This is a genomic window from Ralstonia sp. A12, from assembly GCF_000801955.1.
In the GTDB taxonomy this organism is placed as follows: Bacteria; Pseudomonadota; Gammaproteobacteria; order Burkholderiales; family Burkholderiaceae; genus Ralstonia.
In genome coordinates this window covers 684,299-741,361 of the sequence record NZ_JSZO01000001.1, presented here as the reverse complement: position 1 = coordinate 741,361, position 57,063 = coordinate 684,299, and the positions used below count along the sequence as shown (strand labels likewise).

General features: G+C 64.4%; 51 protein-coding genes and 3 tRNA genes (1 of these 54 running past the window's edge). 38 read left to right on the top strand and 16 right to left on the bottom strand.

The window, feature by feature from the left end:
• Nucleotides 1-8 precede the first annotated feature (8 nt).
• The gene (locus PI87_RS03365) at nt 9-470 is read right to left on the bottom strand and encodes a winged helix-turn-helix transcriptional regulator (RefSeq protein ID WP_039596469.1); all 462 of its coding nucleotides are present in this window, start codon (nt 468-470) and stop codon (nt 9-11) included.
• Between the two features lie 102 nt (nt 471-572).
• Between PI87_RS03365 and PI87_RS03360 the strand changes: the two genes are divergently transcribed.
• The 6 genes from PI87_RS03360 (at nt 573) to PI87_RS03335 (ending at nt 8,140) form a co-directional block, all read left to right on the top strand.
• Nucleotides 573-1,814 (top strand): MFS transporter, encoded by a 1,242-nt coding sequence (locus PI87_RS03360; RefSeq protein ID WP_039596219.1) that lies wholly within the window; start codon nt 573-575, stop codon nt 1,812-1,814.
• A gap of 414 nt (nt 1,815-2,228) precedes the next feature.
• Nucleotides 2,229-2,942 (top strand): response regulator transcription factor, encoded by a 714-nt coding sequence (locus PI87_RS03355; RefSeq protein ID WP_039596218.1) that lies wholly within the window; start codon nt 2,229-2,231, stop codon nt 2,940-2,942.
• On the top strand, nt 2,926-4,632 hold the full coding sequence (locus tag PI87_RS03350) for a FecR domain-containing protein (RefSeq protein WP_039596217.1): 1,707 nt from the start codon (nt 2,926-2,928) through the stop codon (nt 4,630-4,632). The genes PI87_RS03355 and PI87_RS03350 overlap by 17 nt, the downstream gene beginning before the upstream one ends.
• 4 nt (nt 4,633-4,636) lie before the next feature.
• A complete protein-coding gene (locus PI87_RS03345) occupies nt 4,637-6,952 on the top strand; it encodes a CHASE2 domain-containing protein (RefSeq protein WP_039596216.1) in 2,316 nt (771 codons plus the stop codon).
• Nucleotides 6,953-7,177: 225 nt separating this feature from the next.
• A complete protein-coding gene (locus PI87_RS03340) occupies nt 7,178-7,378 on the top strand; it encodes a hypothetical protein (protein ID WP_039596215.1) in 201 nt (66 codons plus the stop codon).
• A gap of 57 nt (nt 7,379-7,435) precedes the next feature.
• Entirely contained in the window at nt 7,436-8,140 is a 705-nt protein-coding gene (locus tag PI87_RS03335) for a response regulator transcription factor (protein ID WP_039596214.1), read from the top strand.
• Nucleotides 8,141-8,473: 333 nt separating this feature from the next.
• Here PI87_RS03335 and PI87_RS03330 read toward each other — a convergent pair whose 3' ends face one another.
• Entirely contained in the window at nt 8,474-9,229 is a 756-nt protein-coding gene (locus tag PI87_RS03330) for a FadR/GntR family transcriptional regulator (protein WP_039596213.1), read from the bottom strand.
• Nucleotides 9,230-9,334: 105 nt separating this feature from the next.
• On the opposite strand from PI87_RS03330, the gene gudD reads away from it, so the two are divergent.
• The 7 genes from gudD to PI87_RS03295 all read left to right on the top strand — a co-directional run bounded on the left by gudD (nt 9,335) and on the right by PI87_RS03295 (nt 20,869).
• Nucleotides 9,335-10,687 carry a glucarate dehydratase gene (gudD, locus tag PI87_RS03325; RefSeq protein WP_039596468.1) on the top strand — a complete coding sequence of 451 codons (1,353 nt, stop codon included), beginning with the start codon at nt 9,335-9,337 and terminating at the stop codon, nt 10,685-10,687.
• A 66-nt stretch (nt 10,688-10,753) separates the two neighbouring features.
• The gene (locus PI87_RS03320) at nt 10,754-12,046 is read left to right on the top strand and encodes an MFS transporter (protein WP_039596212.1); all 1,293 of its coding nucleotides are present in this window, start codon (nt 10,754-10,756) and stop codon (nt 12,044-12,046) included.
• Between the two features lie 10 nt (nt 12,047-12,056).
• Nucleotides 12,057-14,468: a glycoside hydrolase family 31 protein gene (locus PI87_RS03315; protein WP_039596211.1), complete on the top strand. Its 2,412-nt coding sequence runs from the start codon at nt 12,057-12,059 to the stop codon at nt 14,466-14,468.
• A 96-nt stretch (nt 14,469-14,564) separates the two neighbouring features.
• Nucleotides 14,565-15,764 carry a porin gene (locus PI87_RS03310; RefSeq protein ID WP_039596210.1) on the top strand — a complete coding sequence of 400 codons (1,200 nt, stop codon included), beginning with the start codon at nt 14,565-14,567 and terminating at the stop codon, nt 15,762-15,764.
• Complete coding sequence (locus PI87_RS03305) at nt 15,764-16,705, top strand: aldose 1-epimerase (protein ID WP_039596209.1); 942 nt, start codon at nt 15,764-15,766, stop codon at nt 16,703-16,705. The genes PI87_RS03310 and PI87_RS03305 overlap by 1 nt, the downstream gene beginning before the upstream one ends.
• Before the next feature lie 245 nt (nt 16,706-16,950).
• On the top strand, nt 16,951-18,453 hold the full coding sequence (locus PI87_RS03300; RefSeq protein WP_232313929.1) for an SLC13 family permease: 1,503 nt from the start codon (nt 16,951-16,953) through the stop codon (nt 18,451-18,453).
• 13 nt (nt 18,454-18,466) lie between these two features.
• Nucleotides 18,467-20,869 (top strand): hypothetical protein, encoded by a 2,403-nt coding sequence (locus PI87_RS03295; protein ID WP_039596208.1) that lies wholly within the window; start codon nt 18,467-18,469, stop codon nt 20,867-20,869.
• A gap of 149 nt (nt 20,870-21,018) precedes the next feature.
• Here PI87_RS03295 and PI87_RS03290 read toward each other — a convergent pair.
• Both PI87_RS03290 and PI87_RS03285 read right to left on the bottom strand, forming a co-directional pair.
• A tRNA-Lys gene (locus tag PI87_RS03290) sits at nt 21,019-21,094 on the bottom strand.
• A gap of 60 nt (nt 21,095-21,154) precedes the next feature.
• Entirely contained in the window at nt 21,155-22,066 is a 912-nt protein-coding gene (locus PI87_RS03285) for a LysR family transcriptional regulator (protein WP_039596207.1), read from the bottom strand.
• A gap of 92 nt (nt 22,067-22,158) precedes the next feature.
• Here PI87_RS03285 and PI87_RS03280 point away from each other — a divergent pair, with 92 nt between their 5' ends.
• Together PI87_RS03280 and PI87_RS03275 are read left to right on the top strand one after the other, a co-directional pair.
• The gene (locus PI87_RS03280) at nt 22,159-23,262 is read left to right on the top strand and encodes a YeiH family protein (protein ID WP_039596206.1); all 1,104 of its coding nucleotides are present in this window, start codon (nt 22,159-22,161) and stop codon (nt 23,260-23,262) included.
• 156 nt (nt 23,263-23,418) lie between these two features.
• On the top strand, nt 23,419-24,153 hold the full coding sequence (locus PI87_RS03275; protein ID WP_039596205.1) for a DUF899 domain-containing protein: 735 nt from the start codon (nt 23,419-23,421) through the stop codon (nt 24,151-24,153).
• Nucleotides 24,154-24,181: 28 nt separating this feature from the next.
• Here the strand turns inward: PI87_RS03275 and PI87_RS03270 are convergent.
• From PI87_RS03270 to PI87_RS03250, 5 genes are all read right to left on the bottom strand, one after another.
• A tRNA-Leu gene (locus PI87_RS03270) sits at nt 24,182-24,272 on the bottom strand.
• Between the two features lie 137 nt (nt 24,273-24,409).
• Nucleotides 24,410-24,485: transfer RNA gene (locus PI87_RS03265), tRNA-Asn, on the bottom strand.
• Nucleotides 24,486-24,595: 110 nt separating this feature from the next.
• A complete protein-coding gene (gene fdxA, locus PI87_RS03260; RefSeq protein WP_039596204.1) occupies nt 24,596-24,925 on the bottom strand; it encodes a ferredoxin FdxA in 330 nt (109 codons plus the stop codon).
• Between the two features lie 170 nt (nt 24,926-25,095).
• Nucleotides 25,096-26,790, bottom strand: coding sequence for a single-stranded-DNA-specific exonuclease RecJ (gene recJ, locus PI87_RS03255; RefSeq protein ID WP_039596203.1), 1,695 nt, complete (start codon nt 26,788-26,790; stop codon nt 25,096-25,098).
• Nucleotides 26,791-26,796: 6 nt separating this feature from the next.
• The gene (locus PI87_RS03250; RefSeq protein WP_039596202.1) at nt 26,797-27,876 is read right to left on the bottom strand and encodes a hypothetical protein; all 1,080 of its coding nucleotides are present in this window, start codon (nt 27,874-27,876) and stop codon (nt 26,797-26,799) included.
• A gap of 82 nt (nt 27,877-27,958) precedes the next feature.
• On the opposite strand from PI87_RS03250, the gene PI87_RS03245 reads away from it, so the two are divergent.
• The 14 genes from PI87_RS03245 (at nt 27,959) to ftsB (ending at nt 43,470) form a co-directional block, all read left to right on the top strand.
• Nucleotides 27,959-29,209 (top strand): lipoprotein-releasing ABC transporter permease subunit, encoded by a 1,251-nt coding sequence (locus tag PI87_RS03245; RefSeq protein WP_039596201.1) that lies wholly within the window; start codon nt 27,959-27,961, stop codon nt 29,207-29,209.
• Nucleotides 29,202-29,930 (top strand): lipoprotein-releasing ABC transporter ATP-binding protein LolD, encoded by a 729-nt coding sequence (gene lolD / locus PI87_RS03240; RefSeq protein ID WP_039596200.1) that lies wholly within the window; start codon nt 29,202-29,204, stop codon nt 29,928-29,930. Before PI87_RS03245 ends, lolD begins: the two co-directional genes overlap by 8 nt.
• Nucleotides 29,931-30,013: 83 nt before the next feature.
• Complete coding sequence (locus PI87_RS03235) at nt 30,014-30,826, top strand: TatD family hydrolase (protein ID WP_039596199.1); 813 nt, start codon at nt 30,014-30,016, stop codon at nt 30,824-30,826.
• 9 nt (nt 30,827-30,835) lie between these two features.
• Nucleotides 30,836-33,358: a DNA internalization-related competence protein ComEC/Rec2 gene (locus PI87_RS03230; protein WP_039596198.1), complete on the top strand. Its 2,523-nt coding sequence runs from the start codon at nt 30,836-30,838 to the stop codon at nt 33,356-33,358.
• 110 nt (nt 33,359-33,468) lie between these two features.
• Nucleotides 33,469-34,950 (top strand): circularly permuted type 2 ATP-grasp protein, encoded by a 1,482-nt coding sequence (locus tag PI87_RS03225; RefSeq protein WP_039596197.1) that lies wholly within the window; start codon nt 33,469-33,471, stop codon nt 34,948-34,950.
• A 58-nt stretch (nt 34,951-35,008) separates the two neighbouring features.
• On the top strand, nt 35,009-35,959 hold the full coding sequence (locus PI87_RS03220) for an alpha-E domain-containing protein (protein ID WP_039596196.1): 951 nt from the start codon (nt 35,009-35,011) through the stop codon (nt 35,957-35,959).
• Between the two features lie 57 nt (nt 35,960-36,016).
• Complete coding sequence (locus tag PI87_RS03215) at nt 36,017-36,853, top strand: transglutaminase family protein (RefSeq protein ID WP_039596466.1); 837 nt, start codon at nt 36,017-36,019, stop codon at nt 36,851-36,853.
• Nucleotides 36,854-36,945: 92 nt separating this feature from the next.
• A complete protein-coding gene (locus tag PI87_RS03210; protein WP_039596195.1) occupies nt 36,946-37,851 on the top strand; it encodes a peptidase in 906 nt (301 codons plus the stop codon).
• Nucleotides 37,852-37,873: 22 nt separating this feature from the next.
• Nucleotides 37,874-38,695: an alpha/beta fold hydrolase gene (locus PI87_RS03205; protein WP_039596194.1), complete on the top strand. Its 822-nt coding sequence runs from the start codon at nt 37,874-37,876 to the stop codon at nt 38,693-38,695.
• Nucleotides 38,696-38,785: 90 nt separating this feature from the next.
• A complete protein-coding gene (locus PI87_RS03200) occupies nt 38,786-40,450 on the top strand; it encodes a CTP synthase (RefSeq protein ID WP_039596193.1) in 1,665 nt (554 codons plus the stop codon).
• 22 nt (nt 40,451-40,472) lie between these two features.
• The gene (kdsA, locus tag PI87_RS03195; RefSeq protein ID WP_039596192.1) at nt 40,473-41,327 is read left to right on the top strand and encodes a 3-deoxy-8-phosphooctulonate synthase; all 855 of its coding nucleotides are present in this window, start codon (nt 40,473-40,475) and stop codon (nt 41,325-41,327) included.
• Nucleotides 41,328-41,409: 82 nt separating this feature from the next.
• Nucleotides 41,410-41,700, top strand: a complete 291-nt coding sequence (locus PI87_RS03190) for a DUF1330 domain-containing protein (RefSeq protein WP_039596191.1) — start codon at nt 41,410-41,412, stop codon at nt 41,698-41,700.
• A gap of 49 nt (nt 41,701-41,749) precedes the next feature.
• The gene (gene eno, locus PI87_RS03185) at nt 41,750-43,033 is read left to right on the top strand and encodes a phosphopyruvate hydratase (RefSeq protein ID WP_004626133.1); all 1,284 of its coding nucleotides are present in this window, start codon (nt 41,750-41,752) and stop codon (nt 43,031-43,033) included.
• A gap of 101 nt (nt 43,034-43,134) precedes the next feature.
• The gene (ftsB, locus tag PI87_RS03180; RefSeq protein ID WP_039596190.1) at nt 43,135-43,470 is read left to right on the top strand and encodes a cell division protein FtsB; all 336 of its coding nucleotides are present in this window, start codon (nt 43,135-43,137) and stop codon (nt 43,468-43,470) included.
• A gap of 64 nt (nt 43,471-43,534) precedes the next feature.
• Here the strand turns inward: ftsB and PI87_RS03175 are convergent, their stop codons facing one another.
• The 3 genes from PI87_RS03175 to PI87_RS03165 all read right to left on the bottom strand — a co-directional run bounded on the left by PI87_RS03175 (nt 43,535) and on the right by PI87_RS03165 (nt 45,581).
• Nucleotides 43,535-43,939, bottom strand: a complete 405-nt coding sequence (locus tag PI87_RS03175; RefSeq protein WP_039596189.1) for a hypothetical protein — start codon at nt 43,937-43,939, stop codon at nt 43,535-43,537.
• A gap of 104 nt (nt 43,940-44,043) precedes the next feature.
• On the bottom strand, nt 44,044-45,057 hold the full coding sequence (hslO, locus tag PI87_RS03170) for an Hsp33 family molecular chaperone HslO (protein WP_039596188.1): 1,014 nt from the start codon (nt 45,055-45,057) through the stop codon (nt 44,044-44,046).
• The gene (locus PI87_RS03165) at nt 45,054-45,581 is read right to left on the bottom strand and encodes a gamma carbonic anhydrase family protein (protein ID WP_021194083.1); all 528 of its coding nucleotides are present in this window, start codon (nt 45,579-45,581) and stop codon (nt 45,054-45,056) included. Before PI87_RS03165 ends, hslO begins: the two co-directional genes overlap by 4 nt.
• A 100-nt stretch (nt 45,582-45,681) precedes the next feature.
• Here PI87_RS03165 and PI87_RS03160 point away from each other — a divergent pair, with 100 nt between their 5' ends.
• Nucleotides 45,682-46,548, top strand: a complete 867-nt coding sequence (locus PI87_RS03160; RefSeq protein WP_039596187.1) for a ferritin-like domain-containing protein — start codon at nt 45,682-45,684, stop codon at nt 46,546-46,548.
• Between the two features lie 75 nt (nt 46,549-46,623).
• Nucleotides 46,624-47,541 (top strand): alpha/beta fold hydrolase, encoded by a 918-nt coding sequence (locus PI87_RS03155; protein WP_039596465.1) that lies wholly within the window; start codon nt 46,624-46,626, stop codon nt 47,539-47,541.
• A 12-nt stretch (nt 47,542-47,553) separates the two neighbouring features.
• Here the strand turns inward: PI87_RS03155 and PI87_RS03150 are convergent, their stop codons facing one another.
• Genes PI87_RS03150 through PI87_RS03135 form a run of 4 tightly spaced genes read right to left on the bottom strand, consistent with a single transcriptional unit; the run spans nt 47,554 to nt 50,683 of the window.
• Nucleotides 47,554-47,943 carry a thiol-disulfide oxidoreductase DCC family protein gene (locus tag PI87_RS03150; protein ID WP_039596186.1) on the bottom strand — a complete coding sequence of 130 codons (390 nt, stop codon included), beginning with the start codon at nt 47,941-47,943 and terminating at the stop codon, nt 47,554-47,556.
• Nucleotides 47,940-48,482 carry a DUF4166 domain-containing protein gene (locus PI87_RS03145; protein ID WP_039596185.1) on the bottom strand — a complete coding sequence of 181 codons (543 nt, stop codon included), beginning with the start codon at nt 48,480-48,482 and terminating at the stop codon, nt 47,940-47,942. The genes PI87_RS03150 and PI87_RS03145 overlap by 4 nt, the downstream gene beginning before the upstream one ends.
• Nucleotides 48,479-49,603 carry a saccharopine dehydrogenase family protein gene (locus PI87_RS03140; RefSeq protein ID WP_039596184.1) on the bottom strand — a complete coding sequence of 375 codons (1,125 nt, stop codon included), beginning with the start codon at nt 49,601-49,603 and terminating at the stop codon, nt 48,479-48,481. Before PI87_RS03140 ends, PI87_RS03145 begins: the two co-directional genes overlap by 4 nt.
• On the bottom strand, nt 49,604-50,683 hold the full coding sequence (locus tag PI87_RS03135) for an NAD(P)/FAD-dependent oxidoreductase (protein ID WP_039596183.1): 1,080 nt from the start codon (nt 50,681-50,683) through the stop codon (nt 49,604-49,606).
• Between the two features lie 162 nt (nt 50,684-50,845).
• Between PI87_RS03135 and PI87_RS03130 the strand changes: the two genes are divergently transcribed.
• The 7 genes from PI87_RS03130 to bamC all read left to right on the top strand — a co-directional run.
• Nucleotides 50,846-51,706: a 3',5'-nucleoside bisphosphate phosphatase gene (locus tag PI87_RS03130; RefSeq protein WP_039596182.1), complete on the top strand. Its 861-nt coding sequence runs from the start codon at nt 50,846-50,848 to the stop codon at nt 51,704-51,706.
• A 35-nt stretch (nt 51,707-51,741) separates the two neighbouring features.
• Nucleotides 51,742-52,365, top strand: a complete 624-nt coding sequence (locus PI87_RS03125) for an L-threonylcarbamoyladenylate synthase (protein ID WP_039596181.1) — start codon at nt 51,742-51,744, stop codon at nt 52,363-52,365.
• A gap of 57 nt (nt 52,366-52,422) precedes the next feature.
• Nucleotides 52,423-53,088: a site-2 protease family protein gene (locus PI87_RS03120; protein ID WP_039596180.1), complete on the top strand. Its 666-nt coding sequence runs from the start codon at nt 52,423-52,425 to the stop codon at nt 53,086-53,088.
• Between the two features lie 28 nt (nt 53,089-53,116).
• The gene (locus PI87_RS03115; protein ID WP_039596179.1) at nt 53,117-54,319 is read left to right on the top strand and encodes a tryptophan--tRNA ligase; all 1,203 of its coding nucleotides are present in this window, start codon (nt 53,117-53,119) and stop codon (nt 54,317-54,319) included.
• Between the two features lie 8 nt (nt 54,320-54,327).
• Entirely contained in the window at nt 54,328-54,894 is a 567-nt protein-coding gene (locus tag PI87_RS03110; protein WP_039596178.1) for a class I SAM-dependent methyltransferase, read from the top strand.
• A gap of 118 nt (nt 54,895-55,012) precedes the next feature.
• The gene (gene dapA / locus PI87_RS03105) at nt 55,013-55,897 is read left to right on the top strand and encodes a 4-hydroxy-tetrahydrodipicolinate synthase (protein WP_039596464.1); all 885 of its coding nucleotides are present in this window, start codon (nt 55,013-55,015) and stop codon (nt 55,895-55,897) included.
• Between the two features lie 49 nt (nt 55,898-55,946).
• On the top strand, nt 55,947-57,063 hold the 5' portion of the coding sequence (gene bamC, locus PI87_RS03100) for an outer membrane protein assembly factor BamC (protein ID WP_039596177.1). The gene runs 92 nt beyond the window's last position; 1,117 of the gene's 1,209 nt are visible here — the first part of the coding sequence; it begins with the start codon at nt 55,947-55,949; its stop codon lies beyond the right edge, outside the window.

The following is a 57,063-nucleotide window of genomic DNA, read 5'->3' as shown; positions in this document are numbered from 1 at the left end:
CGTCGCGCTTAGCTGCGTACTTTGACCGCCACCTTCCGCACCTCTGTTTCTGTCGCCTGTATCGCACGGCCGTCGCGCGTCATGGGTTGCATTGGCGCGAGCGGTTGCTCGGTCTGCTTGTCGACCAGCACGGAATGCTTTTCGCCGCGCGCAAACAGGTGCGCTTCCCCCCATTGCCGCAGACCAACCACCAGCGGGAAAAGCGCTTCGCCCCTGGGGGTCAGCACGTACTCCTGATACGCCGTGCCGTCGGAGGCTGGGGCCACGGCAAAGATGCCGTGCTCGACCAATAGGCGCAGGCGGTCGGCCAGGATGTTGCGCGCGGCACCAGTGCTCTTCTGGAATTCGCTGAAGCGGCGCAGCCCGTCGAAGGCGTCGCGCACGATCAGCAGCATCCAGCGGTCGCCAACCACGTCGAGTGCACGGGCGACAGGGCAGGAGGAATCGTCGAAGCGTTTGCGTTGAACCATGGTCCATTGGCCGCGAATGGCCGTTTCGGTCAAGTGGTTGCATGATAAAACAAGTCTGCCTAGACTCATCTGGTTTTAATTTGAAACTAGATGGGGTGATGCATGGCTGTCGATTCTCTTGCTGCTGATTCACCGAGGGCGGGTGCCGTTCCTGCGCCTCCTTTATCGCGGGCTTGGGTGGCAATGCTGGCGATGTGTGCAGCTGTCAGCGTGGCCAACGTTTACTTTGCGCAGCCACTGCTTGATGCGTTGGCACATGACTTTGCGCTGAGCGAGGCCTGGGCCGGCGGCATCATCGGCGCGACCCAGGCAGGATGCGCGCTGGCGTTGGTGCTGGTCGTACCGCTGGGCGACCGCTGGCCACGCAAACCGCTACTGCTTGCCCAACTTGTGCTGCTGACTGCAGCGCTGCTGGGCGTGAGCCTGGCGCAAACTCGTTGGCCGTTGCTGCTGGGGATGTTGGGTGTCGGTTTGCTGGGGACCGCGATGACGCAGGGTTTGATCGCTTGTGCGGCCGCGTTGGCATCGCCGTCGGAGCGCGGCCGCGTGCTCGGCGTGGTGCAGGGCGGTGTGGTGATCGGCTTGCTGCTCGCTCGGACGGTGGCGGGTGGGATTGCCGACGCCTGGGGCTGGCGAGCGGTGTACGCCGTGTCGGCGAGCGTCTCGGCGGTGATGCTGGCTGCGCTGTGGCGCTGGCTGCCGACACCGGCGATGGCGTCGGTGCCCATGCACTACGGCGCGCTGTTGCGTTCGATGTGGCAACTGCTGCTGAGCGAGCGCGTGCTGCAGGTGCGTGGCCTGATCGCCTTCCTGATGTTTGCGGCGTTCAGCGTGTTCTGGAGCGCGCTGGCCTTGGCGCTGAGCGCGCCGCCGTATGCGTTTTCGCCGGCGGGCATTGGTGCGTTTGGGCTGGTGGGGGCGGTTGGCGCGCTGGCGGCAGCACGTGCCGGGCGCCTGGCTGACCGGGGTTGGGCGCAGCCGGCCACGGCCGCCGCGCTGGGGCTGCTGCTCATCGCTTGGCTGCCGTTGGGGTGGGGCTTGCACCATCTGGCGTGGCTCGTGGTCGGTGTCATCCTGCTTGACCTGGGCGGGCAGGCCGTCCACGTACTCAACCAAAGCCTGATCTTCCGCTTGCACCCGGAGGCGCATAGCCGGCTGGTGGGTGCCTACATGCTGTTCTATGCGGCCGGCAGCGGGCTCGGCGCGATGGCCTCGACAGCGATGTACGCGCGGGCGGGTTGGTCGGGCGTGTGTCTCTTGGGCGCGGCCATCAGCTTGGCGGCGCTGGGGTTCTGGGCGGCAAGCGCGGCGTGGATGCGCCGGCCAGAGCCGGAGGCGCGCTAGCCAATCCCCGCTTTGGTGGGGCCTGCCGGACCGGTGTATACCCGGCAGGCCTGCCATTCGATAAGCCGGGCCCTATACTTTTCGAAGAGGTCTGCCTTGTTCTTGCGTAGTGAAAAATGATAGAACACGATACATCCTTGGCTCTGTGTCTAGGTTTTCACAATTGTTTGCAATATGACAGGGGCGGCCTTTTAGGATGACCTGGGCTCAAGTCGATAGGTAAGGCATGTCGGCGGCCTGGGTAAGGTCTTGCGCGGGAGTCGGTGCCGCGCCGGAGGTGGCCGGTGGATCAAACCATGATGCGCTGGTCCGGGACCCCGATCACAACGACAAAGGGAGCGAGCCGGCGTCCCATGTAGCGGCGGCGGGAGCCGGCTCAACAGCCGGGCCCGGAGCGGGGAAAGGGCAGTCCAGATGGCGATACGAATTGCCTCGGTAGAAGACAACCAGGCGCAATCGGAATTGATTCGAGAGATCCTGATTTCGTCCGGATACGAATGCGAGTCTTTCAGTAGCGGGGACGCCTTTGTCAAGGCGCTGCGGGATCGAACTTTCGATCTGCTGTTGCTTGACTGGCAGTTGCCGGACATCAGTGGCATCCAGCTTGTGAGCTGGGTGCGGCAGACGGTCGGCCCGGCGCTGCCGGTGCTGTTCCTGACCAATCGCTCGCTTGAAGACGACGTGGTACGCGGGCTGGCTGCCGGCGCGGACGATTACGTCATCAAGCCAGTGCGCCGTGCCGAGCTGGTGGCGCGCGTGGGCGCGCTGCTGCGCCGCGCGGCACCGCGCACGAGCGAATCCCTGGAGCGCATTCGCGTGGGCCCGTACGCAGTGGACCCGATCGGGCGCGTGCTGACGCTGAACGGCTCACAGGTTGAGCTGTCGCCGCGCGAGTTCGACCTGGGGCTGTACCTGTTCCGCAATGTCGGCAAGCTGGTGCCGCGCGAGCTGATCGAGCAGGCAGTCTGGGGGCGCAGTATCGGTCCGGATTCGCGCACGCTTGCCACGCATATCTCCAAGCTGCGGCTCAAGCTGGATCTCAATCAGAAGAATGGCGTGCGGCTGGTCTCGGTGTACTCGCATGGCTATCGACTCGAAACCACACAAGAAGATGGCGAAGCAGGTTGAAGCGTTTCGACGCGATGGATTCGGGCGCGCCGCGGTTGTCGGCGCGCTTGTTGTTTTTGGGGGTGTCTGGCAGGCGGCGGTGGCTCAGCCTTCTGGCGCAGACGGCAGCGATTTCCTGTATCGCGTGCAGCCGGGCGATACGCTGATCAGCTTGGCTGACCGCTACATGAACAGCGTCGAGGGCTGGCGCCTGCTGCAGCAGCGCAACCACGTCGCCGATCCGTACCGTCTGCAGCCGGGCTCTGTGCTGCGGATTCCGTTTGATCGCATTCCGGTGGTGCCGGCTACGGCGCAAGTCGTGTTTGCGCGCGATGCCACAACGGCCGATCACAAGCCGCTGCAGGCCGGTATGAAGCTCGCAGAAGACACGCAGATCGAAACCGGCGACAAGGGCGCCGTCACGCTCGCGTTTGATGACGGCACGCGCGTGACCGTGCCGCCGGGCAGCCGCGTGGCGCTGTCGCGCGTACGTGCGTTTGCGCGCGCCGGGCTGATCGACGTGCGCGTGCACGTGAAGCAGGGCGAAGCCGAGTCGAATGTGTCGCCCAAGAAAACCGGTGTCGGCCGCTATGAGATTTCCACACCGGCACTTGTGACGGGCGTGCGCGGCACGCGCTTCCGTGTGCAGGCAAGCGCGTCCGTATCAACGAGCTCCGTGCTCGAAGGTGAGGTGGCCACCAAGGCTGGCCGCCAAGCGCAGGCAGTCAAGGCGGGGTTTGGCGTGCAGGTTGCGGGCGGGCACCTCAAGCGTGCGGCGCTGCCGGCTGCACCCAAACTCGATGCGATTCCGGATCTGGTGCAGAAGCCGTGCTTCCGCGCGACATGGCAGCCCGTCAAGGGTGCGGTTGCCTATCGTGCGGCGGTTGCGAGCGATGCTGCGATGACTGAGCTGAGCGCCTACCAATCGAGCAAGACGCCAGGTGCCACGCTGTGCGGCAATGAAGACGGCGACTACACGCTGGTCGTGCAGAGCATCGATGGGCTCGGTCTGACCAGCGAGTCGGCCACGCGACCTTTCACGGTGCGCCTGCACCCGGAAGCGCCGTACACGATTCAGCCCGCAAGTGGAAAAACCTATCGCAGCGGCGAGGTGGTCTTCGCATGGGCGACGGTGTCTGACGTGCGCAGCTATGACGTGGAAGTGGCCGACGCAGAGACCTTCGCAGCGCCGGCCGTTCAGCAGCGTGGGCAGGACGTGCGCGTGACCAAGACGTTGGGCGCGGGTACTTGGTGGTGGCGTGCCCGCTCGGTGGCCGAGGACGGCAAGACCGGCCCGTGGAGCGATGTGCTGCGCTTCCAGACACTCGATATTCCACTTGGCGCCGTGCCGCCGGCCTCCGTCGATGCGGGTGACGACGGCATGCTGCACGCTCACTGGTCTGCGCTGACGCCCGAACTGGCAGCAGCCGGTGCGCGCACGCGCGTGCAGCTTGCCAGTGACCCGACCTTCGCCAAGCCCGTTGCCGACATCGTGAGCGACGGCAGCGAGGCCGCAATTCCGCAGCCGCCGGCCGGTACGTACTACCTCCGCACGGGCGTTGATCTGGGCGACCCGGCATCCGTCGTGTATGCCAAGCCGCAGCGCATCGACGTCGGCGCGTTCGTTGGTGATTCGTCGCGCAGCCCAGTGCAGAGCGGCGGCGGCAACCTCCTGCTCAATGACTGGTCGGGCCGCAGCACCCCTCGCTGACCCGATGCGTGCGGCTCCGCACAGCAGGCTGCGCTCGCTGGCGGAGTGGGGCGTGCTGGTGCTGCTGGCCACGCTGCTGACGATCGGTGCGGTGCGCTGGAGCGTGGTCGAGCGGCTGGACGCCGCGCTGTACGACACCGTGATCACGCTGCACGGGCATCCGGCGCGTGATGACATCGTCATCGTCGCCATCGACGATCAAAGCCTGGATGCGGCGGGCCGCTGGCCGTGGCCGCGCAGTCGCCTGGCCGATCTGCTGGCACGTGTAGGGGCCGCACACCCGCGCGGCATCGGCGTCGATATTCTGTTCATCGAACCGGATCTCGCGCACCCAGAGGGCGATCGCGCGTTGACCGCGGCTGTCGCCCAGGCCGGGCATGTCATCCTGCCGGCGCTGCCGGAGCGCACGGAGCAGGGGCGCGTTTATCACTATCCATTCCTCGGCATCGAGGCCACGGTTGCGCACATCAATGCTGCTGCCGACGCGGACAGCGTGGTGCGCGGCGTGTATCTGGCCGAAGGCCCGCACGGACATGTGCTCGATCACCTCGCGGTTCAACTCGCACGGCTGGCGCCACAGGCACCGGCTTCGACGCCTGCATCGATCGACCTGGAAACCGACGCCGGCGGCTGGACGCGGCAGGCGCATATCCGCCTGAACTTTGCCGGGCCGGCGGGTACGTTCCGGCACGTGCAGGCACTGGATGTGCTCAATGGCCGCGTGTCGCCCGATGTGTTTGCGGGCAAGCTGGTGTTGATCGGGGCTACGGCTTCGGGCGTGTCGGATATTTTCGCCACGCCCACTTCGCGCACGATGAGCGGCGTGGAGGTGCTGGCCAACGCCACGCAAACGGTGCTGGACGGCACCGCCATCCTGCCCGCGCCGACGGGCGCGTTCTGGGTGATCACGCTGCTGCCGCTGCTGATGACCGCATGCGCGGTGCGGTGGCTCACGCCGCGTATGGCGCTTGCCGTGTCGCTGGCGAGTGCGGCGGCGCTGCTCCTGGGCGTGGTTGGCATGCTGGTGCTGGGTAACCGGTGGCTGCCGCCGTTTGCCGCGCTGGTCGGGCCATTGGTGCTGTATCCGCTATGGAGCTGGCGCCAGCAGGAAGCGGCTTTGCGCTTTCTGCGCGCCGAACTCTATCGCCTCGCGCGCGAGCCCGGCGTGCTCACGGACACGGCGCCGCTGGCCCGCACGGGCCGTACGCTCGGTGCACACATGGATGCGGTAGCCTCGCTCATCGACAAGCTGCGCGGGCTGCGCCGTTTCCTGGCGGATGCGCTGGAGAGCCTGCCCGATGCCACCGTCATCTGCGCACCGGATGGCGCCATCCGGCTAGCCAACGGCCGCGGCGCAGTCCTTGCTGGGCAATCGAGCACGCCGGGCCAGAACCGCGCTGCCGCGCTGCGCGATCTGTCGAGCCTGCTGGCCCGCGCGTTTTCCGACCCGACCGCCGGCGAGCGCTACTGGGCGCACTGGTTGACCGAGCCCGACGCCAGGCTGGAACCCGTCGAGCTGCACACGCATGACGGCCGTTCGATGCTCATGCACGCCGCCGCCTTACGCGACGACGCGGGCCGCCCCGTCGACATCATCGTCAGCTTTGCCGACATCACGCCCGTGCGCCAGGCCGAGCGCCACCGTGAAGAAGCGCTGCGCTTCATTTCGCACGACATGCGCTCACCGCAGAGCGCCATCCTCGCGCTCATTGAATTGCAGCGCGATGCTTCGCGGGCGCTGGATCGCGAAACGCTGCTCTCGCGTATCGAGCAGCTATCGTCGCGCACGCTGGAGTTGGCTGACACCTTCATCGACCTGGCACGCGCCGAATCGCAGGCGCTCAAGCTGGTGGATGTGGATCTGGTCGGCCTGGTGCTCGATGCCGCCGACGAGGTCTGGGCACTGGCGAATCGCCATCAGGTCGAGGTGCGCGTGCACGCCGACATCGAAGCGCCCGTGCGCGGCGAGCCGCGTTTGCTGGTGCGTGCCTTGGTGAACCTGCTCAACAACGCTATCAAGTTCAGCGCGTCGGGCTCGGTGGTGACGGTCTCGGTGGGGGTCGACGACGCGATGTTCACGGTGGCTGTGGCCGATCAGGGCGCGGGCATCGCGCTGGCGGATCAGCCAAGGCTGTTCCAGCCGTTCCATCGTCTGCACGAAACAGGGGCCAATGCGCCGGCGGGCGCAGGTCTCGGCCTCGTCTTCGTGAAGACCGCCATTGAGCGCCATGGCGGTCGCATTGCCGTGCAAAGCGCACCGGGGCTGGGCTCCACCTTCACGATCTGGCTGCCGCGCGGGCCGCTTCACCGCAACGCCTGACCACGGAGCCGTCGGCGCCATCGGCAACCGCACACACGGTGCGGCGTCTGCCACTTTCCTTTTTCAATCATTTGCAATCCGCTTGTCTGGTGGCCCTACAGTTCATTGGCCGACTGGCACAACGTACTCGGGTGATGCACCCGATCGAGAGACGGCAGCACCTGAGCGAGAGCCGGAAGCACAGGCAGAAGCGAACCACGCAAAACCGGCGCCGAGGTGCTACCCATGTTGAGCAAGACCGCAACCGATGTGCTGAGCGAATGCGAATACGAACACGTTCGCATGCAACTGCACCAAGCCCTGCGCGGCAACGGGAATCTGCCGCAGGATGCGCGGGTCTGGCTGGCTGGTCGGCGTTTATCCGCTCCGCGCGGCGAGGGCATCGTTTGGGTTGATGCGCGCCAGCGCGATGTTGCTTGCAGTTGATTTACGCGATGCACGCGTTTTATGCGCCTCGCGGCCCCTCCAGAAAGAGACCGAGCCATGAAGATCGGCCTGATCGACACGCACGTCGCCCGCCAACAGGCAATTCATTCTGCGCTGCAGCCCTCGCGCTTTGAATGTGTGCCGCTGTTCCTCTCCCGTCAGGTGTTCGAGGCCATCGACCTGCACGGCATCAACCTGCTGATGGTCGGCGCGCATGCCCATGACATGCCGGGCCTGTCGCTGGTGCGCACCGTGCGCGAACGCGTGGGCCCCGGCATGGCCATCGTCTACCTTGCCGACGGTCAGGCCGATGTCGAGACCGCCGACGCACTGAATCACGGTGCCGATCTATGTTTCCAGGGCGATATCCGCCCGCCCGAGCTGCTCGCCCGCCTTGATGCGCTGATCCGTCGATTTGCCGTCAGCCGTGCGGTGCGCGCCTCCGAAATCTGCCTGGGGCCCTATACGATTGACCGGCAGAACCGTTCGATCCGCCTGCGGGACACCCAGGTGGCTGTGCATGCGCGCGAGTTCGAGTTGGCGTTGCTGCTGTTTGCGAATGCCGGGCGCGTGCTGTCCCGTGCGGACATTGAGCTGGCGTTGTGGGGCCGTGAGTTGAGCCCGTATTCGCGCACGCTCGATACGCACGTCTCCCGCCTGCGCAAGAAGTTGCTGCTGGGCAACGAAAATGGCCTGCGCCTGCGTGCAATCTACGGACAGGGTTTCTGCCTGGAGCGTGTGATGGAAAGCGTCGTCGGTTGATGCAGTCGCGCTGAGCGCGCCCCCGCGCAGTACGAAGCCCCGCCAGTCGGGGCTTTTTCGTTTGCTGGGGAAGGAGAGGGGGCAATGCCCAAAGAAAAACGCCCTGACACTCGGGACAGCAGCATCAGGGCCAAGTAGATCGCGGCTCTCTCTTCCGCGACCGGAGCGCACCCACGAGGGGTCGGTGCCTATTCAGGTTACGTGGCTGGCACCGACACAATGCAAATCTTTATCAACACCAGACCAGATACTGAGGTTCGCCAATGTGTGTCGATTTGTTATAAGACGTCGTACAACTAGGGGTCTGATCGCCCATTCGGGCGCTGCAAGGGTTCAGGTAAAGGTTTCCGGCGCGGGTGTGTCGGCCAAGTCGTGTGCGCGGCGCAGCCGTTCGCGGCTGTTCGACAGGTGCATGCGCATGGCGGCGCGGGCGGCTTCCGGCTCCTTGCGGGAGATGGCCTCGAAGATGCTGTGGTGCTCGCGATTGACGGTGGCGCGCGATTCCTGCGAGTTTAGATAGCCGACCTGCGATGCGTCGATGCGGCTGCGCGGGATCAGCGTCTTACCCAGTTGGTCGAGCACGGTCACGAAGTGCTGGTTGCCGGTCGCGCGCGCAATGCTCAGGTGGAAGCGCAGGTCAGACGCTGCGCTGTCACGGCCGGCGGCCTGATCTTCTTCAATGGCTTCGAGCGCCTGCCGCAGCGTAGCGAGCGCCTCCGGTGTCGCGCGCTGCGCGGCCAGGCCGGCGCATTCGGTTTCCAGTGCCACGCGCAGCTCCAGCATGGCCAGGATGTCGTGCAGCGTGGAGGCGGCACCCAGTTGGATGGTGTTGTCTTGGCGCGGCGGCAGCACAAAACTGCCGATGCCGTGGCGTGTCTCGATCAGCGCCTTGGCCTGCAAGCGTGAAATGGCCTCGCGTACCACGGTGCGACTGACGCCCAGTGCTTCCATCAGCTCCGATTCGGTGGGTAGCTTGTCGCCGATGCGCAACTCGCCGGTGGTGATGCGCTGCTTGACGTAGTCGACCACCACTTCCGCCAGGCTTTGGGTGCGGCGCGCGAGCGTTGCGGGGGAGCCTGGGGTGGGCATGCTGTCTCCGGAGGGGTTTCGGGTTTACCAGGGGTAGTTCTGAGTGGATGCGTCCATTATATTCCGTTCCATGTTGTATGACGACTGATAACGTACGTGACGGCCATGAATCACAACTCTGCTGAATCCACCCTGCGCACGCCGCGCATCACCCGCCTCCAGGTCATTCCCGTGGCCGGACGCGACAGCATGCTGCTGAACCTGAGCGGCGCGCACGCCCCGTTCTTCACCCGCAACATCGTCATCCTGGAAGATTCCGACGGTCATACCGGCGTGGGCGAGGTGCCGGGCGGCGAGGCGATCCGCAAGACCATTGAAGACGCGACGCCGCTGGTGGTGGGGCAGCCGGTTGGCGCATACAACAACGTGCTTAACACGGTGCGCCGGCAGTTTGCCGACCGCGATGCGACCGGGCGCGGGCTGCAGACGTTTGACCTGCGTACCACCGTGCACGCGGTCACGGCGTTGGAAAGCGCGTTGCTGGATTTGCTGGGACAGCACCTGGGCGTGCCGGTGGCCGCCCTGCTGGGGCAGGGGCAGCAACGTGCCAAGGTGCCGGTGCTGGGCTACCTGTTCTTCGTGGGCGACCGCAAGCGCACCAACCTCGACTATGCCGACGGCAGCGACGCCACCGACGACTGGACCCGCGTGCGCCACGAAGAGGCGCTCACCCCCGAAACCGTCGTGCGCCTGGCCAAGGCCGCGCACGCCCGCTACGGCTTCAAAGATTTCAAGCTCAAGGGCGGTGTGCTGAGCGGTGATGACGAAATGGTTGTCACCACTGCGCTGGCCGAGGCTTTTCCCGACGCACGCGTCACTCTGGACCCGAACGGTGCGTGGTCACTGGAAGAGGCCATCCGCCTGTGCCGCGACAAGCACGACGTGCTGGCCTATGCCGAAGACCCGTGCGGTGCCGAGGGCGGCTACTCCGGCCGCGAGGTGATGGCCGAGTTCCGCCGCGCCACCGGCTTGCCGACCGCCACCAACATGATCGCCACCGACTGGCGTCAGATGGGTCATGCGATTCAGTTGCACTCGGTCGATATTCCGCTGGCCGATCCGCACTTCTGGACCATGCAGGGCTCCGTGCGTGTCGCGCAGATGTGCGATGACTGGGGCCTGACCTGGGGCTCGCACTCCAACAACCACTTCGACATCTCGCTGGCGATGTTCACCCATGTGGCCGCTGCCGCGCCGGGCAACATCACCGCCATCGACACGCACTGGATCTGGCAAGACGGTCAGCGCCTGACGCGTGAGCCGTTCCAGATCGTTAGCGGCGAGATCGACGTACCCGCTGTGCCGGGTTTGGGCGTGACGCTCGACATGGCGCAAGTGGAGAAAGCGCACGCGCTGTACAAGCAGCACGGGCTGGGTGCACGCGACGATGCAGCCGCCATGCAGTGCCTGGTGCAGAACTGGACGTTCAACAACAAGCGTCCGTGTCTGGTGCGTTGATGTAGGCAGATCCCGGGGCGGTCTCAGACCGCCTTTCAAATAATAAGAAGTATCTGGAGACGAATCTTGAAGACCATCAAGGGTTTGCGCTGGTGGATCATCGTGCTGGTGTGTCTGGGCACGATCATGAACTACCTGGCGCGCAATTCGTTGGGCGTGCTGGCGCCAACGCTCAAGGAAGAGCTGAGCATGACCACGCAGCAGTATGGCTATGTGGTCATGGCGTTTCAGTTCGGCTACACGCTCATGCAGCCGGTGTGCGGCTTCATTGTCGATTTGATCGGCTTGCGCATCGGTTTTGCGCTGTTTGCCGTGTTGTGGTCGTTCTCCGGCGTGCTGCATGCCGGCGCGACGGGCTGGCTGTCGCTGGCGGGCTTCCGTACCCTCATGGGTTTGACGGAAGCGGCCGCCATTCCCTCTGGCATGAAGGTGGTGGCGGAGTGGTTTCCTGACAAGGAAAAATCAGTCGCGACGGGTTGGTTCAACGTAGGCACGTCGTTTGGTGCCATGTTGGCGCCGCCGCTGGTGTTGTATCTCTCGATGCAGCATGGCTGGCAAGCCGCCTTCGTGGTGACGGGCGCGCTGGGATTCTTCTGGGCGGCGTTGTGGTTTGTGTTTTACCGCTCGCCAAAGCAGCATCCGAACTTGTCCAAGGCAGAGTTGCAAAAGATCACCGATGGGCAATTGCGCTCGGCCGATGCTCCGCGCGAAAAGCGCCCGCTTTCCGAGATCATTCTCTCGCGCCGTTTCTGGGCGATTGCGCTGGCGCGCTTCTTTACCGAACCCGCTTGGCAGACGCTTAGCTTCTGGATCCCGCTGTACTTTTTCAAAGAGCGCGGCATGGATCTGAAACAGATCGCCATGTTTGCGTGGTTGCCGTTCCTGGCGGCGGATTTGGGCGGTATGGCTGGTGGTTATCTGTCGCCGTTCCTCATGAAGTTCGCTGGTCTGAAGCTGGTGTGGTCGCGTGTGGGCGGCGTGGTGCTGGGCGCGCTGATGATGATCGGCCCGGCGTGCGTGGGCCTGGTGGCATCACCGTATGTGGCCATCGCGCTGTTCTGCGTGGGCGGTTTTGCGCACCAGATGATTTCTGTGTCGGTGAATACGCTGAGCGCAGACGTGTTCGATCCGCAAGAAGTTGGTACGGCCAGCGGCTTCGCGGGAATGTCCGGCTGGATTGGTGGTCTGGCATTCACCGCCGTGGTGGGTGCTCTGGCCGATACGGTGGGTTATGGTCCGCTGTTCAGCCTGCTTGGCGCGTTTGACGTGATCGCGGCCGTGCTGCTGATCATCCTGATCCGCGGCCAGTCGCAGGAAGAGCGTACCGCACGCCAGATGAAACTCTCCGCTTCAAATTGAGCTGAAACCGATGTCCATGTTGCATCCCCCCCGATTCGAATTCCAGGCGCAAGAAGGCAACCGCCTTCGCCTGGCCAGCAGCACCGGTGCTGCGATCGAACTCTTCGTGCTCGAAGACGACATCATCCGCGTGCTGGTGCTGCCGCACGGCGACCTGCGCGGCCCGGCCACGTGGTCGATTGCCCCGGGCGCCGACGATACGCCGCTCGAAGGGCGTGACCGACGTGACATGAGCGGGTTCTCGCTACCGGCGTTTGAACTGCACACCAATGCCGACACGCTGCGCGTGCAAACCAGCAAGATCCGCTTGAGCATTGCGCTGGCGGGGGGCTTCTGCACATGGGAAATCCGCCGCGCCGATCAATGGCAAGCGGTGCTGCACGACCGCGTCACGCAGGCCTACAACTTCGGCTACTGGGACGATCAGGTCTATCACTACGTGCGCCGTGAACCGGGCGAGATGTACTTTGGCCTGGGTGAGCGCGCCGGTGAGCTCAACCGCGCGCATCAGCGCTACGAGATGCGCAATATCGATGCGATGGGCTACAGCGCGCGCACGACCGATCCGCTGTACAAGCACATCCCGTTCTACGTGACGTGGCATCCGGAAAATGGCACCGGCTTCGGGCTGTTCTACGACACGCTGTCCGATTGCAGCTTTGACATGGGCCGCGAGCTGGACAACTACCACGGCCACTATCGCTACTTCGCAGCACCGTTCGGCGATCTCGACTACTACTTCATCGCCTCGCCCGACACGCCGCTCGACGCCACGCGCCGCTTCACGTGGATGACCGGCCGCCCGGCATGGATGCCGAAGTGGGGCCTGGGCTATTCCGGCTCGACCATGACGTACACCGACGCGCCCAACGCGCAGGAACAGATGGGCGAGTTCATCAAGGGTTGCCGTGAGCACGACATCCTGTGCGATTCGTTCCACCTGTCGTCGGGTTACACGTCCATCGGACCGAAGCGCTACGTCTTCAACTGGAACACCGATAAGTTTCCTGATGCGCGCGGCTTCGTGCAGAGCTATCTGGATGCCGGCATTCGCCTGTGCCCCAACATCAAGCCGTGCCTGCTGCAGGACCACCCGAAGTTTGCCGAGGCGAAGGAAGCGGGTCTGTTGATCTGCGATGAAAAGGGCGAGCCGGCCTGGGTGCAGTTTTGGGACGAGGTGGGAGCGTATCTCGACTTCACCAACCCGAAGACGCTGGATTGGTGGAAGGCGAACGTCAAGAGCGCGCTGCTTGACTACGGCATGGCGTCTACCTGGAACGACAACAACGAGTTCGAGGTGTGGTCGCCGGATGCCTTCGCGCAGGGGTTTGGCAAGAAGCATCCGATCCGCGAGGCCAAGGTGCTGCACACCATGCTCATGATGCGTGCCTCGCGCGAGGCGCAAGTCGAGTACGCGCCGCAGCGTCGGCCGTTCCTGGTGTCGCGCTCGGGCGGTGTCGGCATGCAGCGCTATGTGCAGACCTGGTCGGGCGATAACTACACCTCGTGGGAAACGCTGCGCTACAACCTGAAGATGGGCCTGGGGCTTTCGCTTTCGGGGGTGTCGAACATCGGCCACGACATCGGCGGATTCTCCGGCCCGGCACCTTCGCCGGAACTGCTGGTGCGCTGGGTGGCGTTTGGCGTGTTCATGCCGCGCTTTTCCATCCACTCGTGGAATGACGACAAGACCGTCAACGAGCCATGGATGTATCCGCAGGTCACCTCGCAGATCGCCTCGCTCATCAAGCTGCGCTATCGCCTGATTCCGTATCTGTACGAACTGCTGTGGCAATCCACGCAGGCTTACGAGCCTGTGTTGCGCCCGACGTTTGCCGAGTTCCCGGCTGACCGCCGTTGCTATGACGAGTGCGACGACATGATGCTCGGCTCGTCGCTGCTGGTTGCGCCGACGGTGGACGAAGGGCAGGCCGAACGCAAGGTTTACCTGCCTGCCGGCGCACGCTGGGTGTCGTACTGGAGCGGCGAGGCATTTGATGGCGGGCAAACCGTCACGCTCCCTTCACCGTGGGACCAACCGATCATGCTGATTCGCGAGGGCGGTGTGATTGCGTTGAACGTGGCCGAGCAGCATTTCGACCAACGTGCCGATCAGCGTGCCTTTCTTGTGGTGCCCACGAGCGGCGCTGGTAAGGCATCTGGCGGTTGCATTGAGGACGACGGTGAAACCGAAGCCTGGCGTAACGGCGAGCAAGGCCGCTGGAATGTGCGCGCCGCGTCGGATGCGCTCACGGTCACGCTACATGTGGCGCGCGAAGGCCGCATGCCCGTGCAGACCGACACCATTGAGATTCACTTGCCCGCTGCGGAAGCGCGGCAGATGCAGACTCCGCAGGCCCGCATTGTTGACGCCACCGTTGCGGGCGGCTGGCGCCGTCTGACGCTGCAGTTGCTGGCCTAGTGCCGCATTCCCCGTGCATCACAACCGGGTACGGAGAACCCGGAGATGCACGGTTTCTCCAGGTGCTGGAGATAACCAAAAATCGAGACAACAACGATGAAAACCACACGAGCCAAATTTTCTATCAACCCAGTCTGTGCATGTGCCGCGCTGCTGTGCGCGGGTGTGTCGATGCAGGCATCGGCACAAACGTCGGTCACGCTGTATGGCGTGGTCGATAACGCGTTTGCGTATTCGAGCAACCAGGGCGGGCATTCCAATACCTACATCAACTCGGGCGCGCTGCTGGCCAGCAAGTTCGGCTTGTATGGCACGGAGGATCTGGGCGGCGGCAACACGGCCCTGTTCCGCTTGGAAAGCGGGATCAACTCTGCCACGGGCGCGCAGAGCAAGTCGGGGTACATGTTCAATCGCCAAGCCTATGTTGGTTTGAGCAACACGAACTATGGCCAGATCACGCTGGGTCGTGCCTATACGCCGTACTTCCAATACGTGGCTTCGCTGGGTCCGACCAACGTGCTGACGGGCGCGGTTGGCGCGCACCCCGGCGACGTGGATGCGCTGGATACCACCCTGCGCATGCAAAACTCCATCACCTATACGTTCCCCGTGTTTGGCGGTCTGCAGGCGGGTGTGCAGTACGGCTTGGGTGAGCAGGCGGGTAGCATTTCGAACGGCAGCAGCGTGAGCGCGGCGCTGCGTTATGACTACCAAGGCTTTGGCTGGGGTGCGGGCTATACGCGCCTGAAGAACCTGGCCGACAGCACAACGGCCAACAAGACGGCCAGCTTTGGCAATGTTGGCGACTTCGCCATCAACTCGCCAGTCAATGCTGGATATGCGTCGGCCGATAGCGCACAACTCATTGCCACGGCGGCACGCTACACCTTCGGCAAGGCGATGGTGGGCCTGAACTACTCGAACGTGCAGTACAAGCCGGGCGCGTTTTCGTCGTTTGCGCAATCCGCCACGTTCAACACCGTGGGCGTGATTGCTACCTACGATCTGACGCCTGCATTCCGTTGGGCTGTTGGCTACAGCTATACGGCTGAGAAGGCGCGTAACGGCATTACCTCGCCGGCGAAGTACAACCAGTTCACGATGGAGCAGTTGTATTCGCTGTCCAAGCGCACGGCCTTCTATGCGATCCAAGGTTACCAACGTGCTAGTGGTCAGCGGCTTGCAAATGGTGCGATTGTCGATGCGGTCGCTTCGGTGGGCGACTCGCAGAACGGTACGCCGTCGAACGGCCGTAGCCAGTTCGTCGGCATGGTGGGTGTGCGCCACTCGTTCTGATGCAGACGCTGACCTGGCTCGCACCGGGGCCGGTGCATACGCTGCGTGCCGGCGCGTTGGCGATGGATGTCGCGCCGGCAGCCGGTGGCCGGATCGCCTCGCTGGCTTCGGCCGGTGAGGGCGGCCAGCGCATCGATTGGCTGGCGCCGATGTCTGAGGCGAGCTTGCGTGACGGCTTCGATGGTCTGGCATGGCCCAAGACGGGCTGCTATCCGTTGTTGCCGTTCTCCAATCGTATCCGCGATGGTCGCTTCCAATGGCGTGGCCGCGAGATTCGTCTCGCGCCGCACCCAGGTCAGCCGCATGCCATGCACGGTCTTGCACATGCGCGCGCGTGGACGGTCGAACAACAGACCGATTCGTCGATCGTGCTCGGCCTGCGCTATGTGCCTGAAGCCGACAACTGGCCTTGGGCGTTTACCGCCACGCAAACGCTGGTGCTGAGCCCGGAGGGGCTTGAGGCCGTCATGACCCTGCGCAATGACGGCAGCAGCGACATGCCTGCCGGCGGCGGCTTTCACCCGTACTTCGCTCGCGTGCCCGGCACGCACGTGCAGTTTGCTGCCGCGACGATGTGGCCGACCGACGCCGGCGAGGTCGCCATCCGATGCGAGCCGATCACGCCACGCGAGGATTTCCGCAATGCACCTGCGTTGCCGGACGACGGCCTCAGCGTGTACTACAGCAACTGGCAGCGGCAGGCCGTCGTATCACGCGCCGATGGGGCAACGCTCACGTTGAGCGCTGACGATCCTCTCGATCACTTCATCCTCCATGCACCGGGTGGGCAGGCGTACTTCTGCCTGGAGCCGGTTTCGCACGTGGCCGATGCGGTCAACCTGGCCGAGCAAGGCTGGGAGGGGACTGGGCTTCGTGTTCTCGCACCGGGCGAGACATTGCACTTGCGCATGCAACTGCGTATCGACACCGCCGCCGGCTGACCTCTGAAAGGGAGGCCGCGCGGCGGGTGTTCTCCAACCCGCATTGCGGATCGACAGGCCACGGATGATTGCCGCTTGGCCCGCGCCAACAGCCGGGTCATGACGATATGCAAACTGATTCGTTGGCGGCCCAGGATTAGTCCGTAGCATGGCTCCGGAAGGAGCAGATTGACCAGCATGGCGTCTTTGTGCATCCGGCAAACCGTCATGGGGTCATTGTGAGCAGCCCAGTCAATCCATCATCGTTGTCTTCGCAGGCCGGCTGGCAAGCTAGCCAGGTACGCGCCGGCGTTCGCTTCCGGCTGAACCCGTTGCTCAAGGCCCGCCTCGGTTTTCTTGCGGCGTGGGCAGCGTTCTTCCTTGTCCTGTTTGTACTGCCGCAACCGGAAGGTCTGTCGCCTGCGGGGCGCGCTACCTTGGCCGTGGTGGCCTGGGCAGCCGTGATCTGGATGAGCGAAGCGGTGCCGGTTGGGGTGAGCGGCATCCTCATTCCGGCGCTGTTGGTGCTCGCGCACGCCGTGACGCCGTTCTCCAAGGCGGCCAGTGGCTTCGCTACGCCGGTGGTGTTCCTGTGCCTGACGGCGTTCCTGTTCTCGTCGATCATGCAGGGGGCCGGGCTGGACCGCCGTATCGCCCTGTGGCTGCTCGACAAGCTCAAGACCAGCACGGCCAACGGCGTGATCTGGTCCATGTTCGCCATCAACTTCGTGCTGAGCTTTCTGGTGCCGGCGGCCAATGCACGCGCGGCGGCGCTGCTGCCGGTGGTCAATGGCATTGCCGATCTGTTTGGCGACACGCCACGCGAGCGCAGCGCCAAGAAGGCCATCGTCATTCAGTCGCTGGTCTATGGTTCGATGATCAGCGGCATGTGCATCCTGACCGCGCACTTGCCCAATCTGGTGATCGTGGGCCTGCTGCAGAAGCAGCTCGGGTTGCATCTGTCCTATCTGGACTGGTTCAAGCTGCAGTGGCCGTACCTGGGCATGTTCGTGCTGACGCAACTGTGGGTGCAGTTCTACTTCAAGTCGCGCGCGGTGCGTCTGCCCGGCGGCGCTTCCGCCATCACGGCTGAACGTGCCGCGCTGCCGCCGGTGGATATGCACGCCAAGGCCATCCTGTTGGTATTCGCGGCGGTGGCGGTGCTGTGGGCCACCGAGGCATGGCACGGCCTGCCTTCCGAGATCGTGGCCTTGCTCGGCCTGGCGGCGTTGTTTGTGCCGGGATTGACCGGGCTGGGGTGGAAAGACATTCAGAACCGCACGATCTGGGGCACGTTCTTCCTGCTGGCAGGTGCGCTGAGCCTGTCTGCCGCCATCAGCGACACCGGCCTCGCGCCGTGGGTGGCTGACTGGCTGAGACGCTTCGCGCAAGGCCACCCGTGGTGGCTGGCGTTGCTGATCGTGATGGTCGGCACGCATGTGGCGCGACTGGCCATGCTTTCCAACGTGGCCGCCGTCACCATGATCGCACCCATCATGCTGGCGCTTGCACCCAAGCTGGGGCTGCATCCGGTGGCCTTCACGCTGCTGGTGTGCGACAGCGACAGCTTTGCCTACATCCTCCCCACGCAGATCACCGCTGCCGTGGTGGCCTACAGCAGCGGTACCTTCACCACCGCAGACTACGCGAAGGTGGGCGTGGTGTCCGTGCTGATCGGCATCGCCTATGGCGTGTTCGTGATGGCACCGTGGTACGCGTATCTGGGCATCCCGGTGTGGGACGCGGGTGCGCCGTGGCCTTTCCATTGATCGGAGTCCTTCCATGAACGACCGAGCATCCCCAGCGGTGGGTTATGCCGCCCTGCGCGAGCGGCTGGGCGAGCACTACGCGCCGGCTGGCCTGTATGAAAAGAACAAGGCGCTGCCGTTCGCCGGCCGGGCCACATGCTCAGTGAGCCGGCTGGAGGCGGGCGAGTGGGCGGAGATCCTGATCGACTATGAAGTCGGCGCCTCGGGCATCGCCGACGGTGCTTGGTTGAAGGCCACCTTCAAGTTCTATTCCGACTGGGCGCTGTTCCAGACGACCGACCCATCTGGCGCCAACTACCTCAGCGCTGAATACCAGGCCGGCCCGCTGGTGGCGGGCCAAAGCCCGGCGACCGTCCAGGCGCTGAACGTGCGCTTCGAACAGAAGGGCCACGAGCGGCCGTTCCAGAAGGCGATCATCGTTGACGTGGTCGACGGCTACCTGAACGCGGGGGACCATATCCTGATCCGCCTGGGTGACCGGCGGCGCGGCGGGCCAGGCACGCGCGTGCAGACCTTCATCGAAGACAGCTTCCGCTTCCGCCTCTATGTGGACCCGCTGGGCACCTCGCGCTTTGTGGCCGTGCCGGGCGACGTGGTGATCGACATCCATGCCGGGCAGCCCTCGCAGGTGTTACTCCAGGCGCCGCGCTTTGCCAGGCCGGGCACACCGCTGGTGGTACGCGCATCCTTGCTCGACACGTGGGGAAACATCAGTTCAGATGCGGGCGGCACGCTCCGGCTGACGGCGTGGGACGGCAATACGCCCGTGCACCAGCGCGACTACCCCGTGCCGCAAGACGGTTGGGCCACGCTTGGTATCGACGACCTGCCCACCGCTGCAGGCTCGCTCCGGCTGGAGGCCGTTTTGCTGAACGCTCCGCACGTGAGCAAGGCCACGGCCTGGCTGTCGATCTTCGACGCGCCCTACGCGCCGCGTGCGTTCTATGCAGACCTGCACGTGCACGCCCACGACACCGTCGGCACCAACAGCCCCGCGTACAACGCCGCCTACGCGCGCGATATCGGCGGCATCGATGTGTTCGGCTACACCGTCAACGATTTCCAGATCACCGATGCCAACTGGAAGCTCGGGCTGGATGCCGTCAACGCATTCAACGAGCCGGGCCGCTTCGTCGTGTACCCGGTGCAGGAGTGGTGCGGCAGTTCCACGGCCGGTGGCGACCACAACGTCGTTTTCCTCGGCGATGAGGCACCGGGCTTTCCGTACAACGCGCGCGGCGAACACAACCGCACGCTGGTGTGGAACGAAGACATGAAGGGCAGCGCGGCTGAGCTTGGCCGCTGGCCGATCGAGGAGCTGTGGGACGCGTACATCGACGCGCCTGAAGAACACCTGATCATGCCGCACGTGGGTGGGCGCCGTTATATCCCGGACTGGCACCATCCACAGCTTGAGCGGCTGGTCGAGATCGCCTCCAGCTGGGGACATTTCGACTGGCTATACCGCGACGTGATCGCACGCGGCTACCAGCTCGGCGTGGCCGCCAGCGGCGATGAGCATCGCGGGCGGCCCGCAGGTGGCGCACCCGGCGTGCAGGTGTTCGGCGTGCGCGGCGGCCTGACGGGCGTGCTGGCGGAGCGGCTCGATCGTCAATCGATCGGCCGCGCCCTGCGCGCGCGCCACACCTGGGCCAGTACCGGAGAGCACACGGCGCTGCTCGTGCGCAGCGGCAAACATATCCAGGGCGATGCCTTCACGCATCAAGGCTCCGCGCGTTTCGATTACCGGTTCCTGGGGCAAGCCGGCTGGGAATACCTCGCCGCGTACGACCACACCGGCCTGATCTGGGAGCGCAACCTGCATCAGGAGGCCGGCTTCTCTGATCGGCTGGTCCGCGTACGCTGGGGCGGCGCCCGCATCCGTGATCGTTATCGCTGGGCAGCCTGGCAAGGGCGCATCCGCATTCTCAACGGCACCATCCACCGCTTTGGTGGCCACGGCTTCGAGCACCTGGAGGAATCCTGCTGGCGCGAAGGCACCACCGACATCGGTTTTCGCAGCGACACCTATGGCGATGCCGACAGCGTGGAGATCGACATCGGCAACCTCGCTGCTGCACGGATCGTGATCGAGGGGCACATCGACAGCTACATCAAGGTCGGCGACCCGCTGCAGCGCAATCCGTTCGCGCATGCGCCGGATTTCCACTGGGAGATCAGCGGGGCTGAGTTGCTTGCCAAGGATGGGTTGCGGCTCGAGTTGGGCGGCACCGAGCTCTTCATTGCGGTGGAGCGATTGACGGAACAGGCCTTGCCGATCAACGTAAGCGGGGCGCTGGAGGTTGAACCGGTGAACGGGCCGTTCGGCTTCCGACCGGTGTACTTCCACGGGCGCGAGCGGGGCGACCAGAAGGTGTGGTCGTCAGCCCAGTTCGTGTCGTTTGTGGAGGCGTGAGCGAGACGAGGGCCGTGCGTGATGACTATTCGATGGCCCGGCCGCTGAGTCGTTCGGCTCCAGGCCCTCGGCAGGGCAGCGGCAAACGCGAAGGGCTGCAGAAAAGCAAAAAGCCCAGTCGGTGAGGACTGGGCTTTCTACGCGAGTTCTGGTGGGGCGTGAGTGACTCGAACACTCGACCTACGGATTAAGAGTCCGCTGCTCTACCAACTGAGCTAACGCCCCGCGAAGAAATGAGACTATATCAACCTTTTTCAGATCGCGCTAGTCCTTTGTGCGATTTTTTTATGAAACGCTCGAATGCAGGTCCGCGTGGCTGTGCAGCGCGTCGATGAATTGCGTCAGGCCGTGCGTCGGATGCTTGTCGCGATGGCGCACGATGAGCAGCGGGCGGGCGATGCGTGGCAGGTTGCTCTGCACTTCTACGAGCCGGCCGTCGCGCAACGCATCGGCCACCACGTGGCGCGACAGGCAACTGATGCCGTAGCCTGCTGCCACCGTGCGTTGAATCGCTTCTGAGTGTCCAAGTTCGAGTGCCACGTGCAGTGGCCCGACGGCCGAGGCGATGCGGCTGTCGATCAACTCCCGCGTGCCGGAGCCGGGTTCGCGCATCAGCCAGCCGGCTTCGCGCAACGCTGCATGCGAGACCGGCCCGCGCGCAAGCGGATGCTCCGGCGCCGCGACGATCACCATCTCATCGTCGATCCACGTTTCGATTTCCAGTGACTCTCCACGGCACGTGCCTTCAATCAGGCCGATGTCGACCTCGAAGCGCTGCACCGCGTCGACCACGTCCTGCGTATTGCCGATCAGCACGTCGAGTTGGCTGTCGGGGGCAATCTGCTGCCGGAAGCCCGCGAGCAGGGCGGGCAACACGTAGTTGCCGATCGTGCTGCTGGCGGCAAGCTTCAAGCGCACGTTGGGTTGCGCGGTAGCGTGCTCCAGGGCGCTGGCGTGGTCGAGCAGGGCTTGGGCTTGCGGCAGCAGTTGTCGCCCCAGCGCATTCAAGTGAAGGCGTCGTGCGTGCCGGTCGAACAACGGGTGTCCGAGCGTCGACTCCAGCTCTGCCAGTGCCGCGCTCACCGCCGATTGCGACAGGCCGAGTTGCTCGCCGGCGGCCGTGGTGGTCTCGCACTGGGCGATGGCCGCGAAGACCGCCCATTGACGCAGCGTGACGCGAGGGGCTTTGCTATCCATAAAACTGGTCATTCTTAGAAAAATTACCCGTTTTACATGTTATCACGTGCCGCATATCGTTATGCGTATAGCGAATAAGCAAGGCGGATGTGATGACAATTGCACAGAAACAGTTGCCTTCCCAGGGCGTGCTGCCCGGGTTTGATGGCCGGACGCTGTTGAGCGCGGGCGTGCTGTTCGGATGCGCGGGCGTGGCGGTGGTGTTGGGTGGAATGGGCTGGGCGAGCCACCTGGGTTTGAGTGCGCTGACGTTGGCCATTCTGCTCGGCATGGTGATGGGGCATGTGCCGGGGCACGAGCGCTGGCTGACACCCGGGGCGATCCAGTTTGCACGCCACACGCTGCTGCGTGCCGGGGTGGTTCTTTACGGTGCTCGGCTGACGCTGGCCCAGATTCACGACCTGGGTGCTTCCGGCGTGGCGATTCCGCTGCTGGTGCTGGTGCTGACCATGCTGGCCGGCACCTGGATCGGTACGCGCTGGTTCGGTCTCGCACGCACGCAGGCCGTGCTGGTGGCTGCGGGCAGTGCGGTGTGTGGCGCGGCGGCAGTGCTGGCGGTGGCGCCGGCAGTCAAGGCTCAACCGCGCGAGACGGCCGTGGCAATTGCGAGCGTGGTGTTGTTCGGCACGCTCGGCATCTTTCTGTATCCGTGGCTCTATGCGCTGTTGGCGCATGCAGGCATGGCGGTCGCGCCGGAGCATTTCGGTGTCTATATCGGCTCGACGATGCACGAGGTTGCGCAAGTGATTGCTGCCGCGAAGCCGCTGGGCGAAGACGCTACCAACGCGGCTGTCGTCAGCAAGATGGTGCGTGTGCTGGCCCTGGCGCCGCTGCTGGTGGTGCTGGCGTGTACGACGCCTGCTGATGATGACGCGTCTTCCGCGCAATCCCGTCAAGGTGCATTGCGAAAGGCCGCCGGTCATGCATGGAAGGCGATGCCGTGGTTTGCGGTCGGCCTGCTGGGTGTGACGTTGCTGAACTCGGCGGGTGCGATCCCGGCCGCATGGCACGCCCCCATCGATTCGATTGACACCGCCATGCTGGCCTGCGCGATGTTCGCTATCGGCACGCAGACGCATGTGCCGATGTTGCTGAAGTCTGGTGTGCGTCCGCTGCTGTGCGCGGCTGTGCTGTGGGTCGGGCTGGTGGCGGGTGGTGCGCTGATCAACGTGGGTGTGCGCTTGCTGGTGGGCTGATCTCGGCACCTGACACTAGGTGTGTAGAGACGGCAGATTCTCTTCCATGGCGCGCAAGTCGCATCGGAATCGCGACTTGCGCGCCGCGCCTTTTCATTCGCGGGAGGCGGCCTAGTATGAAGTCCTGTCTGACTGTCGTAGTCGAGGGGACTCATCATGCAGCAGCATCCCGTGGTTTCGAGAGACGAGTGGCTCATCAAGCGTCGCGAACTGCTGACGCGTGAGAAAGAGGCGATCCACATGCGCGACGCCATCAACGCCGAACGCCAGGCGTTGCCGTGGGTCAAGGTCGATACGGCGTACGTGTTCGATACGCCCGACGGCAAGAAGACGTTGGCTGAGCTATTCGACGGGCGCAGCCAACTGATCGTCTATCACTTCATGCTGGGCCCAGGCTGGGAAGCAGGATGCCCTGGGTGCTCCTTTCTCTCTGATCATCTGGGTGGCATGCTGCCGCATCTGAATCATCATGACGTGACGCTGGTTGCTGTGTCGCGTGCATCGATGGCGGAGATTGCGGCCTACAAGAAGCGCATGGGCTGGCATTTCCCGTGGGTGTCGTCGTTCGGTACCACGTTCAACCACGACTACCGCGTGAGCTTCTCGCCCGAAGAGCTGGAAAGCGGAGCGGTCGACTACAACTACACGGCCACCCCGAGAGCCGAAGCTCACGACGAGCTGCCCGGCATGAGCGCGTTCTACAAGGACGAGGCTGGCAACGTGTTCCACACGTATTCGACCTACGCACGCGGATTGGAAGACATAGTTGGCACGTTGCTGTTGCTCGACCGCGCACCGCTGGGCCGTAACGAGACCGGCCCCATGTCATGGGTACGCCGTCACGATGAATACGACGACGCACCGAAGGCGCACGCATGTCACGCTTCGTGAAGCCGCAGGAAAAAGAAGAGAAGGGGATTGGTGCCCGAGGCCGGGATCGAACCGGCACGCGCCGATTAGGGCGCAGCGGATTTTAAGTCCGCGGTGTCTACCAATTTCACCACTCGGGCACGACGATCGGTGCAAGACGGTACACGATACCGGCGACGACACCGATGCCACAAATGAAATTGGACGGCTGTCCAATCTTGACGTCCATCCGCCAAAGTAAAAAGCCCTTGCGATTTCTCGCAAGGGCTTAAGTACTTGGCTCCTCGACCTGGGCTCGAACCAGGGACCTACGGATTAACAGTCCGGCGCTCTACCGACTGAGCTATCGAGGAATCGCTGCAACAGCGAAGAAATGAATTCTAGCTAGTTTCTGATCTGCCCGTCAACACCTTTTTTGCGATGCACTAAAAAAAGTGTGCCGGGCATGTTCGATCGGCCGTGTTCAGCCGCGGTCGAGGTACTGCTCCTTGTCCTTCACGTCTTTCCAGTCGTCGGCGTCGGGCAGGGGTTGCTTGGTCTTGGTGATGGACGGCCAGCCGATGGTGGAGAGTTCGGCATTGATGGCGATCCACTTCTGCTGATCGGCCGGCACGTCTTCTTCGGCGTAGATGGCGTTGACCGGGCACTCGGCCACGCATACGGCGCAGTCGATGCACTCGTCCGGATCGATGGTCAGGAAGTTCGGGCCTTCGCGGAAGCAGTCGACGGGGCAGACGTCCACGCAGTCGGTGTACTTGCAGCGGACACAGCTTTCGGTAACGACGTGAGTCATTTCGCTTGGAAGTTAATGCTAGGAATTCGTGGGGTGCGCAGTCATGGCAGGTACCAAGCCGGCAAACATGCATTGTAACGCAGCCGCCGTGCCCGACGGCTGCCTCATCTGCGCACCGTCAGACAGTTTTGGCATGTGTTTATGCGCTGGCGCAAGGTTTGGGCGCACGGCTATTGCGCGTGCTCGATCACCATCTGCACGCGTGTGATGCCGTTGAAGGTGTTGTTGTCGAGCCGATAAGCCACATAAGCCGAGGCGCCAAGCGGCTCAGCGTGGTTGAACCAGATCGCATCGAATTGCTGTTTGCCGCGGCCGAGCTTGAGCTTGAGGTGTTTGTCCTTGAGCACCGCCTGCGACAGCACATCGAACTCGCCGCAGAAGCTTGGCGCCGGAAAGCCCTGGCCCCAGACCTGGGTTTCGAGCAGCTCGACGAATTGCGGCGAGAAGCACTCGGGGTCGGCCTCGCCGTCGGTTTCCAGCACGCGTGAGAGCAGGGCCTCGGTCAGCCATTCGCGACCGACGGCTTCAAAAGTGGCCGCGAATTCGTCGAAACCGTTTTCGCGCAGCGTGAGACCGGCCGCCATGGCGTGCCCACCGAACTTGACGATCAGCCCAGGGCTGCGCTTGTGCACTGCGTCCAGCGCATCGCGCAGGTGGAACCCGGGAATCGAGCGGCCCGAGCCCTTGATGACACCATCGTCGCCAGGCGCAAAGGTGAAGACGGGGCGATGGAATTTGTCCTTGATGCGCGAGGCAACAATGCCGATCACGCCTTGGTGCCACGTCTCGTTGTAGACGGCGATGGTATGGCGGCTGGCGCCGTCCAAGGTATGCATGCTGTCGAGAATGGCCAGCGCTTCCTGCTGCATGCCGGCTTCGATCTCGCGGCGTTCGCGGTTCATGCCGTCGAGTTCGGCGGCGATGGCCATGGCGCGGTCGTAGTCGTCTGTCAGCAGACATTCGATGCCGAGCGACATGTCGGCCAGCCGCCCGGCCGCGTTCAGGCGCGGGCCCAGGCCGAAGCCGAGGTCGAACGTCGATGCGCGACGCGCTTCACGACCGGCTACGCGGAAGAGGGCGGCGATGCCGGGGCACATCCGCCCCGCGCGCATGCGCTTGAGGCCTTGCGCGACTAGCAGCCGGTTGTTGGCGTCGAGCTTGACCACGTCAGCCACGGTGCCGAGTGCCACCAGATCGAGCAACGCATCCAGGCGCGGCTGGTCCTGCGGCGTGAATACGCCCCGGCTGCGCAGCTCGGCCCGCAGCGCCAGCAGTACGTAGAACATCACGCCCACGCCAGCGAGGTTCTTACTCGGGAAGCCGCAGCCCGGCTGGTTCGGGTTGACGATCACGCGCGCCTCGGGCAACTGCGCGCCTGGCATATGGTGATCGGTGACGACCACGTCGATGCCCAGCGCATTGGCGGCCGCCACGCCCGCCACATCGGCGATACCGTTGTCGACAGTAACCAGCACGTCCGGCTTTTCGCGCGCGGCTAGTGCCACGATCTCGGGCGACAGGCCATAGCCGTATTCGAAGCGGTTCGGGACGATGTAGCTGACCTGCGCACCGAGCATGCGCAGCCCGCGCACGCCCACGGCGCAGGCCGTGGCGCCATCGCAGTCGTAGTCGGCAATGATCAGCAGGCGCTTGTTGGCGGCGATGGCGTCGGCCAGGTAGCGCGCGGCATCGTCAATGCCCTTGAGTTGCGCGGGCGGCAGCAAGTCGGCCAGCTCGGTCGACAGCTCATCGGGCCGGGCGACGCCGCGTGCGGCCAGGATGCGGGCGAGTACCGGGTGGATGCCGTGGCCGGCCAGCGTGTTGGCGGCCTGGGCGGAATGCGAACGGATGGCGATGCGTGTCATGCAGGGTCAGGCGGCCATGGAAAGCGGGGTCAGCGCATCGCGCAGGGTGCGTGCACGGCGGAAACGGCGCAGCCAGCCGAATGGCCCGTTGGCCAATTCGCGGCGCGTGACGCGGTAGTGGGCGTAGTGAGAGTCGCCGGTCAGCACGAGCGAGACGGCGTCGATACGGCCGTCAGCCAGTGCGTCGGCGGCGGGGGTGAACCAGTCGCGGTCGTAGGCGCGCAGAGTTTCGATCCAGTCGTACCAGTCCGCCGAGAGGTAGGGCTTGGCGGCGCCGTCCAGCAGCACGGCGGCGCCGGTGTCGTCAGCGGGCAGGGCGGCGAGCGTTTTCGCGCACAGTTCGGTCGCGTTGGCGGCATGGCACAGGCCTGCGAAGAACGGATCGGCGCCGATCATGCGCTCGGCAATCGGGCGCGTGTCGAGCAGCGCGCCCTGGCCGAACAGCCAAACCGAGTTGACCGGCAGCAGGCCGCGCGCCTCGCGGGCCTGGTTGACGGGGTGGTCGTACCACGTCATCTGGATCTCGTTCTGGAACTTGCGCCAGGCGCGTTCCTGTTCGCCCTTGTGCATCCAGATGTCGATGTTGTGGCCGGTGGCGCGCTGCGGGGCGGCGGCGATGAGGTCCCCGAACGGTGCATCAGCGACATACCAGCGGGCGGCCTGTGGGGCGTCCAGGTGCAGGCGCATGTCGGCCAGCAGCGGGGCGATGGCGGCGCGCAGTGCATCCGCGTCAGCCGCCTCCAGCCTGAGCTGTGCCGGATCGAGCATCACCAGGTGGTCACGCGCGGCATGGATGTGCACCGGCTGCAGGCAGGCCCACGTGCGCGTATCGGCGGCGGCGCCGTCAGCCAGGCGCATGTACGGCGCGGAGGGGAGCGGCGAGACTGGCAGCCCGGCGTGCGCCGCCAGCCAGCGCTCGTGCGGCAGCGTGGGCAGGTAGGCGTCGTCGTGACGCTCGTGTTCGGCCTCGCGGGCGCGGGCAAGCAACCTTTCCAGGCCCGGCAAGGTCAATTGACGGTAAGCGTCGTCCGCCACCTCGGCGGCGGGGGCGCAAAACGGGACAATCAGGGTCAGTTCAGGGATCATGGCGACGAGATTGTAAACTTCCGGCTGTCCGGCGAGTGCGCCGGCTGAATCACATCGATAAGCACACCATAGGGACATCCCTTTGAAATTTCCATACGAATGGCAGATCGGCTGGCGCTACACGCGCGCGGGCAAGCGTGCCAGCCGCAACAGCTTCATTTCCTTTATCTCGCTCATCTCCATGCTCGGCATTGCGCTGGGGGTGGCGGCGCTGATCATCGTGCTGTCGGTCATGAACGGCTTCCAGAAGGAAGTCCGCGACCGCATGTTGTCGGTGCTCGCTCACATCGAGGTCATGGCGCCGGGCAGCCTGCCCGACTGGCAACGCACCGCCAATGAGGCGATGCAAAACAAGGAAGTCATCGGCGCGGCGCCGTACGTGGGCGCGCAGGCCATGATCACGCGCGATGACGCCGTACGTGGCGTGCTGCTGCGCGGGGTGTCGCCGGCCGATGAGCCGAAGGTGTCGGACATCGCCAAGGACTTCAAGTCCGGCAGCATTGACGACCTGAAGCCTGGCGAATTCGGCATCGCACTGGGCAGCCAACTGGCCAATGGCCTGGGCGTGCACCAGGGCGACAAGGTCACGCTGGTGGCGCCGCAGGGCACCATCACCCCGGCCGGCGTGCTGCCGCGGCTCAAACAGTTCACCGTGATCGGCACGTTTGAATCGGGGCATTACGAGTTCGACAGCTCGCTCGCGCTCGTCAACATGGATGACGCCGAGCGCCTGTTCCGTCTGGACGGTCCGACCGGCGTGCGCTTGAAGCTGACGGACATGGACCGCGCGCCCCAGGTGGCCGAGGCGCTCTCGCGCACGCTGACCGGCGAGCTGTACATCCGTGATTGGTCGCGCCAGAACCGCAACTGGTTTGCCGCGGTAAAGACCGAGAAGAAGATGATGTTCATCATCCTCACGCTCATCATTGCGGTGGCGGCGTTCAACCTCGTTTCCACGCTGGTGATGACGGTGACGGACAAGCAGGCCGACATCGCCATCCTGCGCACCATGGGCGCGCAGCCGGGCTCCATCATGAAGATCTTCATCGTGCAGGGCGTGGCGATCGGCTTCATGGGCACGCTGCTGGGCGTGGGGCTGGGCACGCTCATCGCCTACAACATCGACGTGATCGTGCCGTTTATCGAACACCTCTTCGGCGTGCAGTTCCTGCCGAAGGACATCTATTTCATCAGCGAACTGCCCTCGGACCCCCGCGTGAACGACATTGCGACCATCGGCATCATTTCCTTCGTCCTCGCCTCGGTGGCGACGCTGTATCCGAGCTGGCATGCCTCGCGCGTGAACCCGGCGGAGGCACTGCGCTATGAGTGAGGCCGTCATGACTTCCATGGATGCGCCGGCCGATGCACGGCAGGGTGCGGTACTGCACGCCGAAGGGCTGTCCAAGTCATTCAAGCAGGGTGGCTTGAATGTCGACGTGCTCAAGGGCGTCGACATCCGCATCGGCGTGGGCGAGAAGGTGGCGATTGTGGGGGCTTCGGGCTCGGGCAAGAGCACGCTCTTGCATGTGCTGGGCGGGTTGGATGAGCCGACCTCCGGCCGCGTCTCGCTACTCGGCAAGCCCTTTACCGCCATGAAGGAGCGTGAGCGCAACACGCTGCGCAACCAGGCGCTGGGCTTTGTCTACCAGTTCCACCACCTGCTGCCCGAGTTCACGGCGCTGGATAACGTGGCGATGCCGCTGCGCATCCGTGGCGTGGCCGAAGCGCAGGCGCGCCATACCGCGCAGATGACGCTCGAACGTGTGGGGCTGGGCCCGCGCACGGCGCACCGTCCGGGTGAGCTGTCCGGCGGCGAGCGTCAACGTGTAGCGATTGCGCGTGCGCTGGTCGGGTCACCCGCCTGCGTGCTGGCCGACGAGCCCACCGGCAATCTTGACGACCACACCGCCGGTGAAGTCTTCAACCTGATGCTGGAACTTACGCGCACGCTCGGCACCAGCTTCGTCATCGTCACGCACGATATCGAACTGGCCGGCCGTTGCGATCGCATCCTGCGCCTGCGCGACGGCCATCTGCACGTGGAGCGCTGATACAGGGGCACACTATCGGAAATGGCGGATTCCAGAATCCCCGCCTTTCCGGTAGGTTGGCTGTTTTGCCCCCTGAGCCGATCATGTGGATTGACACCCATTGCCATCTCGACGCCCGCGAATTTGACGCAGACCGTGACACGGTCGTCGCGCAGGCGCACGCGGCGGGCGTCAACCACATCGTGGTGCCGGCCGTCGCGCGCTGGAACTTCGATACGGTGCGCACGCTCGCGCATCGGCACGCTGGCTGCAGCTATGCGCTCGGCATTCACCCGATGTGTGCCGCCCAGGCCAGCGATGACGATCTGACAGAACTGCGGCGACAAGTCGCAGCATCAATGGATGACCCGCGCTTCGTTGCGATTGGCGAGATCGGGCTCGACTTCTTCATCCCAGATCCCAATGTCGAGCGGCAGAGCGCCGTCTATCAGGCGCAACTGCGGATCGCGCGCGAGTTTGATCTGCCGGTGCTGATGCATGTGCGCAAGTCACAGGACCAGGTGCGCAGCGCGGCCGCCAAGGCAGGCGTGCGCGGCATCGCCCATGCGTTCAACGGCAGCCCCGATCAGGCGCGTGCCTACGTGGATTCCGGCTTCAAGCTTGGCTTTGGCGGCGTGTTCACCTTCTCGCGCGCCAACCGTGTCCGCCGGCTTGCCGTCGACATGCCGATTGAGTCGATCGTGCTGGAAACCGATGCCCCGGACCTCGCCCCCGCCTGGCTCGCCGACGACCAGTTCAGCGAGCAGGTCGGCACGCGCAATGCACCCGCCGAGGTGGCGGGCATTGCCGCCGCCATGGCGGAACTGCGTGGCATCTCCATCGATGCACTGGCCGCCCAGGCGCGCCGGAACAGCATCGAAGCCATTCCTCGCCTGGCCGCGTTGTTGAACTCCTGACGCCAGCCCATGCGGTTGGGGTTGGTTGGGTTCGTCGCCGGGTGTATGGCGCTGCAGATGCAAGCCGCGCTTGTGCCTGCCTGGCAAGTTGCTGCTGCGCTGGTGCTGTGCCTATCACTGGCATGCGTCGCCCGCTGGCGGTCAGTCTTGCTCTCCGTTTTGCTCATTGTGAGCGCTGTCGTTGCTGGTTTCGGCTGGAGCGACTGGCGTGCGCAGCAGCGGCTGTCCGTCGTGCTCAGCCCGGAATGGGAAGGCAAGGACATCATCGCGACCGGCGTGGTGGCCGAGCTGCCGCAGGTCTCGGAAGACGCCACGCGCTTTCTCTTTCATATCGAATCCAGCAACGCCGGTGATTCGGTGCCGCCACGCGTGCGGTTGTCGTGGTACGGCACGCGCAACTGGAGCGCGCCGGGCGAGGAGGGCGCTGCGCCCGACCGTCGTGCAGGCATCCCCGACTTGCAGCCAGGCCAGCGCTGGCAACTGACGCTACGCGTCAAACGCCTGCACAGCTTGGCCAACCCCGGCGGCTTCGATGGCGAGTACGCGATGCTCGCCAGCGACATTCGCGCCACCGGCTACGTGCACACCGGCAAGCGAGCCCAGAACATTGCATTGGGTGAGGCCAAGGTCGGTTTCTGGATCGGCATTGAACGATGGCGCGCCGCCGTGCGCCGGCACATCCTCGCTGCATTGCCTGATGCACGCTATGCGCCCGTCATCGCCGCGCTTGTGGTGGGCGACCAAAGCGGCATCGCCCGGGAGGACTGGGAGCTCTTCCGCCGCACCGGCATCAGCCATCTGGTCAGCATTTCCGGTCTGCACATCACGATGATTGCCGGGTTGTTCGCGACGCTGTGGATGGCGCTGTGGCGCCGTTCGTTCGGGCTGGCGCGCTGGCTGCGCACACCGTTGCCACTACGCATGCCGACACCGCGTGCGGGCGCCATCGCCGCTATGCTCGCGGCCTTCGCCTATTGCCTGCTCGCGGGGATGGGGGTGCCGGCACAACGCACGCTGCTGATGTTGTCGACCGTAGCGATTGCGCGGCTGACCGATCGCAACGTGCCGGCAAGTCTGTCGCTGTGCTGGGCGGCAGCCGTGGTTGCGGTGGTCGACCCTTGGGCGGTCATGTCGGCGGGGTTCTGGCTGTCGTTTGGCGCGGTGGCGATCATCTTCCTGGCGGCGCAGATGGTGCTTGATGGGCAGCGCAACCGTGAGGCGGAAGGATGGTGGGGGCGCTACCAACGCGGGTTTGCCAGCTCCACACGCATCCAGTTTGCCGTCACGTTCGGGTTGCTGCCGATGACATTGCTGCTGTTCCAGCAGACGTCGGTCGTCTCTGCAGCGGCCAACGGGCTGGCGATTCCGGTTGTCAGCTTTGTGACCACGCCGCTCGCGCTGATGGGGGCTGCATTGCCCGCGCCGTTTGCGCAGCCGGTGCTGGCGTTGTCAGAGATGAGCTTTGGTTGGCTGGTTGTGTGGCTCGATTGGCTGGCACGGCCGACTTGGTCGGTTTGGGTCGCGCCCGTTGCACCTGCCTGGGCGTTGCTGCTGGCGATCGGCGGTGTCGCACTGCTGTTGGTGCCGGGCGCACATCGCGCATGGGCGTGGCGCGCGCAGGGCGCTTTGCTGCTCGTGCCGATGGTGCTGGCGCGTGTTCCGGTGCCGTTGCCGGGCGAGTTTCGCGTCGTCGCCTTCGATATTGGTCAGGGCGCAGCCACGCTCATTGAAACGGCCAATCACCGCCTCCTGTTCGATACCGGCCCACGTTACGGCGACCACGCCGATGCGGCCGCCCGCGTCATCACGCCTTACCTGCGCGGGCATGGAATCGAAGCCCTGGATGCGCTGATCATCAGTCATGAAGACAGCGACCACGCGGGTGGCACCGAAACGGTGATCGACGCGGTGCCCGTGCGCACCATGTTGGCGTCCCTGCCGAACGGACATGCGCTACACAAGGTGGCCGCCGCGCACGATGTCGGCCTCACAAGCTGCTTGGCTGGGCAAGCATGGGACTGGGATGGGGTGACGTTCGAGATGCTTCACCCGGTGCGGCTGCCCGCTGACGGTGCGCGCGTATCCAGCAACGCACGCAGTTGCGTGCTGCGCATCGGCAACGGCCGGCATGCCGCGCTGCTGACCGGCGACATCGAAACTGCGCAGGAGGCGGCGCTCGTTGCCAGGGAAGCGCCAGAGCGGCTGATGGCAGACATCTTGCTAGTACCGCATCACGGCAGCAAGACAAGCTCCAGCGGCGCGTTCTTGGACGCAGTATCACCGCAGGTGGCGGTTTTCCAGGTCGGCTACCGCAACCGGTACGGACATCCGCACCGCCAAGTGTGGCAGCGCTACGTGGCGCGCGACATCGAGCGGCTGCGTACGGACCAAACCGGCGCCGTCGTCATCGAGACGCGCGGCGATGTGCTGGAGGTGCAGACGGCACGGTCGATGCGACCGCGCTACTGGTCCTCCGCGCTGGAAGTGGAAGCCCTGGCGACAGCCGCAGACGGGATTGATGCGCTGCCGTAAAACTTGGTTGCATCGCGGGTTGGCCCCATTGTGGCGCCTAAAACCGCTGTGCTATAAAAACCACATGTCGTGCACCCGTGCGACATGGCAGTCCGTCAGGGGAGAACAGCATGGCAGTCCGGTTCTACGATGAAATGCTCAACTGGCATGGCGAGCGCAGCCCGCATGCCGCCGAACCGGCCCCGGCAGCCCTTGTCCAGCAGGGCGAGGTGCGCGGCCACTATGGACGCTTCGCCGAATGGCTGGGCGCGCAGTCCGCCACCACGCTGCAGAACAAGCGTGCCGAGGCCGATCTCATTTTCCGCCGCGTCGGCATCACCTTCGCGGTGTACGGCGAGAAGGACGAATCGAACAGCGGCACCGAGCGCACGATTCCGTTCGACATCATTCCGCGCATCTTCCCGGCCAGTGAGTGGGCCACGCTCGAGCGCGGCCTGCGCCAGCGTGTGGACGCACTCAACCGTTTCCTGCACGACATCTATCACGAGCAGAACATCCTGCGCGCCGGCGTCATTCCGCCCGATCAGATCTACAACAACGCCCAGTACCGCCCAGACATGCTCGGCGTGAACGTGCCGCGCGACATCTACGCGCACGTGGCCGGCATCGACATCGTGCGTGCCGGCGAGGGCGAGTTCTACGTGCTGGAAGACAACCTGCGTGTGCCGTCGGGTGTGTCCTACATGCTGGAAAACCGCAAGATGATGATGCGGTTGTTCCCTGAACTGTTCGCGCGCAACCGCGTAGCGCCGGTCGCCCACTATCCCGATTTGCTGCTCGACATGCTGCGCAGTGTGTCGCCGCAGAATATTGCCGACCCGACTGTGGTGGTGCTCACGCCGGGCATGTACAACTCAGCGTACTTCGAGCACGCGTTCCTGGCGCAGCAGATGGGTGTGGAACTGGTGGAGGGGCATGACCTGTTCGTGCAGGACGACCACCTCTACATGCGCACCACGCAGGGCCCGCAGCGCATCGACGTCATCTACCGCCGCGTCGATGACGACTTCCTCGATCCGCTGGTGTTCCGCCCCGACTCTTCGCTGGGTGCGGCGGGGCTGCTGTCGGTCTATCGTGCGGGCAACGTCACCATCTGCAATGCCATCGGTACCGGTGTGGCGGACGACAAGTCGATCTACCCGTACGTGCCCGACATGATCCGCTTCTACCTGGGCGAGGAGCCGATCCTGAACAACGTGCCGACCTACATGTGCCGCCGGCCGGATGACCTGCAGTACGTGCTCGACCACATGGGCGAACTGGTGGTGAAGGAGACGCACGGCGCGGGCGGCTACGGCATGCTGGTCGGTCCGGCGGCTACCAAGGAGGAGATCGCCGCGTTCCGCGAGGTGGTGAAGGCGCGTCCCGATCAGTACATCGCCCAGCCGACGCTGGCGCTGTCGACCTGCCCGACCTATGTGGACGCCGGCATCGCGCCGCGCCATATCGATCTGCGGCCGTTCGTGCTGTCGGGCAAGGATGTACGCATGGTGCCGGGTGGCTTGACGCGCGTGGCGCTGCGGGCGGGCTCACTGGTGGTCAACTCGTCGCAAGGCGGCGGGACAAAAGATACGTGGGTGCTGGAGCGCTGAAGGCTCGCTCGTTATCGAAACCTTCAATCGATCAATCGAATACGTAAAAGGGATCGCCATGCTCAGCCGCACTGCAGACCACCTCTTCTGGATGGCGCGCTACACCGAACGCGCCGAGAACACCGCCCGCATGCTCGACGTGAACTACCAGACCTCGCTGCTGCCGCAATCGGCAGAAGTGGCGGAGCAGGGCTGGTGGGCGATGCTCGATATCTCCGAGCTGACGCAGGTTTTTGATGAACGCTACGGCTTGCTTTCGCGCGACGACGTGATCGACTTCATGGTCCGCGACATGACCAACCCGTCGTCGATCATGAGCTGCCTACGCGGCGCGCGCGAGAACGCCCGGGCCGTGCGCGGCTCCATCACGACCGAGGTGTGGGAGACCATCAACACCACTTGGCTGGACGTGCAGCGCCTGATGGCCGAGGGCATGCTGCGCGATGATCCGTCGCAGTTCTTCGAGTGGGTCAAGTTCCGCTCGCACCTGTCGCGCGGCGTGCAGGTCGGCACCATGCTCACGGACGACGCCTTCCATTTCATGCGTCTGGGTACCTTCCTGGAGCGCGCTGATAACACCGCACGGCTGCTCGACGTGAAATTCCAGTCCACGCCCACGCGCGATGAAGCCGCCGCAGAGCAGGGGGACTTCTATCACTGGGCCGCCACGCTGCGCTCGGTGTCGGGCTTCGAGGTCTACCGCAAGATTTATCGCAACATCATCACGCCGACGCGGGTGGCCGAGTTGCTGATCCTGCGCAGCGACATGCCGCGCTCGCTGCTGGCCAGCATGGATGAAGTGGTGGCGATCCTCTCCACCGTACGTAACAGCCAGTCCTCAGAGACGGAGCGACGCGCTGGTAAACTGCATGCCGACCTGCGGTACGCCCGCATCGAAGATATTTTTGCGGTCGGCTTGCACCCGTGGCTGACCAATTTCCTGGAGCGCATTGGTGATCTGGGCAACGGCATCAGCCAGGACTTCCTGGTGCCGCTCGATGCAGTGTGACGCGCGGGGCATTTTGTATACATCAGGGCGTTGCTTTCGGGCAGCGCTCGCACCATCGTGAAATACCAAATTCGACATACGACGGTCTACCGTTATGCCGAGCCGCTGCGCCACAGCGTGCATGAGCTGCGATTGACCCCGCGCAGCGGACCGCTTCAACAGGTGGACAACTGGCAGATCCAGGCGCCTGGCAACCTGACGCGTGCCACCGACGGCTTCGGCAACGTGGTGCATCACTTCACCTTGGGCAACCGCACGGACGACGTCACCATCGACGCCCGGGGTATCGTCGAGGCATTCCCATCCGCCGCGCCGGGCAGTCGCAGCTTTACTGATGCACCTGGGGAAGGGCGCTACCGCGTCTCGCCGCTGTACTTTCTGAGCGCCACGCCGCTGACTTCCGCGCCGCCCGAGATGGCCGATTTCGCGCGCGAGCATGCGCTGGTGCGCGGGGATGCCGATTCAGCGCTGCGCCTCGCCTGCGCCATCGCGCAACGCGTGCGCTACAAACCTAACGCCACCGACGTCGGCACGACTGCAGCCGAAGCGTTCAACCTCAGCGCCGGCGTTTGTCAGGACCAGGCGCAGGTGATGGTGGCGTGCTGTCGTGCGCTGGGCGTGCCGGCACGCTATGTCAGCGGCTATTTCCATGCGGTCGGTGAGGAAGACCTCGCCAGCCACGCCTGGGCTGACGTTTGCCTGGATGCCGAATCACACACCTGGTGCAGCATCGACGTGACGCACCAGTGCTTTACCGACGGGCGCCATATCCGTCTGGCAGTCGGCCGCGATTATCAATCCGCCGCGCCGATCCGCGGGATCCGCCAGGGTGGTGGCGCGGAGACGCTGGACGTCAGCATCTCGATCGAGCCACTACCTGACGAGGCTGCTTGAGTGAACTGAGCGCCGCTTCCAAGCGTGTCAAAGGCTTGCGGCCAACACGCTAGAATGTTTGCAACCCACTGATTTCGTTTGTCGCTGCTCCCATGACTTATTGCGTTGCCATGCGCCTGGACGCTGGCTTGGTCTTCCTGTCGGACTCCCGCACCAACGCGGGCGTCGACGCCATCTCCACGTTCCGCAAGATGACCGTCTTCGAGCGCGAAGGTGATCGCGTCATGGTGCTGCTGACTGCCGGCAACCTCGCCATCAGCCAGACTGTGCGCCAGGTGCTGACCGAGGCGCGCGACAAGCCGCGCTCACTGTGGACGGCCCGCGATATGTTTGAAGCCGCCACCATCGTTGGTGAAGCCGTGCGCGAGGTGTACGACCGGGATGCGGCGGCGCTGGCCAAGGCCAAGATCGACTTCAATGTCAGCATCATCTTCGGCGGGCAGATCGGCGCTGAGCGTCCGCGCCTGTTCAACGTCTACGCTGCCGGCAACTTCATTGAGGCCACGCCCGAGAACTGCTATTTCCAGATCGGCGAGGCCAAGTACGGTAAGCCTATCATCGACCGCGTGGTCTCCCCCGGGTTGCCGCTGGACGAGGCCGCAAAATGCGCGCTGATCTCGATGGATTCGACGCTGAAGTCGAATATTTCGGTGGGGTTGCCGCTTGATTTGCTGGTCTACGAAACGGATTCGCTGCGCGTGACGCGCTTCGTGGCGATTGACGAAGAGAACCCGTATTTCGCGATGATCCGCGGCACGTGGGGCAAGCGCTTGCGCCAGGTGTTTGCCGAGATCGACGACCCGGATTGGGAGACGCATACCAGTCCGGCGCATCCGCTGCGCCGCGAGGGACACCCTTCGACCAAGGTCGAGCCTGTGCGCATTGCCCCGCCGGCGGCAGATGCGCCGGCCAAGCCGGAGCGTGCGCCCGGCCCGGTGCTTGAGCAGGTGTCGACGCTCCAGCGCGTGGCTGGTAGCGGTTCGCAAGACTCGCACTGAGCGCCAGGCGGGAGCGGGTTCGATGCGTGACGTGATTCTTTTTTCACATGCCAACGGCTTTCCGGTCGGCACCTATCGCAAGATGTTTGGCATGCTGGATGACGAATTCGACATCCACGCCGTTGAACGCTTCGGCCATGACCCGCGCTTTCCGGTGACGCGGTCGTGGCCGGGGCTGGTGAAGGAGTTGCTGGCGGAAATTGACGCGCAACCCGAGCCGGTCTGGCTGGTCGGCCACTCACTAGGTGGTTTCCTGAGCTTGATGGCAGCGCTGCGCAGGCCCGAGCGCGTGCGAGGCGTGCTGATGCTGGATTCGCCCATCATTGCGGGCTGGCGTGCCAAGCTGCTGCGCGTTGCCCAGTGGCTCGACATTGACGAGAGTCAGTCGCCAGCCGCCGCTACCAAGAATCGCCGTAACCTGTGGCCGGATCTCGATTCGGTCTGGAGCCACTTCAAAGCCAAGCGCAAGTTCGATCGCTGGGACGAAGACGTGCTGCGCGATTACGTCGAGCACGGCACTGAGCCTACCGGCCGCGACCGCGAGCGCACGCTGCGTTTCTCGCGCGAGATCGAGTACCAGATCTACCGTACCTTGCCGACCAACATGGGGCGCAAGGTCGCAGGCGGCACCCCGTTCCCGGTCAGCTTCGTGGCCGGCACGCGCTCGCGTGAGATTCGGCAAGTGGGCCTGGGTGCAACCCGGCGCATTGTCGGCAGCAAGCTGCGCTGGATCGAGGGCAGCCACCTGTATCCGATGGAAAAGCCGCTGGAAACCGCCGGGTTGATCCGCCAGTTGATCAATGAAATGCGCGCCAACGCAGGCGCCATGCGGCACGCCGCCTAAGCGAGGACATCTGCGGCAAATTCCACCGATCTGTCACGGATTGGGCAGGGCACCTTTGCTATAATCCGGCTTTCCCCGGCAAGCTAGGTCATGACCAAGTTCGTATTCGTTACCGGTGGCGTAGTGTCCTCACTCGGCAAGGGCATCGCCGCCGCCTCGCTCGCGGCCATTCTTGAGTCGCGCGGCCTCAAAGTCACCCTCCTCAAACTCGATCCTTACATCAACGTCGACCCGGGCACGATGAGCCCGCTTCAGCACGGCGAGGTGTTTGTGACCGAGGACGGCGCAGAAACCGACCTCGATCTTGGCCACTACGAGCGCTTCGTCTCGGCCAAGATGCGCAAGTCGAACAACTTCACCACCGGCCAGGTCTACGAATCCGTGATCCGCAAGGAGCGTCGCGGCGAGTATCTGGGCAAGACGGTGCAAGTCATTCCGCACATCACCAACGAAATCCAGGCGTTTATCGAGCGCGGTGCTGCCGCGTCGCACGACGGCAAGGCCGACGTGGCGATCGTGGAAATCGGCGGTACGGTGGGCGATATCGAATCGCTGCCGTTCCTGGAAGCTGCGCGTCAGATGAGCCTGCGCCTGGGCCGCAACCAGGCTGCGTTCATCCACCTGACGCTGGTGCCGTTTATCGCCAGCGCCGGCGAGCTGAAGACCAAGCCGACCCAGCACTCGGTACAGAAGCTGCGCGAAATCGGCGTGCAGCCGACCGCGCTGCTGTGCCGCGCTGACCGCCCGATCCCTGACGATGAGCGCGCAAAGATTTCGCTCTTCGCCAACATGCCGCAAGACGCGGTGATCTCGGTGTGGGACGTCGACACCATCTACAAGATCCCGCAGATGCTCAACGAGCAAGGGCTGGATCGCATCATCTGCGAAGAGCTGCGCATTGATGCGCCGCCGGCGGATCTGTCGGTGTGGGCACACATGGTGCACACGCAGGAGAACCCGCAGCACGAGATCACCATCGGCATGGTCGGCAAGTATGTGGACCTGACCGAGTCGTACAAGTCGCTGATCGAGGCGCTGCGCCACGCCGGCCTGCACACCTCGACGCGCGTCAACATCGAGTACATCGATTCCGAAGAGCTGGAGTCGGGCCACACGCAGGTACTGGACTCGCTGGACGCTGTTCTGGTGCCAGGCGGCTTTGGCAAGCGCGGTACGGAAGGCAAGATCCGCGCGATCCAGTACGCCCGTGAAAAGGGTGTGCCGTATCTGGGCATCTGCCTGGGGATGCAGTTGGCCGTGATCGAGTTCGCCCGCCATCTGGCTGGTATGCAGGACGCCAATAGCACGGAATTCAACGACGAGACCGAACACCCGGTGGTAGCGCTCATTAACGAGTGGCTGGATCGTGACGGCCGCGTGGAAAAGCGTTCGGCGGATTCTGACCTGGGTGGCACGATGCGCCTGGGTTCGCAGCGCGTGCCGGTGCAATCGGGCACCAAGGCGGCGACGATCTACGGTGCGGAAGTCAACGAACGCCATCGTCACCGCTATGAGGTGAACAACCACTACGTGCCGCAGCTGGAAAAGGCCGGGATGATCATCTCCGCCCGCACGCCGTCGGAAAACCTGCCGGAAATCATGGAATTGCCGGCGTCGATGCACCCGTGGTTCGTGGGCGTGCAGTTCCACCCGGAATTCACCTCCACGCCGCGTGACGGCCACCCGCTGTTCAAGGCCTACGTGGAAGCCGCGCTGGCACATCACCAGCAGACTACGCAACGCGCTGTCGCCTAAGCGGTAAGCGCACGGGAACATCATGAAACTCTGCGATTTCGAAGTCGGCCTCGACAAACCGTTCTTCCTGATTGCCGGCACCTGCGTGATCGAATCCGAGCAGATGGCGATCGACACCGCCGGCACGCTCAAGGAGATCACGGGCGCGCTGGGCATTCCGTTCATCTACAAGTCGTCGTTCGACAAGGCGAACCGCTCGTCGGACGCCTCGTTCCGCGGTCTGGGCATGGAAGAGGGCCTGCGCATCCTGGCGGAAGTGCGTCGCCAGGTGGGCGTGCCGGTGCTGACCGATATCCACGAGATCGACGAGATCAAGCCGGTGGCCAGCGTTGTGGACGTGCTCCAGACGCCGGCGTTCCTGTGCCGCCAGACCGATTTCATCCGCGCCTGCGCGCAGAGCGGCAAGCCCGTCAATATCAAGAAGGGCCAGTTCCTCGCGCCGCACGACATGAAGAACGTCATCGACAAGGCACGTCACGCTGCCCGCGATGCCGGCCTGCCGGAAGACAACTTCATGGCGTGCGAGCGCGGTGCCTCGTTCGGCTACAACAACCTCGTGTCGGATATGCGCTCGCTGGCGATCATGCGAGAGACGGGGGCTCCGGTGGTGTTTGACGCCACGCACTCGGTGCAACTGCCGGGCGGCCAGGGCTCCACTTCGGGCGGTCAGCGCGAGTTCGTGCCGGTGCTGGCCCGCGCGGCCATCGCCACGGGCGTGTCGGGCGTGTTCATGGAAACGCACCCGGACCCCGCATGCGCAAAATCAGACGGCCCGAATGCCGTGCCGCTGCGCCGCATGAAAGACTTGCTGTCAGTACTGAAAGAACTGGATGCGCTCACCAAGCGCAGCGGTTTCCTGGAAAATCAGTTCGACTGATTTCCCCCGACGACCGGCGGCTCCACCAGCCGCCGCTGTCGTTTTCAGCTCAGTTTTCGTTTCAGCATCCGGAGAGAGACACATGGCCGCTGGCTACATCCTCGCGTACGTGGACGTGACGGACCCCGTGCAATACGAGCAATACAAGGTGTTGTCGACCAAGGCCATGCAAGTGCATGGCGCCGAGCCCCTGGTGCGCGGCGGCAAGACCGAGTCGCTGGAAGGCGAGTGGAACCCCACCCGCATCGTCGTGCTCAAGTTCCCGAGCTATGAGGCAGCCAAGGCCTTCCATGACAGCGAGGAATATCGGGCCGCCCGTGCATCGCGCGAGAAGGCCGCGAAGATGAACATGATCGTGGTCGAAGGCATTTAAGCCCCGGCCACTTGCTTCACCTGCTTTAAAGACACCAAGAGGGATTTTCATGAGTGCCATCGTAGATATCATCGGTCGCGAAGTGCTGGACTCGCGCGGCAACCCCACCGTCGAGTGCGACGTGCTGCTGGAATCGGGCGTGATGGGTCGCGCCGCTGTGCCGTCGGGTGCCTCCACCGGCTCGCGCGAAGCCATCGAACTGCGTGACGGCGACAAGTCGCGCTACCTCGGCAAGGGCGTGCTGAAGGCCGTCGAGCACATCAACACCGAAATCTCCGAGGCCATCATGGGCCTGGATGCTTCGGAACAAGCGTTCCTGGACCGCACCCTGATCGACCTGGACGGCACCGAGAATAAGAGTCGCCTGGGCGCCAACGCCATGCTGGCCGTGTCGATGGCCGTGGCCAAGGCCGCTGCTGAAGAAGCTGGCCTGCCGCTGTACCGCTACTTCGGCGGTTCGGGCGCGATGCAGATGCCGGTGCCGATGATGAATATCGTCAACGGTGGCGCACACGCCAACAACAGCCTGGATATCCAGGAATTCATGGTGATGCCGGTCGGCCAGTCGAGCTTCCGCGAAGCTCTGCGCTGCGGCGCCGAGATCTTCCACGCGCTGAAGAAGATCCTGGCTGACAAGGGCATGAGCACCGCCGTGGGCGACGAAGGCGGCTTCGCACCGAACTTCGCCAGCAACGAAGAGTGCCTGAACACCATCCTGTCGGCCATCGAGCAGGCTGGCTACAAGGCCGGTGAAGACGTGCTGCTGGCGCTGGATTGCGCCGCGTCCGAGTTCTACAAGGACGGCAAGTACCACCTGGAAGGCGAAGGCCTGCAACTGTCGTCGGAAGACTTCGCCAACTACCTGGCGAACCTGGCCGACAAGTTCCCGATCGTGTCGATCGAAGACGGCATGCACGAAAGCGATTGGGCGGGCTGGAAGGCTCTGACCGACAAGCTCGGCAAGAAGGTCCAACTGGTGGGCGACGACCTGTTCGTCACCAACACCAAGATCCTGAAGGAAGGCATCGAGAAGGGCATCGCCAACTCGATCCTCATCAAGATCAACCAGATCGGTACGCTGACCGAGACGTTCGCCGCCATCGAAATGGCCAAGCGTGCTGGCTACACCGCCGTGATCTCGCACCGTTCGGGCGAAACCGAAGACAGCACCATCGCCGACATCGCTGTGGGCACGAATGCTGGCCAGATCAAGACCGGCTCGCTGTCGCGCTCGGACCGTATGGCCAAGTACAACCAACTGCTGCGTATCGAGGAAGACCTCGGTGATATCGCCAGCTACCCGGGCAAGTCGGCGTTCTATAACCTGCGATAATTCTTCGCACTTTTTGTGCGGAAATTGCCTCGGATGACCGTGCGACCGCCACTGTGGCGGTCGCGTGGTATTTGTGGCTTGTATCGCCAACGCCTGACCGTATGCGCCTGATTACGCTGTTCCTGCTGCTGTTGTTGCTTGCCATCCAATACCCGCTCTGGCTGGGTAAGGGCGGTTGGCTGCGCGTTTGGGACATGCAGAAGCAGGTGACCGCGCAGAATCAGCACAACACTGATCTCAAGCAGCGCAACGTCAAGCTCGAAGGCGAAGTGAAGGACCTGAGGGATGGCACGGGCGCTATCGAAGAGCGCGCGCGCTATGAGCTGGGGATGGTCAAGGACGACGAAGGCTTCGTGCAGTTCGTGGCACCGGCGCCGAAGACCAGCGACACACCTCCGCCCCCGCCGCCTCCGGCAGGGCAGAAAACCCATCATTGAGCATTGAGCCTGCTTGGTGAACGCGCCGTTCTGGCCGCGCCCGCTTCAGGCATCACTTCCGGATTTACCAGTAGTACGGATAGCCCCAGACGGGTGCGCCGTAGCTGACACCCCAGCCACCGTGGTGGCGCCATCCACTGCCGTAGTAGACCGAATAGCCGCCGTAGTACGGATACGGGGCGTAGTAGGGCGTGGCCGCGTAGGCGCGGGCTTCGGCGTCACGCTTGATTGCCTGGTCGGATTCGCGCAGTGCCTTGGCGTTCAAGTCATCCAGCTTCTTGCGTTCTTCCGCGGATAGTGTCGCGGGCGCAGGGGCTTGCGCATCTGCGGGCAGGCGTGCGGTGTAGGGTGTACCGCCCGGACCACGCGGAACGGCAACGCATGCCGATGCCAACACGGCTGCCACGATGGGCAGCAGAAGCGCGCCAGCGCGGGGCAGATTCAACGACCGGGTGATGGGCTCAGACATGATGCACTCCGCGGCATGCGGCAGATGAGGGAACTGGCGACTTAGAGCGTGGGCGGCAGCGATAAGTGCCGCGCGCCACGCTTCTTCATACTATGTCGCCGCGTTCAATGGCGCTGGTCGGGTGCGCTTTGGACTGCTTGTGCGACGGTCTCCTGCGCGAAGAGCTGCGCACAATCCACGGCGTCGAAGATGTAGTGCTGGCCGCAGAACTCGCAGTCGATTTCCACCTTGCCGCGCTCTTCCAGGATGCTGTCGATCTCGGGCTGTCCGAGCGTACGCAACATGGCACCCACGCGCAGGCGCGAGCACGAGCAGCGGAAGTGCGGTGTCAGCGGCTCGAACATGCGGATGCCGGCGGCTTCCATCTCTTCCCAATACAGACGCTTGATGAGCGTGTCGACCGGCTGTTCTAGCAGTTCTTCGCGGCGCAGCGTCTTGCCGAGCTGGCAGACGCGTTCCCACGTATCGAGATCCTGCTCCTGCACGTCCTTGTGCAGCGGCTGGCCGGTCTCGCCCACCTGCGCCGGCTCGCGGTCGGGGCGGCCTTCCATGGCGCCGCCATACGAGGGCAGGCGCTGCAGCAACATACCCGAGGCGACCTTGTTGTCGGCAGCCAGCCATAGACGCGTGTCGAGCTGCTCGGAGGCCTGCATGTAGTGCTCAAGCACTTCGGTCATGCTGGAGAGCGGTCCGTTCTCGTCCGCCAACGGCACGATGCCCTGATATGGCTGCTGGCCCGGCAGCTTGTCGTGAGGATCCAGCGTGATGGCAAAGCGGCCGTGGCCATGCACGTTGACCATCGAGGCCAGCGTGGCGTCGTCGGCGATCTCGGCGCCTTCGGCAATCTTGGCGGTCGCGCGCATCGACATATCGGAGTTGCACTCCACCACCACCATGCGCACCGGGCCGTCACCGTGCAACTGCATGACCAGTGCGCCGTTGAACTTCAGGTTGGCTGACAGCAGTGCGGCGGCCGCCATCATCTCGCCCAGCAGTGTGCTGACCGGGGCGGGGTAGTGGCGGCGACGCAGGACCTCTTGCCAGGTGCCTTCCAGGCGCACCAGTTCACCGCGCACCGGCGCGGCGTCAAATACGAATTTCTTCAGCTCGTCAGTCATCCATCGATCCGTTTCAGTTGCTGCTTGTACATCGCCTGGCGCACCGCGTACGTCTCGGTATTCAGGTGCATCTTGGCGATGTCGTCTTCCGTCAGTTTGCGCACGGCCTTGGCGGGCGCGCCCAGGATGAGCGTGCCGTCTTCGAAGACCTTGCCTTCGGTGACGATCGCACCCGCACCCACCAGGCAGTTCTTGCCGATTACCGCGCGATTGAGCACCACCGCTTGGATGCCGATCAGCGAGCCTTCGCCGATCGTGCAGCCGTGCAGCATGGCCTGGTGGCCGATCGTCACGCGGTCGCCAATGTTCAGCGGGCAGCCCGGGTCGGTGTGCAGGACTGAGCCTTCCTGCACGTTGCTGGCCTCGCCCACGGTGATCGGCTCGTTGTCGCCGCGGATGACGGCGCCGGGCCATACGCTGGCGCGCGCCTTGAGCTCCACGCGGCCGATTACGGTCGCTTCGGGTGCCACGTAGGCGTTTTCGTCAATGGTCGGGGCAACGTCGCCGAGTTGGTAGAGGGCCATGCGATCGGTCTCCAGAATCTGCCTGAGTGGGCCAATAAGTGGGGAAAAAGCGCGCGTCTTCAAGCCTGCCGGGTGGGGCAGGCCGATGCGTCGAATTAAAATGGCGGAAAGCCCGAATTGTACGCTGATGACCGTTTCCCAGCCCGCCTCCCAGCCTGCCGATACCCTGCGCAACGCCGCCCTGGCCGCCTTGTGCATCACTGACCCCGTCAGCAAGGTAGACGCCACCTTGCGCCTGGGCGAGCGCGCGCAAATCGCGGATGCCCCAGCCTGGAGTGCCGATGAAGTGATCGCTGCGCCGGCCGTGGGTATCCCCGGCCGACCTGATACGCCGATTCTCGTGCCGCCTTCCGAAGTGCCGCGCCGACGGGCGATCGATACGCCGCGCGGGCGCGCCGCGCTGCTACACGCGCTCGCGCACATCGAGTTCAACGCCATCAACCTCGCGCTTGACGCCGTATGGCGCTTTGCCGGCATGCCCGTTGCCTTTTACCAGGACTGGATGCGCGTGGCAGCGGAGGAGGCGACACACTTCTCGCTGCTGTCGGCGCATCTGGGCACGCTCGATTGCCGCTATGGTGATCACCCCGCCCATGATGGCCTGTGGCAGATGACCGAGAAGACCGCCGCCGACCCGCTCGCCCGCATGGCGCTGGTGCCGCGTACGCTGGAGGCCCGTGGGCTCGACGCATCGCCCCCGATCCGCGCCAAGCTGGCGCAGGCAGGCGATATGGCGGCGGCGGGCATCCTCGACATCATCCTGCGCGACGAGATCGGCCACGTAGCGGTGGGCAACCGCTGGTACCGCTGGCTGTGCGAGCGCGCGGGGCTCGACCCCGTGCCCACCTACCGCAAGCTGGCCGAGCAATACGGTGCGCCGCGCCTGCGCGGGCCGTTTAACCTCGAAGCGCGCCGCCAGGCCGGTTTCGACGACGACGAGATCGCCGCGCTGGAAGCCTCGTTCTAAGCGGCACGCGGTTAGGTCATCGTCGCTATAATCATCGGAAAAGAACGATCGTTCGATTATTTGATGATGGCAACCATGAACTCGACCACGCAACTGGCCACGCGCCAAGCCTCCCGCTCGACTTACCTGGATGTGCGCGGCTTGCGTTATCACGTCCGCGAATGGGGCGAGCCCGGCGCGCCCATCCTGTTCCTGTTCCACGGCTGGATGGATGTGTCGGCGTCGTTCCAGTTTCTGGTGGATGCGCTGCGCGAGCGCTGGCACATCGTGGCCCCGGATTGGCGTGGCTACGGTGAGTCGGCCCGCTCGACGGACGCCCCCGGCGTCGAGAGCTATTGGTTTGCCGATTACGTGGCCGATCTGGAAGCCATCGTTGATCACTACCAGCCGGAAGGGCAGGTCACGTTGGTCGGCCACAGCCTGGGCGCCAACGTGGTGTGTCTGTATGCCGGCATCCGGCCCGAGCGCGTGCGCCGCGTAGTGGATCTGGAGGGCTTCGGCATGACGGCTTCCAAGGCTTCGCAGGCGCCGCGCCGCTATGCGCGCTGGCTGGATGAGCTGAAGGACAAGCCGCGTCTGAACACCTACGCCACGGTGGAAGACGTCGCTGCGCGCCTGCAGAAAACCAATCCACGCCTGCCGGCCGATAAGGCAGCATTCCTCGCGCAGCATTGGTCACGCCAGAACGCCGACAGTCGCTGGGAAATCCTCGGCGATCCGGCCCACAAGATCATCAATCCGCAGCTCTATCGCCTGGACGAAGTGATGGAAATCTGGCGCCGCGTGACCGCGCCCGTGCTGCACGTCGAGGCCGTCGATTCACCCACGCTCAAGGCAATTGCGGGTGAGATGCCGCTGCCCGAGTTCAAGACGCGCTTTGCAGCGTTTCCCGATTTCCGCGAAGTGTTGATCGCTGAAGCGGGCCATATGCTGCATCACGATCAGCCAGAACAGGTGGCCATGCTGATTGAGGAGTTCTGCCAGCTCGGCTGATCCGCGCAAGCCTCAGTCGAGAAATCGCTGCGCTACGTCGGGCGGCGGCAGGATGCAGGCATCGGAACGTCCGAACCACCGGTAGCGGTTGCGTGCGACGCAGCGGTAGAGCGCGTCGCGCAGCGGCACCGGGATCAGCCAGCCGGCCCACGCGAACCGCCACGGCCAACCGAGCACATGCAGGATGCGCAGCACGGCAGCACTTTCGCGCCATGCATGGCCGTCGCGCACGAATAGCACCGTATCAACGTCGTCCGGATTCACGCCGGCCTGTGCGAGCAATTGGCGTCCGGTCTCACCCTGCATCGACGCAAAGCGCAACACGCCTTGTCGATCGTGTCGCAGCAGGAATTGTGTGAAGCCGCTGCACAGCAGGCAGTGCGCGTCGTAGACGACGATCATGCGGGCTCCACCGTCGTCAGGTCCAGATAGCCGCGATACGCAGCAACCATGCCGAGCAACGGCACGCTGGCGCGCACGTTGAAGTGGAAGCGGTCACCATCGCCAGTTTCCTCGGCCACGACGGCTGGCCGTAGCCACGCGGGGCAGGGGATGCCGAGGAAGCGCAATCCTTCCAGGCGCATCCGTAACATGCCGTGCTCCGCTTCCAGCGCAAAGAACAGGCGCACGGCGCCGAGCCGCTCCATGATGTGTCCCCGGTGCAGCGACAGCGTGGAGCGCATCGTTTGCCGGGGGAAATGGCGCGTCCAGGTTTCTTCCGTGGGCATGGCGTTGAGCGTGAAACGGATCGGGCCGCGTGTCGGCGTGCGAGGTGTGCGGATGCACCAGCCGAGCCAGCGTGCGATGCGGGTGGCGGGCGGTTCGGTCTCGACCTCGCCACGCAAGGCCACCAGCCCGGCCATCCGGTGGAATGTCTGCACGGCAGGCGCCAGTTGTGCGTACTGTGCGCCGAGTACTGTCTCGTAGAGCGAGGCCGTCATGCCTGTGCCTCTTGCATGGTGATTGCCAGGCCATCGGCTTCGCGCGCAAAGTCGTCCAGTGTCAGCAGGCCGACGCAGGGCATCGCCCCGCGCTGCGGCAGCGTGCCTTCCAGGAAGCGGCGGACCAGCGCTGCGGCGGCGAGTGTTGGCACGTAGGGGCCATCGCCGCGAATGGCCAGCAGGTGCCACAGGCGCGAGCGCAACGTGCCGTCGGCGTCCAGTCCTTCGACACGCAGGTGCATGCCGCCCACGTCTGACCCCCAGTTTAGGAACCAGTCGGACACAGCCTTTAGCCAGCGCGTGTGGCGCGACCAATCCTTGATGACGCCTGCCCGAACGAGCGCGGCCATCACGTTCATGCCGCGATGCAGGAAGCGCAACTCCAGCCCCGCACCAAAGCGCACGTGGGGCGTGCCTGCGTAGCGTTGTGGGAACAGCGCCAGATCTGGCACATCGCACGGCGACATCAGCCGCTCCCCCACCGGCGCCGGATAGGTATGGCGCCACGTGCCGCTCCAGCCAAAAACAGGCTCGCCCGAAGAGGGCAGCGGTTTGCCGCAATACGTCAGGATCGCCTGGATGGTCGAGAACCCGCGCTCTGTGCGGTTGCCGGGGCTGATGCCGATGTCGATGGAGCGCACCGATGCCATGTCGTGCGTCAGGTGATCAATGGCGGCGGCAGACAGCGCCGGTACGGAGCTGGCACCACTGACAACGAGCACGCCGGCCTGCGCGGCGGCATCATTTAGCGCCGCAATGTCCTGCACGAATGCACGACCGTCGGCGAGGTCGATGTAGTGCACGCCCGCAGCAATGCATGTGCGTGCCACGTGGTAGTCCTGGCCTTGAAACGGCCCACCTGTATGGATCAGCAGATCGGGCGACAGGGCTCGCAGATGTGCGTCGAAGTCGGGCGCGTGAATGTCGATGGCTGCCGGGCGTAGTGCGGCGCGCGCCTTTGGCTGCAACGCATCGGCCAGGGCCTGTGCCTGCGGAAGCGACCGCCCCGCAATCGTCACCGTCAGCGATGGGTGAACGGATAGGCGCTCGACCAGACGCCGCCCGAAGAAACCATAGCCGCCGATGACAACGGCGTGCGCTTCACGTGGGGCTGCGGTCATTCAACCTGCCGCCACATGCAGCTTCGTCTGCAGCCCTGCGTCGTTGCTCGAATGCGTGTGCACCAGCGCCTTGTCAGGATTGGCATAGCGGTATGCGCGGCGCAGCGCCATCGCCACTTCATGGAAGCCCGAGAGAATCAGCTTCTGCTTGTTCGGGTACAGCGCAATGTCGCCGGCGGCAAAAATGCCGGGGCGCGAGGTTTCATACGCCGTGGTTTCCACAGCGATGCGGCCGGCGCGCATTTCCACGCCCCAGTTGGCGATCGGGCCGGGCTCGGACACCAGCCCATACAGTGCAATCAGTTCATCGCAGGGCAGGGTGACTTCGCCCTCGCGACCACGGATGGCAACCCCGGTGAGCGCGCCGTCGAGCGTGCTGTCCAGCCGCGAGAGCATGCCGAGCACGAAGTCCATTTCGCCAGCGGCAACGGCGGCGCGCATCTCGGCAACCGACGCATCGGCACCGCGAAAGCCTTCACGCCGGTGCACCAGCGTGACGCGTGCAGCGGTCTTGCGCAGCGCCAGCGCCCAGTCGAGTGCGGAATCCCCGCCGCCGGCAATCACGACGCGCTTGCCGGCAAAGCGCGCGGTATCGCGCACGGCGTAGTGCAGATGGCGGTCTTCCAGCGCAGCCGCCTCCGGCAGGGCCACGCGCTGGGGTACAAAGGCGCCGTTGCCCGCGGTGATGAGCACGGCGGCGCAATCGAATACATCGCCGGCACTGGTGGTCACGCGGAAACGCCGGCCGTGCTCGCCTTCCAGCGTTTCTACGGTTTCCGCGCGACGGCCGCACAGGATCGGGTATTCGAATGGCGCACACTGGGCCATCAGCCGGTCAACGAGTTCCTGCGCGGTGCAGGACACCAGCGCAGGGATGTCATAGATCGGCTTTTCCGGATACAGCTCGGTGCATTGGCCACCCGGGCGGTCCAGCGCGTCCACCAGCACGCACGACAACCCCAGCACACCCGCCTGGAACGCCGCAAACAGGCCGACCGGCCCGGCGCCCACCACGAGCACGTCGACGCGTTGTTCGACCGGCTTGGGGGAATTGGCGGGGAGGGTGGCTGCGGTAGTCATGGCAAAGCGAAGAGAACGAAACAATGCGGCCACTATAGCGCGCAGCAGGCGCTGGGCCGCCAACACCGCCACGGGGAGTCGGGTCTTCCCGGTTTTTCTTGATCGGCGGCAAGTGGTGGGGGGTAGCCCCCCGATCCCGCGTCGCAGCAGTAAAATGGCGGAATGCCGAATCTTTCCGCCGCTTCCTCCCGTAACGCTGATCTGCACTGCCATTCCACCGTGTCGGATGGCTTGCTCGCGCCGCAAGACGTGGCGGCGCGTGCCGCCGCGCATGGCGTGACGCTGTGGGCGCTGACCGATCACGATGAAGTGGGCGGACAGGCTGCCGCACGCGAGGCGGCCACGTCGCTTGGCATGGATTACCTGTCGGGCGTGGAGATTTCCGTCACGTGGGCAGGGCGCACGCTGCACATCGTCGGCTTGGGCATCGACCCGGACAACGCCGAACTCGTGCAGGGGCTGGAGCGAACGCGTTCGGGCCGCTGTGCCCGCGCGGAAGACATGAGCGAAGCGCTCGCCAAGCTGGGCATCGAGGGCGCCTATCAAGGCGCACTCAGCTACGCCGGCAACCCGGACATGATCTCTCGCACCCACTTCGCGCGCTTCCTGGTCGAGCACGGCCATTGCCGCGATATCCAAGAGGTGTTCAGCCGCTACCTGGGCGATGGCAAACCAGGCTACGTGCCGCATCGCTGGTCGCGCCTGACGGAGGCCATAGGGTGGATCAAGGGTGCGGGCGGCGTCGCGGTGATGGCGCATCCGGGCCGTTACACGCTCTCGCTGGTCGAGCACAGCGCGCTGTTTGATGAATTCAAGGACCTGGGCGGCGAGGCTGTCGAGGTCATCACCGGCAGCCACACGCCCGATCAATACGCGCTTTACGCCGATGTGGCGCGCCGCTATGGCCTGTTGGCCTCGCGCGGCTCGGATTTCCACGGCCCGGGCGAAGGCCGCATCGAACTGGGCGAGCTGCCGCCGCTGCCCGACAACCTGACGCCGGTATGGAACCGGTGGATGTCTTAACCCCATCGTCCACCCAACCCTCCCCAGCGCCCCGCATGTCCCAGTTCTTTCAGATTCATCCGACCACCCCGCAAGGGCGCCTGATCCGCCAAGCGGCGGAGATCATTCGTGCCGGCGGCCTGGTCGCCTTGCCTACCGACTCCTGTTACGCGCTGGCCTGTCATCTGGATGACAAGGCAGCAGTGGAGCGCTTGCGCCGCGTCCGTGGCATCGACGAGAAGCAACACCTCGCGCTGATGTGCCGGGATCTTGCTGAACTGGCCACGTTTGCACGCGTCGACAACAAGCAGTACCGCGTGATCAAGGCGGCCACGCCGGGCCCATTCGTGTTCTTGCTTGAGGCGACCAAGGAGGTGCCGCGCCGGCTCTCTCACCCGTCACGCAAGACGATCGGCCTGCGCGTACCGGAACACCCGATCCCACTGGCACTGATGGCCGAACTGGGCGAGCCGCTGCTCACCTCTACGCTGCAACTGCCTGGCGATGACGCGCCGCTGAACGAGGCCGAGACCATCCGTGAGCGGCTGGAAAAGCAGCTCGAGCTCGTCATCGACGGCGGCCCGGCTCCGGCCGAACCCACTACCGTCATCGACCTGACCAGTGGCGAGCCGGAACTCGTGCGACTCGGGCGGGGCGATCCGGCCCGCGTCGGTCTGTAGGCGGGTGCATCGGACGGCCCTCATTGTGCTGCATGCGCTTGCTACAATAGCCAGCTTATGGACCCCACACTGATCCAGAACATCGCGGTTTACGCGATCCCCGTCCTGTTCGCCATCACGCTGCATGAGGCGGCGCACGGCTATGTCGCCAAGCACTTTGGCGACGACACGGCCTATGTCATGGGTCGCATCAGTATCAATCCGCTGCGCCATATCGATCCGATCGGCACGATTGCGATGCCCCTGCTGCTGTACTTCGCGACCAAGGGCGCGTTCGTGTTCGGCTATGCCAAACCGGTGCCGGTGCGTTTCGGCCGCCTGCGCGATCCACGCTGGCATGGCATGTGGGTGGCGCTAGCCGGGCCGGCGACCAACTTCATCCAAGCAATTGTCTGGGGCGTGCTGGCGGTGCTGTTTGCGGTAGGCGGCGTCAACGAGCCCTTCCTGATCGGCATGGCGCGCGCAGGCATCCTGGTCAACATGGTGATGGCGGCGTTCAACATGTTTCCGCTGCCGCCGCTCGATGGCGGGCGCGTGCTGGCTGCACTGCTGCCGCCTCGGATGGCGCTGGGCCTGTCGCGCATCGAGCCGTTTGGCTTCTTCATCGTGATGGCGCTGATCATCTCCAACGTCATCACCAACGTCTGGATGCGCCCGATCATGGCGCTGCTGTTTCAACTGCTGCAGTGGATTCTGAGTCCGCTGCAGATGCTGTTTTCCTGAATTCCTGAGTCTCCACCTACCATCCCACATGTTTCCTGATCGCGTACTTTCCGGCATGCGTCCGACCGGTGCCCTGCACCTGGGGCACTACCACGGCGTTCTGAAAAACTGGGTCCGGCTGCAGGCCGAATACCCGTGCTTCTTCTTCGTCGCCGACTGGCATGCGCTGACCACGCATTACGAAACGCCCGAGGTGATCGAGGAATCCGTGTGGGAAATGCTGATCGACTGGCTGGCCGCGGGCGTGGATCCGTCGCAGGCCACGCTGTTCATCCAGAGCCGCGTGCCTGAGCACGCCGAGCTGTTCCTGCTGCTCTCGATGGGCACGCCGCTGGGCTGGCTCGAACGCGTGCCGACCTACAAGGACCAGATCGAGAAGCTCAAGGAAAAGGATCTCTCCACCTACGGCTTCCTCGGCTACCCGCTGCTGCAGGCTGCCGACATCCTGATCTACCGCGCCGGCTTCGTGCCGGTGGGCGAAGACCAGGTGCCGCACGTCGAGATGACGCGTGAGGTCGCCCGCCGCTTCAACTACCTGTACGGTCGCGAACCCGGGTTTGAAGAGAAGGCGCTGGAAGCCGCCAAGAAGCTCGGTGGCAAGCGCGCCAAGCTGTATCTGGAACTGCGCACCGCCTATCAGGAGCGCGGCGAGGACGAAGCCCTGGAGCAGGCCCGCGCGCTGCTTGCCGAATCGCAGAGCCTCTCGATGGGCGACCGCGAACGCCTGTTCGGCTACCTGGAAGGCGCCCGCAAGATCATCCTGCCCGAGCCGCAGGTGCTGCTGACCGAAGCGTCGCGCATGCCCGGCCTCGATGGTCAGAAGATGTCCAAGTCGTATGGCAACACCATCCGCATGCGCGAGGACAAGGAAAGCGTCGAGAAAAAGGTTCGCACCATGCCGACCGACCCGGCCCGCGTGCGCCGCACCGATCCGGGCGACCCGGACAAGTGCCCGGTCTGGCAACTGCATCTGGTCTACTCCGACGCCGACACGAAGGAGTGGGTGCAGAAGGGCTGCCGCAGCGCCGGTATTGGCTGCCTGGAGTGCAAGCAACCCGTGATCGAAGGCATCCTGCGCGAGCAGCAACCGATGCTCGAACGCGCGCAGAAGTACATGGACGATCCGTCACTGCTGCGCGCCATCATCGCCGACGGCTGCGACAACGCACGCAAGGTCACGCAAGAGACCATGCGCGAGGTGCGCGAGGCGATGGGCCTGACCTACAGCTAACGCCATTGATGTCCACTGCTGTGCTCGATCCGCATACACTCGCCGCGCCATCTCCTTGGGTGGCGCGCTGGGCGGCCGAATTGCCGGCCGGTGCGTCCGTGCTGGATGTGGCTTGCGGTAGCGGCCGGCATGCGCGCTGGCTCGCTGCGCACGGTTTGCGTGTGACCGGTATCGACCGCGATGCGACGGCGTTGGCAAGCCTAGCTGGTATCGCCGAAACCGTCGTCGCCGACATCGAGGGCGGCCCGTGGCCATTGGCGGCCGGCGCAGTGTTCGATGCCGTGGTGGTCACCAACTACCTGCACCGGCCGCTGTGGCCGAAATTGCTGGCGGCAGTCGCGCCGGGCGGGCGCCTGATCTACGAAACCTTCGCCATCGGAAACGAAACTGTCGGCAAGCCGTCCAACCCAGCATTCTTGCTGCTGCCGGGTGAACTGCTCAGCGCAGTGCAAGGTCAATTGCGTGTCATCGGCTACGAAGACGGTTTTACCTCGTCGCCCCGAGATGCATACGTGCAGCGGGTTTGCGCCGTACGCGAGCGCTCAGGGGCGTTGGCGCCCCGGTACGCACTTTGAAGTTGCTGACGGCAGGGGCTTACCCGTCTCTTGGCGGGCATCCGATGTGGCGAATTCGCTTTGACGATCCGGTACAATCCGACTGTTTACGTTGACGCTTTTGTTTGCTTTCGAAACCATGACCCAGATTTCCGGCAGTCTCGTCGCCATCGTCACGCCCATGCACGAGGACGGCAGCCTTGATTACCCGTCCCTGCGCAAGCTCATCGATTGGCACATCGCTGAAGGCACCGATGGCATTGTCATCGTCGGTACCAGCGGTGAATCCCCGACCGTGTCGGTGGAAGAGCACCGTGAGCTGATCCGCGTGGCGGTTGAGCAGGCCAACAAGCGCATCCCGATCATTGCTGGCACCGGTGGCAACTCCACCGTGGAGGCCATCGAGCTGACGGCCTACGCCAAGCAGGTGGGCGCCGATGCTTCGCTGCAGGTTGTCCCGTACTACAACAAGCCGACGCAAGAAGGCATGGTCCTGCACTTTCGCAAGGTGGCCGAGGCGGTCGATCTGCCGGTCATCCTGTACAACGTGCCGGGCCGTACCGTTGCCGATATGACGGTTGAAACGATGCTGCGTCTGGCTGACGTGCCGGGCATCATCGGCGTGAAGGAAGCCACCGGCAATATCGACCGTGCCGCACAGCTCATCAAGGGTGCGCCGGCCTCGTTCAAGATCTACAGCGGGGATGATCCGACTGCCATCGCGCTGATGCTGCTGGGCGGTCATGGCAACATCTCCGTCACCGCCAACGTGGCGCCGCGCGCCATGCACGAGTTGTGTGCTGCCGCCATGCGCGGCGACGTGGAGACGGCTCGCCGCATCCACATGCAACTGTTGTCGGTGCACAAGAACTTGTTCGTTGAATCGAACCCGATTCCCGTCAAGTGGGCCCTGCAAGCCATGGGCATGATGGAGGGCGGTATCCGCCTGCCGTTGACGCCGCTGGCTCCTCAGTATCACGAAGTGGTGCGTGCATCCCTGAAGGATGCCGGACTGCTCTCCTGATGTTCACCGGCTTACCAGCCATCGTTCTCGTTTGAAGGATCGCAAGTCAATGAAACTGCTCCAAACCCGTCGCGGGGCTGTGGCGACGTCCGCTCAACTGTTGCTGGCCGCGCTGTCGGTTGCCATGATTTCCGGTTGCGATACCGTCAATGAGGTGATGCAGCCGGACCGCATCGACTACAAGTCGCAGGCCAAGAAGGGCCCGACGCTGGAGGTCCCGCCCGACCTGACCAGCGTTCAGGCTGATCGCCGCTATGCCGCACCGGACACTGGCACGACCACGCTGTCGGCCTACACGTCGACGGCCCCTAAGGTCACGACGCCCGGTTCTGGCTCTGGCAACGTGCTGCCCTCTGTGTCGGACATGCGCATCGAGCGAGACGGCAATCAGCGCTGGCTGGTGGTGAAGACCACGCCGGATGCACTGTGGCCGCAGCTGCGTACGTATTGGCAAGAACTCGGCTTCCTTCTGGTGATCGACTCGCCTGAGACCGGCATCATGGAAACCGACTGGGCCGAGAACCGCGCGAAGATTCCGCAGGACATCATCCGCCGCACGGTCGGCAAGGTGTTCGATGGCCTGTATTCGACCGGCGAGCGCGACAAGTTCCGCACCCGTATCGAGAAGGGTCCGAACGGCACGGTCGAGGTCTACATCTCGCATCGCGGTGCGCAGGAACAACTGGTTGGCTCGTCCAAGGACCAGACTGTGTGGACGCCGCGTCCGGCAGATCCTGAGCTGGAAGCCGAATTCCTCTCGCGCCTGATGCAGCGTCTGGGCGCCAGCAAGGAAGCTGCGCAGCAGAAACTCGCGCAGACGCAAGCCGCGCATCCGGTGGAAGAGGGCGCGAAGGCTACCGAAGGTGTGCAGGCTGCACGCACCGCCGGGCCGTCGCTGCTGGCGCAGGCGAATGGTCAGCCGGTGCTCAACGTGCCGGAACCCTTCGATCGTGCATGGCGCACCGTGGGTCTGGCGCTCGATCGCGTGAACTTCACCGTGGATGACCGCGACCGCTCGCAAGGCGTGTACTTCGTCCGCTATGCCGACACGAAGGCTGAAGCGAATGCGCCGGGCTTCTTCTCGCGCCTGTTCTCGGGCACGAAGATCGAAGACCTGAAGCGCGCCAAGCGTTACCGCGTGGTGGTCAAGGACGGCGGCGCCTCGT

Bases quoted from the DNA above. Each gene is read 5' to 3' on its own strand.
- PI87_RS03365 (WP_039596469.1), bottom strand. From the start codon at position 470: ATGGTTCAACGCAAACGCTTCGACGATTCCTCCTGCCCTGTCGCCCGT.
- PI87_RS03360 (WP_039596219.1), top strand. From the start codon at position 573: ATGGCTGTCGATTCTCTTGCTGCTGATTCACCGAGGGCGGGTGCCGTT.
- PI87_RS03355 (WP_039596218.1), top strand. From the start codon at position 2,229: ATGGCGATACGAATTGCCTCGGTAGAAGACAACCAGGCGCAATCGGAA.
- PI87_RS03350 (WP_039596217.1), top strand. From the start codon at position 2,926: ATGGCGAAGCAGGTTGAAGCGTTTCGACGCGATGGATTCGGGCGCGCC.
- PI87_RS03345 (WP_039596216.1), top strand. From the start codon at position 4,637: ATGCGTGCGGCTCCGCACAGCAGGCTGCGCTCGCTGGCGGAGTGGGGC.
- PI87_RS03340 (WP_039596215.1), top strand. From the start codon at position 7,178: ATGTTGAGCAAGACCGCAACCGATGTGCTGAGCGAATGCGAATACGAA.
- PI87_RS03335 (WP_039596214.1), top strand. From the start codon at position 7,436: ATGAAGATCGGCCTGATCGACACGCACGTCGCCCGCCAACAGGCAATT.
- PI87_RS03330 (WP_039596213.1), bottom strand. From the start codon at position 9,229: ATGCCCACCCCAGGCTCCCCCGCAACGCTCGCGCGCCGCACCCAAAGC.
- gudD (WP_039596468.1), top strand. From the start codon at position 9,335: ATGAATCACAACTCTGCTGAATCCACCCTGCGCACGCCGCGCATCACC.
- PI87_RS03315 (WP_039596211.1), top strand. From the start codon at position 12,057: ATGTCCATGTTGCATCCCCCCCGATTCGAATTCCAGGCGCAAGAAGGC.
- PI87_RS03310 (WP_039596210.1), top strand. From the start codon at position 14,565: ATGAAAACCACACGAGCCAAATTTTCTATCAACCCAGTCTGTGCATGT.
- PI87_RS03305 (WP_039596209.1), top strand. From the start codon at position 15,764: ATGCAGACGCTGACCTGGCTCGCACCGGGGCCGGTGCATACGCTGCGT.
- PI87_RS03295 (WP_039596208.1), top strand. From the start codon at position 18,467: ATGAACGACCGAGCATCCCCAGCGGTGGGTTATGCCGCCCTGCGCGAG.
- PI87_RS03285 (WP_039596207.1), bottom strand. From the start codon at position 22,066: ATGGATAGCAAAGCCCCTCGCGTCACGCTGCGTCAATGGGCGGTCTTC.
- PI87_RS03280 (WP_039596206.1), top strand. From the start codon at position 22,159: ATGACAATTGCACAGAAACAGTTGCCTTCCCAGGGCGTGCTGCCCGGG.
- PI87_RS03275 (WP_039596205.1), top strand. From the start codon at position 23,419: ATGCAGCAGCATCCCGTGGTTTCGAGAGACGAGTGGCTCATCAAGCGT.
- fdxA (WP_039596204.1), bottom strand. From the start codon at position 24,925: ATGACTCACGTCGTTACCGAAAGCTGTGTCCGCTGCAAGTACACCGAC.
- recJ (WP_039596203.1), bottom strand. From the start codon at position 26,790: ATGACACGCATCGCCATCCGTTCGCATTCCGCCCAGGCCGCCAACACG.
- PI87_RS03250 (WP_039596202.1), bottom strand. From the start codon at position 27,876: ATGATCCCTGAACTGACCCTGATTGTCCCGTTTTGCGCCCCCGCCGCC.
- lolD (WP_039596200.1), top strand. From the start codon at position 29,202: ATGAGTGAGGCCGTCATGACTTCCATGGATGCGCCGGCCGATGCACGG.
- PI87_RS03235 (WP_039596199.1), top strand. From the start codon at position 30,014: ATGTGGATTGACACCCATTGCCATCTCGACGCCCGCGAATTTGACGCA.
- PI87_RS03230 (WP_039596198.1), top strand. From the start codon at position 30,836: ATGCGGTTGGGGTTGGTTGGGTTCGTCGCCGGGTGTATGGCGCTGCAG.
- PI87_RS03225 (WP_039596197.1), top strand. From the start codon at position 33,469: ATGGCAGTCCGGTTCTACGATGAAATGCTCAACTGGCATGGCGAGCGC.
- PI87_RS03220 (WP_039596196.1), top strand. From the start codon at position 35,009: ATGCTCAGCCGCACTGCAGACCACCTCTTCTGGATGGCGCGCTACACC.
- PI87_RS03210 (WP_039596195.1), top strand. From the start codon at position 36,946: ATGACTTATTGCGTTGCCATGCGCCTGGACGCTGGCTTGGTCTTCCTG.
- PI87_RS03205 (WP_039596194.1), top strand. From the start codon at position 37,874: ATGCGTGACGTGATTCTTTTTTCACATGCCAACGGCTTTCCGGTCGGC.
- PI87_RS03200 (WP_039596193.1), top strand. From the start codon at position 38,786: ATGACCAAGTTCGTATTCGTTACCGGTGGCGTAGTGTCCTCACTCGGC.
- kdsA (WP_039596192.1), top strand. From the start codon at position 40,473: ATGAAACTCTGCGATTTCGAAGTCGGCCTCGACAAACCGTTCTTCCTG.
- PI87_RS03190 (WP_039596191.1), top strand. From the start codon at position 41,410: ATGGCCGCTGGCTACATCCTCGCGTACGTGGACGTGACGGACCCCGTG.
- eno (WP_004626133.1), top strand. From the start codon at position 41,750: ATGAGTGCCATCGTAGATATCATCGGTCGCGAAGTGCTGGACTCGCGC.
- ftsB (WP_039596190.1), top strand. From the start codon at position 43,135: ATGCGCCTGATTACGCTGTTCCTGCTGCTGTTGTTGCTTGCCATCCAA.
- PI87_RS03175 (WP_039596189.1), bottom strand. From the start codon at position 43,939: ATGTCTGAGCCCATCACCCGGTCGTTGAATCTGCCCCGCGCTGGCGCG.
- hslO (WP_039596188.1), bottom strand. From the start codon at position 45,057: ATGACTGACGAGCTGAAGAAATTCGTATTTGACGCCGCGCCGGTGCGC.
- PI87_RS03165 (WP_021194083.1), bottom strand. From the start codon at position 45,581: ATGGCCCTCTACCAACTCGGCGACGTTGCCCCGACCATTGACGAAAAC.
- PI87_RS03160 (WP_039596187.1), top strand. From the start codon at position 45,682: ATGGCGGAAAGCCCGAATTGTACGCTGATGACCGTTTCCCAGCCCGCC.
- PI87_RS03155 (WP_039596465.1), top strand. From the start codon at position 46,624: ATGAACTCGACCACGCAACTGGCCACGCGCCAAGCCTCCCGCTCGACT.
- PI87_RS03150 (WP_039596186.1), bottom strand. From the start codon at position 47,943: ATGATCGTCGTCTACGACGCGCACTGCCTGCTGTGCAGCGGCTTCACA.
- PI87_RS03145 (WP_039596185.1), bottom strand. From the start codon at position 48,482: ATGACGGCCTCGCTCTACGAGACAGTACTCGGCGCACAGTACGCACAA.
- PI87_RS03140 (WP_039596184.1), bottom strand. From the start codon at position 49,603: ATGACCGCAGCCCCACGTGAAGCGCACGCCGTTGTCATCGGCGGCTAT.
- PI87_RS03135 (WP_039596183.1), bottom strand. From the start codon at position 50,683: ATGACTACCGCAGCCACCCTCCCCGCCAATTCCCCCAAGCCGGTCGAA.
- PI87_RS03130 (WP_039596182.1), top strand. From the start codon at position 50,846: ATGCCGAATCTTTCCGCCGCTTCCTCCCGTAACGCTGATCTGCACTGC.
- PI87_RS03125 (WP_039596181.1), top strand. From the start codon at position 51,742: ATGTCCCAGTTCTTTCAGATTCATCCGACCACCCCGCAAGGGCGCCTG.
- PI87_RS03120 (WP_039596180.1), top strand. From the start codon at position 52,423: ATGGACCCCACACTGATCCAGAACATCGCGGTTTACGCGATCCCCGTC.
- PI87_RS03115 (WP_039596179.1), top strand. From the start codon at position 53,117: ATGTTTCCTGATCGCGTACTTTCCGGCATGCGTCCGACCGGTGCCCTG.
- PI87_RS03110 (WP_039596178.1), top strand. From the start codon at position 54,328: ATGTCCACTGCTGTGCTCGATCCGCATACACTCGCCGCGCCATCTCCT.
- dapA (WP_039596464.1), top strand. From the start codon at position 55,013: ATGACCCAGATTTCCGGCAGTCTCGTCGCCATCGTCACGCCCATGCAC.